Raw genomic sequence first — 56,820 nt, forward strand, 5'->3', positions numbered from 1 at the left:
ACGACGCTGTACATGCTTTTCGATGACTCCCCGCGATTGGACGGCGGCTGGCCCGACCTCCTATTCGGCGGAATGATCTTCCTAATGATCGCCATTATTTTCGGCGCCTCGACGACCGGCGGCGACATCAGTAACCACATGACGGCCCACGCCTTCCTCACCCAGAAGAACAGAAGCTCCTGGTTGCTGGCCCGCGCGCTGGTGGCGGCGGTGTTCGTGGAGCTGAACTACATCCTCGGCGTGGCGCTCAGCTGGGCGGTGTTCAATGTATTTCCGGCCGGGCACTTCACTGGCGAAGATCAGCTGCTGCTGTGGGGATACGCGGTGGGCGCCCCCGCCTTCGCCGTGATGGCCGTCGGCATCGCCGCACTGCTGCGCAACCGCGTGGGTGCCATCGCGCTGCCGCTGGTGTGGATGTTAGTGGTCGAGGGCCTGCTGTACAGCGCTGGCGACAGCATCCCCTTCCTGAAGACGCTGTATCACCTGTCCCCGGGCAGCCGCGTGCAGGACATGCAAACCTGGATCTACGCCCAGGACCACACCGACATGGTCAGCCCCGGCTTCGGCTTCGCGGTGATGATCGCCTGGATGGTCGTCCTGCTGGCCCTGGGACTGTACAGCAACAAGACCCGAGACGTGAAATAGATTTTGATAGCCTGACGACATGATCGCAGTCAAAGAATTAACGAAAAAGTATGGGTCCACGGAGGTTCTCCATGGACTCACTTTTTCTGTCCCAGACGGGCAGGTCACGGGCTTCTTGGGCCCCAACGGTTCCGGCAAATCCTCAACGATGCGCTGCATCCTGGGGCTCGACACGATAGGCAAGGGCGAGGTTACCTTCGACGGCCAGCCCCTTAGCGCCTACCGCGCCCAGCGCCCGCACATTGCCGGCGCGCTGCTAGAACCCACCTGGTACATGCCCGGTCACTCCGCCAGGGCGCACATTCGCTCCATCGCGCAGGCCGCCGGGATCTCGCAGTCCCGCGCCGACGAGTGCCTGGAGCTGGTGGGCCTTGCCGGGGTGCAAAAGCGCAAGATCAAGAAGTTCTCCCTCGGCATGAAGCAGCGCCTGGGGCTGGCAGTGGCTCTGCTGGGCGACCCGAAGCACCTGATTCTCGACGAGCCGGTCAACGGCCTCGACCCGGAGGGAGTGCACTGGATGCGCGAGCTCATCCGCCGCAGCGCCTCCGAGGGCCGCGCCGTGCTGGTCAGTTCCCACCTGCTGCACGAGATGGAGCTCACCGCCGACCGCCTGGTTGTCATCGGCAAGGGCTCCCTCATCGGCGAATACACGATGGACGAGTTCCTGCGCACGGGCGCCCAGCCCGCCATCCGGATGCGCGTGGCCGATCCCGATTCTTTTGTGGACGCCACCTCGCGCGTCGATGGCATCAACCTCACACGGCGCCCCGACGGATCCCTGGAGTTCGCCTCCGAGGCCCCCGACTTGGACCGGCGCCTCGGCGAACTAGCGCGCGATACCGGCGCGGTGGTGCTGGAAATGACCCCGCAGCGCGCGGGCCTGGAGCAGAAGTTCCTGGACGCGACCGGGCAGGCAGTGGAGTACAGGACTCAAGACAGGAGGGGCCAGTAATGCTAGGAATCATCCGCAGCGAATGGACGCGCTCGCGCGTCATGTGGGGCACCTGGATCATGCTGGGCTTCGTCCTGCTGTTCTATATCGGTGCCAACGCGCTGACTCTGAGCTACTACCGGTCCGAATACGGGATGAACGAGCCGGAGGTGGGCCTGACGGAGCTGGGCGTGGGCCTCATGCCGGCCTACCTGATGATCCTGTCGCTGTCCGCCGTGCGGGTCAGCGGTACGCGCGGGCACAACCTGCACGCGCAGTCCTTCCTGGTGATCCCCGCCCGCTGGCAGCAGCTGTTCGCGCAGATGTTCGTCAACGCAGCCCTGGCGATGGTGACCATGGCCGTGGCGGTGGGAGTCTCGGTGGCGATGATGGCGACCCTGCCGCAGGAGATCAACACCGACCAGCTGCCGCTGCTGGGCTACACGATCCTGTTCGCCGGGCTGATCAGCCTGATGGCCTCGGCGATCGGCGTGTTGATTCCCTCCACGGCCGGCGCGGTGGCGCTGCCGCTGGTGTGGGCGACCGCGGTGGAGCTGATCTCCCAGCAGCTCAGCCAATGGATCGCCGACAACATCGCGCCCTACCTGCCGTTCAACAACATTTGGATGATCCTGGGCGGCAACGTCTCCATCGGCGGGCACGACACCCCCGTTAGTGTGGCCATCGTCTGCGCCTGGACGGTGGTGCTGGTGGCCTGGGCCTTCTTCGTCCACCAGCGCAAGGACGTTAAATAGTCGCGTTCTCCGCCGCTGCGATCTCGGCCGTGGGCTCGGTGGCCATCACCACCGACCCGCCGTCGCGCAGCGGCTTTAGTGTATCCAGCATCGACTGGGTATCGGTCCACGCGGGCACCAGCACCCGCGGACCTTCTGGGGCGGGGGCGGCCGCCGGGCCGGGGTAATCATCGGGCTGCACGCGCAGCTCGGGGGAGAAGTCGTTCACGCCGAAGGGCAGCTCGCCGCCGGACTCCTCCACGCCACGACCGAAAGGATCGTCGGAGAGCACGTAAACCTCACCCGAGTGGGTCTCCGCCAGAGCTAGGTCGTCGGTAAAAAGCACGTCGCAAGAGTCGGCGTCAACAATAGAAACACCAGTGCGCCAGCAACCCAGAACGATCATGAGCGGCTGCCAACCCGGGGCGCAGGCGATCCCGACCGAGGCCGGGGTGAGCGAATCCAGCAGGTGGGCGGCCTTCGACTGCCAATTGTGCAGGGTCTGGGCGGACAGCTCCATGCGGCCGGCGGGGGTGTAGGTGGTCAGGCGCGGGCTGGCCGGGTCCTGGGCTACGAGCGGGGCGATAATATCCATTAGTTCACACACATCGGACCGTCGCCGCCGGCGTCGATCGGATCCTTTCGGTCGATGCCCTCGCCGGAGCCCGGCGTGCCGACGGAGGCGGGCTTGTCAGAGTCGGAACCAGAGCCAGAGCCAGTAGTGTCGGTGCCGGTCTGGGCTGCGGAGGTGTCCTCGTCCGGGATGCCGTCGCCGTCGAGGTCCTTGATGCCCTCGGTGAGCGTGCCGACGTTCGGGTCGTCCGGCTTGGTCAGCGGGGCGGACTGCTCCAGGATGCCCGGGCCGGCGTAGGTGCCGGACAGCGTGACGGAGAGCTCGTGTTCGTCCAGGGAGGAATCCTCCACCACGTTCAGCCCGCCCAGCTGCTTCGCCAGCGCGCGAGCCGCCGGATCGTCGGGGTTCTTGGCGTTCACCTGGGACTCGGAAATGCCCGTCTCGGCGTGGTTGCCGACCTTGCCCGCCTTGTAGCCGTAGTCTTTCGCCAGGTCCGACACTCGGGCGGCGAGACCGGGCGCCTCGGAGGCGTTAAAGACGTTGACCTTGTAGTCCTTGGCCTTGTAGTCGGTGATGTCGGCGGGCTTGTCGGAGGAAGTGCTTTCCTCGCCCGGCTTGTCGCCCAGCAGGTCCTCGAAGAACGCGTGGACCTGGTCGTTATCCACCGTCACGACGGATTCGCCGTAGTCGCCCGTGCCGTCGATGCTGGTCACGGGGATGGTCTGGAAGCTCACGTCGCCGCCGGCCATGTTCTGCATCTGCGTGGCCAGGCCCATCACGTCCCAGCCACTGTCCAGCACCACGGAGCGCTGCACCGCGTCGTTGAGCTTGGACATGCTGCCCGGATCCGTCAGTGTCTTGGAGGAAAGCACCTTGTTGGCCAGGCTTGCCATGTAGGCCTGCTGGCGGGTGATGCGATCCAGGTCGCCGCGCGGCAGTTCGTGGCGCTGGCGGACGAAGCTCAGCGCATCCTGGCCGTTGAGGGTCTGGCGGCCCTTCTTGAACTTCGCGCCGGACAGTGGCTCGTCGACCTTGTTCTTCAGGCACACGTCCACGCCGCCGACCGCGTCGGTGAGCAGCACGAAGCCCAGCAGGCCAACCTCGGCGTAGTGGTCGACGTTGATGCCGGTGAGATCCGCCACCGAGCTGATGAGCGCCTGGCGGCCGGCTTCGGTGGACTTCTGGTCGATGTCGGACTCGCTGTAGTTGCTGTTCTTCGCCAGCTCCTGGGACTTCTCGAACTTGGCGGTGCCGTACACGCCGTTGAGCTTCATGTTGCCGTTGTCAGGGGTGCTGACGTACGTGTCGCGGGGCAGCGACACCGCGGTCGCCGAAGAGCCATCGTTCGGGATGCGGATGAGGATCATCGTGTCCGTGTTCGTGGCTTCTTCGTCGCCCGCACGGAGCATGTCGATTTCCTTCTGGGACAGCGGTTTGCCCTTCGCATCCGTGCGGGAATCCACGCCCACCAGCAGAATGTCGGTCGCTCCATCCGGCTGGTTGCCGAGGTTCAGGTTGTCCGCCTGGGCCAGCCCACCGTTCAAGTTGCCGACCGCCACGTAGCCGATACCCATCACGACCAGCGCGAGTGCCGAGACCGCAGCCAGCACCCCGCGCGACCAGCCGGGGCCGATCTGCTTGGCTTCTACGCCACCGGGGGCTGCCTGGATACGCCGTGAATGGCGGCTTCTCTGATGCCCTGTCTGCTCTGTCATTATTCACACTTTAGCGGCAAAGATGCCGCTGGTGTAGTACTGATTTTATGAGTGTTTTGGTTTTCGGAGCTTCCGGTCAGGTAGGCCGAGCCCTGCTGCGCCTCCGCCCCGACTTTGTGCCGGTAGGGCGCGCGCACGCGGACCTCGCCGTTGCGGGATCTGTGGATTCTTTCTTATTGACGCCGCCGTCTGACGTGGAAGCCATCGTCAACCTCGCTGCATTCACAGCCGTGGACGCTGCCGAGAAGCCTGAGAACGCGGGCGTGGTGCACCAAGTAAATGCGGTAGCCCCGGGGAGGATGGCCTCCTGGGCCGAGGTGCACGGGGTGCCGATGTGGCACGTCTCCACTGACTACGTTTTCTCCGGGAATCTGCCGGTGGGCTGCGAAAATCCGGTTGACGGCCAGCCCGGCCCGCTGAACGCCTACGGGCGCAGCAAGCTGGAGGGGGAGCGGCGGGTGCTGAACCTCGGCGGGCACGTGGTCCGCACGGGGTGGGTTTACGACGCGACTGGGCGCAACTTTGCCACGACCATGGCGCGCCTGGCACGGGCGGGCGTGAACCCCGCGGTAGTGGACGACCAATACGGCCGGCCCACCCACGCCGACGTGCTGGCGGCGGAACTGGCGGCGATGGTGGACGGGCGGCAATCTCCGGCGATCAGCCACGTGACCGGTTCCGGGCCGCTGACCACATGGTGCGGCTTCGCCCGCGAGATCTTCGCCACACTGGGGTGTGATCCGGCACGGGTAAAGGCCATTCCGAGCAGCGAGTATCCCACTCCCGCGCGCCGGCCCCGCAACAGTGCCCTGCAAATTCCGGCGACCGGCCTGCCCGCGTGGCGGGATAGTTTGCGGGCTGCCCTGGGGTAACCTCAACGGCCATGACAGAGGCACCCATCGCGATTATCACCGTGACCTATTCACCGGGGGAGTACCTAAACAAGTTCCTGGACTCGGTGCCAACCAACGCGCGGGTCGTCATGGTGGACAACGGGTCCACGGACGGAGCTCCCGAGGCGGCCGCGGAGGCCGGGCGTGCGGAGCTGATCTACAGCGGGGGCAACGTCGGCTACGGGGCTGGCATGAACCTCGGCGCCCGCCACCTGCGCGCGGCCCGCGAAGCTGGAGAGATCAACCCGGACTACCTGGTGATCTCCAACCCGGACGTCGTGTTTAGCGAAGATGCGATAGAGGAACTATTGGAGGCGGCGCGGCGTCACCCTCGAGCAGGAGCGCTGGGCCCCCGCATCGTAGAGGCAGACGGCAGCGCCTACCCATCCGCCCGCGCGGTGCCGCAACTCGGCTCCGGCATCGGGCATGCGCTGCTGGGCAAGATCTGGCCGACCAATCCCTGGACCAAGCGCTACCTGGACGACGAAGACATGGTCAGCGAGCGGACCGCAGGCTGGCTGAGCGGCTCCTGCCTGCTGCTGCGCTGGGATGCCTTCGAGGCCCTGGGCGGGTTCGACGAGCGTTACTTCATGTATATGGAAGACGTGGACCTGGGCGACCGGCTGGGGCGCGCGGGGTGGCTGAACGTTTTTGTTCCGAGCGCGCAGATTCGGCACGCCAAGGGGCACGTGGCGGGCAAGCATCCGGACGTGGTGCTCAAGGCGCACCATGACAGCGCCTACCGCTTCCAGGCTGACCGGTTGCCAGGGTGGCGCTACCTCCCGGTGCGCATGGTTCTGAAGGCGGGGCTGAAGATCCGCGAGAAGATTGCAATTGCGGCAGCGCACGGCGTGGGTTGAACGCCGCGGCAAAAACAGTGACTAGTGTGTGAAAACCAATAGCAAAAAGCAGTAAGGAACAGAAAGGCCAAAGAAGTGGTAGATCTCGCAGCCACGACCGACGCAGTGATCCTCGTCGGAGGCAAGGGCACCCGACTGCGCCCCCTGACTAACTCCATCCCGAAGCCAATGCTGCCGGTGGCCGGTGCACCATTCCTGGAGCACCTGCTGGCCCGCATCAAAGCCGCCGGGATGACGCACGTGGTTCTCGGCACCTCGTTCAAGGCCGAGGTCTTCGAAGAGCACTTCGGCGACGGCAGCCACCTGGGCCTGGAAATCGAGTACGTGGTGGAGGAGGAGCCGCTGGGCACCGGCGGCGGTATCCGCAACGTGCTGGACCACCTGCGCTACGACCGCGCGATGGTTTTCAACGGCGACGTGCTGGGCGGGACGGATCTGAATGCCGTGTTGAAGACCCACGTGGAGCAGGAGGCCGACGTGACGCTGCACCTGCTGCGCGTCTCCGACCCCCGCGCCTTCGGCTGCGTGCCGACGGACGCCGAAGGCCGCGTGAGCGCGTTCCTGGAGAAGACGGAGGATCCGCCGACGGACCAGATCAACGCCGGCAGCTACGTGTTCAACCGCTCCGTGATCGAGAAGATCCCCGCCGGCCGCCCGGTGAGCGTGGAGCGCGAGATCTTCCCGGCCCTGCTGGAATCCGGAGCCCGCGTGTTCGGCCACGTGGACCAGTCTTACTGGCGCGACATGGGTACGCCGGCGGACTTCGTGCGCGGGTCCTCGGACCTGGTGCGCGGCATCGCCCCCTCACCGTTGCTCGATGGACGCCACGGGGAGAGCCTGGTGGACGAGTCCAGCGCCATCGCCGGGGGTGCACTGCTGCTGGGCGGCACCGTGATCGGCCGCGGCGTGGAGATCGGCGGCGGGGCGCGCGTGGAGGAATCCGTGGTCTTCGATGGCGTGCAGATCGAGGCGGGCGCGACTGTGGAGCGCTGCGTGATCGCCGCCGGCGTGCGCATCGGTGCGCGGGCGCACCTGGTGGACTGCGTGATCGGAGAGGGGGCCGTCATCGGTGCCCGCTGCGAGCTGCGCGACGGCCTGCGCGTGTGGCCGGGAGTGAGTTTGCCGGACGGTGGCGTGCGCTTTTCCTCCGACATCTAGCGTTTTTCGCCGTCCGAGGAAAAATTTAGACAAATTTCACTACATCTAGTGTGTCCTGAACTAAAGGTTCAGGAAAATGTCCATATGTTGTGGTTTTAGGTAGCGTTCCGTGCATACGTTGTGGTTGCGTTAGAGCCTATTTTCTCAGGAGGCTGTGGCTGTAGGGGCGCTAGTGACTGATGTGACTGAAGTGGTTTGAGGGAATTTCCCAAAGCTTGACGCGGTGTAATTACCAGTGTGTAATCTTCAGTAGACCAACAAAGTCAGGCATCAGATGCATCAGATGAGGAGACCTCCGTGGACAAGTCAGTAGACACCGCCCTTCGTGGCCACTTTGCTGACGGTTCCTCGGCGGTAGAGCAGGAGGCGAACGTGGACAATGAAGCTCGCCAGAAGAACCTCTTTGATCTGACGCAGGACTTCGATCTGCTTTTCGATGCCGTGGAGCAGGACTGGCAAGAGCAGGCGCTGTGCGCGCAAACCGACCCGGAGGCGTTCTTCCCGGAGAAGGGTGGCTCCACCCGCGAGGCCAAGCGCATCTGCCAGGCCTGCGGCGTGCGCGACGAGTGCCTGGAATATGCATTGGAGCACGACGAGCGCTTCGGTATCTGGGGTGGACTCTCCGAGCGTGAGCGGCGCCGCCTAAAGAAGCGAATCGGCTAGCTAAAGCCGGGGGTCGATCTGAGTGGGGGAAACGTTCAGGTAGCAGGCCACCAGGCGCACAATGATCATCCGCAGGATGTCCTGCAGCTCCCGCGCAGAAGCTGCGCGGGCCTCCACCGGGCGGCGGAAAATGATGATGCGCGGCCGGGTAGGGGTGCCCGTGTTGTCCACGCCAGCGGTGACCAGCCGACCCAGCGGAACCTGACCATCGGCGACCACATCCTCCGGCCACTGCCGGTAACCCGTGCTTAGCCGCATGCGCGGCACGACATCGACGGCGACATCGAGGCTGGACAGTTCGGCGTCAAAACGCTCCAAAATAGGCTCGAACGCATCCAGAACCGCATCGTCAAAGCGCTCCGAACGCGACTTATTCCGCGGCACCTCCGGCAGCAAGATGCCCCGGATGCCCCTGCCGCGGGGATCCTGCCTCATGCGCGCGTCCTGCTTCATAGGAACACATCTTAACCGCGCTGCGGCGACATGCCACGAGGGCACGCTCGAAAGCCAGGGTAAAAGGGCTACACTAATGCGCGTGACTTTTATCCGACAATGCTCTCGCCCCGGCTGCGGCAAGCCTGCCGTCGCCACGCTGGAGTTCAACTATGCAGAGCAGCTGGCCATCGTGGGGCCGCTGAGCGTTAGCGGAAACCCTCACAGGTGGGATCTGTGCGAAAGCCACGCCCGCCGCACCACTGTGCCGCAGGGCTGGACGTTGGAGTTCGCCGACGAACCCGCGGCCACCGAAGCTGACGAAGAAGACTTGATGGCGCTGGCCGAGGCCGTGCAGCAGGCCGCCGAGCACGAGAAGCAGGAGCAGGCGCAACCCGCCCCCCGGCTCTACCGGCGCTCGGAGATCCCCGAAGCCACGCCGCACCATCCATCCATGAAGAACCTGCCCCGGTCCACGCCGCGCCGCCACCTGCGCGCGGTCCGCGACCAGCACTAGCGAAAGGAAACCCCATGGCTACCCATTCCCCCAAAGACGTAGCAGCGGCCATCAAGGCCTATGACGTCCGTGGAGTTGTCGGCGAGGGCGCCGGATTCCTCAACGAGGAGTTCGTGCGCGACGTGGCTGCCTCCTTCGCCCGCCTGATGCGCGAAGAGGGCGCGGAGACGATCGTCATCGGCCACGACATGCGCGACAGCTCCCCGAGCCTGGCCGCCGCCTTCGCGGAAGGCGTGAACGCGCAGGGGTTGGACACCATCACCCTGGGACTCACCAGCACCGACGAGCTATACTACGCCAGCGGCGTGAAGGAATGCCCGGGCGCCATGTTCACCGCCTCCCACAACCCGGCGAAGTATAACGGCATCAAGCTCTGCCGCGCCGGCGCCCGCCCGGTGGGGCAGGATTCCGGCCTGGACCGCATCTCGAACGAATTGGTCGAGGGCATCCCCGCCTACGACGGCGAGCCCGGCACCAATACCACCGAGGACGTGCTGGAAGGCTACGCCGAATACCTGAACAACCTGGTGCCGCTGAACATCCACCCCCTGAAGGTCGCGGTGGACGCGGGCAACGGCATGGGCGGGCTGACCGTTCCCGCCGTGCTGAAGCAGGACTCGCTGGAGATCTTCGACCTCTACTTCGAGCTCGACGGCAACTTCCCGAACCACGAGGCCAATCCGCTGGATCCGAAGAACCTGGTGGATCTGCAGAAGTTCACCGTGGACAAGGGCGCGGACCTCGGCATCGCCTTCGACGGCGACGCAGACCGCTGCTTCATCGTGGACGAGCTGGGCGAGGCCGTTTCTCCCTCCACCATCTGCGCCATGATCGCCGAGCGCTACCTGGACGAGCAGCCGGGCGCGACGATCATCCACAACCTGATCACCTCCAAGTCCGTACGCGAACTGGTGGAGGCCAAGGGCGGCAAGCCGGTGCGCACCCGCGTGGGCCACTCCTTCATCAAGGCGCAGATGGCCAAGGAAGGCGCTGTCTTCGGCGGCGAGCACTCCGCGCACTACTACTTCAGCGACTTCTTCAACGCGGACTCCGGCATGCTGGCCGCCCTGCACGTGCTGGCGACCCTCGGCGGGCAGGACAAGCCGCTCTCCGAACTGAAGCGCGCCTACGAGACCTACCGTGCCTCCGGGGAAATCAACTCCGAGGTAGCCGACCAGGCGGGACGCACCGAGGCTGTGGTGGAGGCCTTCGCCGACCGCACCGCATCCGTCGACCGGCTGGACGGCGTGACCATCGAGCTGCAGGACGGCTCGTGGTTGAACGTGAGGGCGTCAAACACCGAACCGCTGCTGCGCCTCAACGTCGAGGCGCGCGACGACGAGGGAGTGCAGGCCATCGTCGACGAAGCTCTCGCCGTGATCCGGGCTTAGGAGGCACATATGCGCCGCATCGAAGGTGCTGTCCAGAACTACGCCTGGGGGTCGCACGAGTCGCTGGCGAAGCTGCAGGGGCGGCCTACGCCCACCGAAAAGCCCGAGGCCGAGCTGTGGTTCGGCGCGCACCCGGGCGCTCCCGGGCCGCTGCTGGACCTGATTACCGCCGATCCCGAAGGCCAGCTGGGGCAGGGGCGAAAAAGCCTGCCGTTCCTGCTGAAGCTGCTGGCCGCCGAACGCGCGCTGAGCATCCAGGTGCATCCGACGAAGGCGCAGGCCGAGGTGGGGTTCGCCGCCGATGAGGCCGCGGGGATCGCCCGCGACGCCTTCGAGCGCAACTACAAGGACGACAACCACAAGCCCGAGCTGCTGGTGGCTCTGGGCGAGTTCGAGGCGATGGCGGGCTTCCGGCCCGTTACCCGCACCGCCGAGCTGCTGGATAGGCTGGCCCTCCCCGAGCTGGATTTCCTGCGCGGTGATCTGCGCGGTGCGGTCGAGCGCGCGCTGCACATGCCGGCGGGGGATCTTCCGGAGATTATTGACGCCCTCACGCGGCGCTGCCGAGAGCTCGCGGCCAACGCGGACGATTGGATGGGCGAGGTGGCGGACCTGGTGCTGCGCCTGGAGCAGCAGTACCCGAACGACCGGGGCGTGCTGTTCGCGCTGCTGCTCAACCGCGTGGTGCTGCAGGAAGGCGAAGCGCTATACCTGGATGCGGGACAGCTGCACGCCTACGTGCGCGGCACCGGAGTGGAGATAATGGCGAACTCGGACAACGTGCTGCGCTGTGGCTTGACCCCGAAGCACATCGACGTCGAAGAACTACTGAGCGTGGTGCGTTGGGAGGAACTCGCGGATCCGCGGCTGCAGGCCGATGCGGAAGGGGTGTACCACACCCCGGCGGAGGAATTCAGCTTGCGCAGAGTGGACGGAGAGGCCGAGGTCGCCGGACCGGCAATCGTGTTGGCCGTCGGGGGAGCCACGGAGTGTGGGGAGCTGCACCTGGACAGTGGCTCCGCCGCGTGGGTGCCCGCAGGCGAGGAAGCGCGTGTAAGCGGGAAGGCCTTTATCGCTCGTCCCGGGGCTTAGGCTGCGGTCCCGCCGTGGTATCGGTGGGCTTGCCCGCTTCCTTGGGGGCGCCATGCTCGTCATTCTCGTCAGTCCCGCGCTGCGGCCCTGCGGGCTTTGTCGAGTCGGAAGGCTCCAGGGGGTTGTCTCCCGGCGGGAAAGGTATATCCCCGCTGCCGTGCGTGCCGTCACCGGGCTCGGTAATAGGGCCAGGCTTAGTGGTGCCGGACTGAGTAGCATCAGGCTGAGTCGTGCCGGGCTGGGGAGTGCCAGGCTGTTCCGCCTGCGACGCGCCCGGCAGAGCCGACGAGACCTGTGGAGCCTGCTGGGTCGACGGGGGCTGGGTCGGAACCTGTGGCTGCTGTGCCTGCCCGGGGGACTCCAGGCCCTCCGCGACGATGGTCTCGGATGGCTGCGAGCCGTTGTTCTGCTGGCCGTTCCAGGCGTTGGGTGGCAGGTAGGGATCCTGGCCCAGCGGGGCGACATTGCTGAAGTTCGACCCGTTCCCGGACTGCGGGGCGCGCGTGGAGTAGGCAGGCGGATCCGGCTGCGCGGTCGGCTCGTCGGAAACCACATCGTGATCCTGGGAAGCCGCGCCTGTGCTGATGGCGACAGTCGACTCCTCTGTCGTATTGCGCTTCGGGGAGGTGGCCTCCGAACCCGACTGCCAGGTCCAGACGCCGATGACTCCGGCCAGGACTAAGCCGACGATGGCGATGCCGCTGATGGCGCGGGGAACCGGGGAGTGTTGCTCACCGGTCTCGTAGATGACGGCGGTGCCCTTTTCTTCTTCGGCGCCGCGTTGTTCTTCTTCGGCCATCTGGCTCACCTCCTTTTCGGCGAAAGTCACAATTTGGTTAAGGCACAACAGAGCCTAGCAGGGATACACGGCTTTGACCACAGTTATTGGGCGTGTAAACGCGCTACAGTCGGTAATTGAGCGACAGAAAGGGCAGCACCATGAGCAACTGGGACGAATTCATCTTCTCGCAGGAAGACAACGTGGACTTCCTGGACGAATTGGCCGACCTGGATGGCCCCGAGGTAGCTGGGGCTCTCGTGGACGCCGTGAACCTCGCCCTGCGCGAAGAACAATCCGGTTCGGTGGACTACTCCATCGGCCTGTGTGCGGCCACGGTCGCAGCCATCTGGGGCGGCGCGCCCTTCAGCACGGCAACGGTGGCTGACGAACACCCCTTTATCCGCGCCCACATCGGCGAATGCCCAACCAACCTCCAGGAAGTTTCGCTGCAGCTGCTGGACGGGGAGATGGAGCGGCGCGAGGGCGAGGAAGACCTGGAAGCCGAGGGGCTGGAAACCTTCGTCGAGGCGCTGAGCTAGTAGACTGTCTGAAGAAAAATAGCCCTATAGCTATATACCTGTACATTTACCGAGGAGTCACCCCACCCATGGAGTTTAAAGTCAAGGATCTCTCGCTGGCAGAGGCCGGCCGCCACCAGATCCGCCTGGCGGAATACGAGATGCCCGGGCTGATGCAGCTGCGTAGCGAATACGCAGAAAATCAGCCCCTGAAGGGCGCCCGCATCGCCGGCTCCATCCACATGACCGTGCAGACCGCCGTGCTCATCGAAACCCTGGTGGCCCTTGGCGCAGAGGTGCGCTGGGCATCCTGCAACATCTTCTCCACCCAAGACGAGGCGGCCGCGGCCATCGTCGTCGGCGACGGTACGCCGGAGGCTCCCGCCGGCGTGCCGGTCTTCGCATGGAAGGGTGAGACCCTGGACGAGTACTGGTGGTGCCTGAAGCAGATCTTCACCTGGGGTGAAGGCGTGGAGGCCAACATGATCCTCGACGACGGCGGCGACGCGACCATGGCCGTCATCAAGGGCATGGAATTTGAGAACGCCGGCCTGGTCCCCGACGCGGAAGAACAGGACGCGGACGAGTACAAGGCCTTCCTCGGAATGCTGCGTGAGACCTTGGCGGAGGACGGTAAGTTCTGGAGCCGGGCGTCAGAAAACATCAAGGGAGTGACCGAAGAAACGACGACGGGCGTGCACCGCCTGTACCACTTCGCGGAGCAGGGTCTGCTGCCCTTCCCGGCGATGAACGTCAACGATGCGGTGACGAAGTCCAAGTTCGACAACCGCTACGGCACCCGCCACTCCCTGATCGACGGCATCAACCGCGCCACCGACATGCTGATCGGCGGCAAGTCGGTGCTGCTGTGCGGCTACGGCGACGTCGGCAAGGGCTGCGCCGAGGCACTGGCGGGCCAGGGCGCGATCGTGAAGGTCACCGAGGTAGACCCGATTAACGCCCTGCAGGCGCTCATGGACGGCTTCGAGGTCGTGCAGGTTGAGGACTTTATTAGCGACGCCGACATCGTCATCACCGCTACGGGCAACCTCGGAATCATCACGTTTGAGCACATGCAGATGATGAAGAACCACGCGGTGCTCGGAAACATCGGCCACTTCGACAACGAGATCGATATGGCCAGCCTGCTGCACCGCGAGGACGTCAGCCGCGTGACCATCAAGCCGCAGGTAGACGAGTTCACCTTCCCGGGTGCCAACGGTGACCCGGTCTCCATCGTGGTGCTGAGCGAGGGGCGCCTGCTGAACCTGGGCAACGCCACCGGCCACCCGTCGTTCGTGATGTCCAACTCCTTCGCTGACCAGACGATCGCGCAGATCGAGCTGTACACGAAGTCCGACCAGTACGGCAACGACGTCTACCGCCTGCCGAAGATCCTGGACGAGATGGTTGCGCGCATCCACGTCGAGGCGCTCGGCGGAAAGCTGACGACGCTGACCAAGGAACAGGCTGAGTACATCGGCGTGGATGTTGCCGGCCCGTTCAAGCCGGAGCACTACCGCTACTAGACATGATCGTTAGCTTTGAAGGGGTCGACGGCGCGGGAAAGAACACCCTGGTCACGGCCGTAGAAAAAGAGTTGGTGGAACGCGAGGTGCCGGTCGCGCGCATCGCGTTTCCGCGATACGAGGAATCCCACCCAGCGATGCTGGCGCGAGAGGCGCTGCACGAGAACCTGGGCGACCTGATCGATTCCGTGCACGGCATGGCCACCCTGTTCGCCCTCGACCGCGCCGAGATCGGGGCGGAACTGGCGGACTTCGACGCAGATGGCTACGTGATTCTGATCGACCGCTACACCGCCTCTAACGTGGCTTACTCCGCCGCGCGCGTCAACGGCGACGTGGCTGAGGTCGGCCAGTGGGTTAACCAACTGGAGCAAGAGAAGCTAGGAATCCCGGCACCCGACCTGCAGATCCTGGTGGACGTCGAGGCGGAGGTGGCCGGGCAGCGCGCCGAGTCGCGCGAGGCCCAGGACCAGTCGCGGGCACGGGATGCCTACGAGCGGGATAGCAGCCTGCAGGAACGCACCGTCCGTGCCTACCGGGCACTGGCGGAGCAGCAGTGGCTGAGCCCGTGGGTGACAGTCGACAGCACCGGAGACGATTACGAGGCCCGCGCGGCTAAGGTCGCGGACCTGCTGGAAGAAATGAGAGGATGACAACCGTGGAAACGAAGATTCTGGTGGTCGACGACGACCCGGCAATCGCGGAAATGCTCACCATCGTTCTGCAGGGTGAGGGCTTTCGCACCGTGGTCGTGGGCGACGGCGTAGAGGCTGTGAAGGCCGCGGAGGAACACAACCCGGACCTCATCCTGCTGGACGTCATGCTGCCCGGAATGAACGGCATTGACGTGTGCAAGGCGATCCGCGAAACCTCCACGGTGCCGATCGTCATGCTGACGGCACGCACCGACACCGTGGACGTGGTGCTGGGCCTGGAGTCCGGCGCCGACGACTACGTGCACAAGCCGTTCAAGCCGAAGGAGCTGGTGGCGCGAGTGCGGGCACGCCTGCGCCGCACCCCCGAGGAGGCCCCTGCGGAGACGATCGAGGTGGCGGACCTGAAGATCGACGTGCCCGGCCACCAGGTGATCCGCGATGGCCAGGAGATCGCGCTGACCCCGATCGAGTTCGACCTGCTGGTCACGCTGGCCTCCCGCCCGCGCCAGGTGTTCTCTCGCGAGGAGCTGCTGGAGCAGGTGTGGGGCTACCGTAAATCCAGCGATACGCGCCTAGTGAACGTCCACATTCAGCGCCTGCGTTCGAAGGTGGAGAAGGACCCGGATGATCCGAAGATCATCCAGACCGTCCGCGGGATCGGCTACAAGACCGGCGAATAGGTTCTCGTGGAGCAGGAACAAGCGAGGGAACAAGCGAGGGCCAAGAAACGCAAGCCAGCCCGCCAAGCACAACCGAAGGCCCCGGGTTTCCCGCAGAAGGTGCAGGGGAAGACGCTGGCCGCGGGTGCGACGTTCTGGTCCGTGCTGCGCGACTTCTTCCGCCGGCCGCGGGATACCTGGCTGCGGCTCATTAATTCGATCCGATTGCGCTGGCAACAGTCCATCCAGCTGCGAGTCATCGGTAGCGTGGTGGCCTCCAGTACTTTCGCATTCCTGCTCATTGGTTTCCTGCTGGTCGGTTTCCTGAGCCAGCAGCTGCTGGCCACCAAGTTCTCCGAGGCCGTGGACAGCATGGATCGGGCACGCACGGCAGTGGAAGAGCAGATCAGCGCCACCGACTCTTCCAACCCGGTGTCCGTGCGTCTGACTTCCGCAAGGGCGGTGCTGACGAACCGCTCGCCAGGGGTGGAGCAATCAAGCGCCCCGGTGTACGACTCGGTGCTCATCGCCTCCAACGCGAGTGATGCGGAAACGCGGATCCCGGACAACATCGACATTCCCGAAAACCTGCGTGAGTTTGTGCGCCAGGGGCAGGTGGCCTACCAGTATGCCCGCGTAGAAGGGGAAAACGGTAGCTACAAGGCGCTCATCATCGGCAGTCCCGTGTACTCCGACATTCCTGGTCTCGAGCTGTACCTGCTGGTTCCGTTGACCTCTGAAGAGGCCACGTTGAACCTCATGCGCGGCCTGCTTATGGCCGGCGGGATCGTCCTGATCATTCTGCTGTTGGTGATTGGTTGGGTGTTCTCCCAGCAGATCATCGGCCCGGTCCGCGCGGCCTCGAAGATCGCCGAGAAGCTGGCGGCGGGCCACCTGCACGAGCGCATGGTTGTGGACGGCCAAGACGAAGTCGCCAGGCTCGCCTACAGCTTCAACGACATGGCGGAGAAACTCTCCACCCAAATTCGCAACCTGGAAGAATTCGGCTCGCTGCAGCGCCGGTTCACGTCCGACGTTTCCCACGAGCTGCGCACCCCGCTTACGACGGTGCGTATGGCGGCGGACATGATCGAAGACAACGCCGACGAGCTCGATCCTCTGACCGCCCGTGCAGCCCACCTGATGACGAAAGAGCTCGACCGCTTCGAGACCCTCCTAGGCGACCTGCTGGAGATCTCCCGGCACGACGCGGGTGTGGCAAACCTATCCGCTGAAAAGGTAGACGTGCGCGGCGTGGTGCGCTCCGCTCTACAGCAGGTGCGTGCCATCGCCGAGGAAATCGGCACCGAGTTCAACGTGGACTTGCCGGAAGACCCCGTGATTGTCGCCGTGGACTCGCGCCGCGTGGAGCGCATCCTGCGCAACCTCCTGGCCAATGCCGTCGACCACTCGGAAGGAAATCCGATCGACGTGAAGATGGCCATCGGCAAAAACGCGCTGGCAGTCGCCGTCATCGACCACGGAGTGGGGCTAAAACCCGGCGAGGAGGAGATGGTCTTTAACCGCTTCTGGCGCTCCGACCCGTCGCGCGAGCGCCGCACGGGCGGCACTGGCTTGGGCCTGGCCATCGCCAAGGAGGATGCCAATCTGCACGGCGGTCGCCTCGAGGCCATCGGCGAACCCGGCGTGGGCGCGTGCTTCCTGTTGACCCTTCCGCTGGAGCAAGGCCACAAGGTAAATGCTTCGCCGCTGCCTTTGGCGATGGAGGCTGAGGGCGTCACTACCCAAGAACAAGAAGGGGGCGATGATGAGTAACAAGACCACAAAGGTCACGAAGGTCACAAAGGTCAAAAAGGTACTGTCCGCGATGACCGGGCTGGGGCTGCTGGCGTCGTGCTCGACCCTGCCGGACGATACCAACCCCGAGGCGATCTCCAGCTACGCTCCGGCCCCCAGTGGGCAGGAGGCACCGACCCCGACCGATGGGCAGCCCTCCGACCTGCTGCTGCGCGATTTCTTCACCGCCAGCGCCCACCCGCTGCGCAACCACCAGGCGGCAAAGAGGTTCCTCACCGGCGGCATGCAGGGGCGGTGGCAGTCCGATGCGCCGACGATGGTGCTGGACCGGATCGACATTGCCTCCGACGGTCCGGGCGATGATTTGAAGATCACCTACCGCGTGCGAGGCAACATCGTTGGCACGCTGGGCGTGGGCGGAGTGTTCGACCCGCAGTACAGCGCGTTCGAGACCAGCTACGAGATGCAAAACGTCGACGGCCAGTGGCGCATCAGCAACCTGCCGAACGTCGTGGTGCTGGACCGACAGGACTTCGTGGGCACCTATCGCGCGCGCAACATCTACTTCCCGGACCTCAACGGCCGGGCGCTGGTGCCGGACCGCCGGTGGATCTATACCGGTCAGCAGTCCACCGCCGCCTCCCTGGTCTCGTTGCTGGTTGCGGGCCCGCAGGATCGTTTAAAGAAGGCGGTGCGAAACCTTATTCCTAAGGACGCCACCGCCCAAGTCTCCAAGGACGACGAGGGAGACCCCGCCGTACACTTCACCGGCCTGCAGGAGCTATCCGCTGATGCGCGCCGGCTGCTGGCGGCGCAGGTGGTGTGGACGCTGGCGGGATCCGAAGTCCGTGGACCCTATGAGCTCACGGCGGATGGCACACCCATGAGCGATGACATGCATGGCAAGTGGCTGGTGCAGGACCTTTCTCAATACGACCCGAACGTGCAGGTGCAGGCGCCGCTGCGAGCCGTCTCCGGTGGCGACATCTATCAGCAGGACGGGACGCGGGCGAAGAAACTGGAGGGATGGCTATCACAACAGTATGTCGAGTCCGTGGCGCTAAGCCCGCGGGACGAAATCTTCGCGGCCGTGACCGGGCGGGGCGATGCACCACGCCAACTGATGATCGGGGCGAAGGGGGATCAGCCGGTGAGCTCCGTGCAGGCGGATTCGCTGACTCGCCCGACCTGGGGCCTGGATGCCACATCGGCCTACGTAGTGGCCGATGGTGAGCGGATCACGGAGATCACTCGCGACCCGGAGACCGGCGCGGTGGGGGAGCGGCAGGTGGATAGCTCCACAATGAGAATGGTCGACGGGAACGAGAAGCGCATCAGCGTTTTCCGCGTATCGCACGACGGCGCCCGCGCTGTGATGATCGTGAACGGACGGGTGTACGTGGTGACATTGGAGACAACCGACGATGGCACGAAGCGGCTGGGTGCGCCGGTGGAGATCGGCCACGCCGTGGGGGATACCGCGGTCAGCGCCGACTGGTCAGATGACGGGTCCGTGCTAGTGGGCACGCGCGCCAATGACGCCCCAGTGTGGGATATCGAGGTTGATGGGTCCTATTCGCAGCAGATCACGGGCCGCAACCTTTCCGCCCCGGTGGTGTCGGTGGCCACGGACGGGAGCAAGATTTACGTCACGGACGCGAATGCGTTGATGCAGTTCGACATCACCTCCGAGGAGTCGCGCTTCTGGCGCGAAGTGCCGACCATGCAAGGAAAGCGGGCAACCCCGGTACTGGCCGACTAAGCTGAGTGCCCGTGGGGATTAAGGGGGATCTCGGTGCGCTCGGTGCGCTCGCGGGGCTGGTGTGGCGGGCGGACTGCGTGTGCTGCGGGGCGGTGACCGGCGGGCAGCTGTGCGAGGCCTGCGGGCTCCAGCTGATGCAGCGTTGGCAGCGCTGGCAGCCGCGGGTGGCGGCAGTGCCGGTTTTCGCCGCCGGGGTGTACGGCGGCGCGCGGCGGATGCTGATCCTCAGCGCCAAGGAGCGGTTGCGCCCGGCGGCCATTGACGTGGCCGGCCGAGTACTGGCCGCCGGGATTCTGCACGTCAGCGGTCTGGGTTTGGTGCCGGACCCGCGGTTGGGGCGGGTGGTGCTGGTGCCCGCCCCGACCCGCAAATCGGCCGCGCGAAAGCGTGGTGGGGACATCGTTACCCGCTTCTGCCAGGCCGCCGCGGCGCTGTATCCCGGGGTGGAGGTGCACCCGGTGGCGTGGCTGAGCGAGGCGAGTGTGGATTCGGTGGGGCTGGACCGCCACCAACGGCGCGAAAACGTGGCCAGCAGCATCCGTTTCGACCCGGCGGCTATCGGGCGATTACGCGGGGTGGGGGAGGTCGTGATCGTGGATGACGTGTGCACTACGGGCGCGACAACAGCGCAGTTTGCGCTGGCTCTGACGGCGCGGGGAGTGCGGCCGCGATTGGCGCTGGTATTGGCTGGCGCATAGATCACATAAATAAGGGGTATATGCACAAGTGCAGCAACGGCGATAGGTAGACTAGGAATTGGAACGATCGCCGTTGGAAGGTGGGTAATCCGGCCCGATTCTGGCGGTGAATGACTTTGGAGGTTGAGCAATGTCGACCGGCAAAAACTCGTCCGACTTTGGCAACGAGGAACTTGCTGCACCCGAGGCAGGCGTAGAGATCACTGGGCGCAACGTTGAGGTGCCGGAGCACTTCGCAGACCGCGTCAAGGGCAAGCTCGCGAAGATCGAGCGTCTGGACCCGACCCTCACGTTCTTCCACGTGGAGCTGCAGCACGAGCCCAACCCGCGCCGTGGTGACCAGCAGGATCGCCTGCAGATCACCGCAACCGGCAAGGGCCACATCGCTCGCGCAGAGGCTAAGGAAGACTCCTTCTACGCTGCCCTCGAGGTCGCAATTGGCCGCATGGAGCGTTCCCTGCGCAAGGTGAAGGCACGTCGCAAGATCGCCCGTTCCGGCCACCGCGCTCCGATGTCTATGGGCGAGGCAGCTGCCAGCCTGGTGGAAGAGGCACAGCCGCAGGCGGAGACCAAGCCGGACGAGGTCGGCCCGTACGACGTCGACCCCTACGAGGATCAGTTCAAGCCCGGCCAGATCGTGCGTAAGAAGGTGCACAAGGCCGCTCCGATCAGCGTTGACCAGGCGCTGAGCGAGATGGAGCTCGTGGGCCACGACTTCTTCCTGTTCATCAACGAGGAGACCGGCCAGCCGTCCGTGGTGTACCGTCGCCATGCTTTCGACTACGGCCTGATCACCCTGGAAGAGAAGGACGCAGAGAAGTAACCCCTTTCTCTAATCCGTCTTCAACCCATCAGTCGGCTCCCGCGACTAACCCGTGGGGGCCGGCTTTTTATGCCCGGACTTGCCGGGTGTAGTTGCCCCCGGCCTTGGGGGTGGGGGTAGGATTATCCGAAGCCGACAAATTAGCTAACCAGTTTTAGAAATTGAGCAAAGGACAGCATCAGCGTGCTAGGACTTTCGAAAATCCTCCGTATGGGCGAAGGCCGTGCGGTTAAGCGTCTCGCGAAAATCGCCGACCAGGTGATGGACCTCGATGAGGAATACACCAAACTCACCGACGAGGAACTTCAGGCCAAGACCGACGAGCTGAAGAAGCGAGTTCAGGAAGACGGCGAGAGCCTGGACGACATCCTGCTCGAAGCTTTCGCCACCGCGCGTGAGGCCTCCTGGCGTGTGCTCGGCCAGAAGCACTACAAGGTGCAGATCATGGGTGGCGCTGGCCTTCACTTCGGCTACGTCTCCGAGATGAAGACCGGTGAGGGTAAGACCCTGACCTGTGTGTTGCCCGCATACCTCAACGCGCTGTCCGGCAAGGGCGTGCACGTCGTTACCGTGAACGACTACCTGGCTAAGCGTGACGCCGAGTGGATGGGCCGTGTGCACCGCTTCCTGGGGCTCAGCACCGACGTGATCCTGAGCGGCAAGAACCCCGCCGAGCGCCGTGATGCCTACAACGCCGACATCACCTACGGTACGAACAACGAGTTCGGCTTCGACTACCTGCGCGATAACATGGCGCACTCCCTGAACGATCTGGTGCAGCGCGGCCACAACTACGCCATCGTGGATGAGGTCGACTCGATCCTCATCGACGAGGCCCGTACCCCGCTGATCATTTCCGGTCCGGTCGAGGGCTCCAGCAAGTGGTTCACCGCCTTCGCGGCAATCGCCCCGAAGCTGACCCGTGACATCCACTACGAAGTGGACGAGCGGAAGAAGACCGTGGGCGTCAAGGAAGAGGGCGTGGAGTTCGTCGAGGACCAGCTGGGCATCGAGAACCTCTACGCTCCGGAGCACTCGCAGCTGGTGAGCTACCTGAACAACTCCATCAAGGCCAAGGAGTTGTTCACCCGCGACAAGGACTACATCGTCCGCAACGGCGAGGTCGTCATCGTCGACGAGTTCACCGGCCGCATCCTGGACGGCCGTCGTTATAACGAGGGCATCCACCAGGCGATCGAGGCGAAGGAACACGTCGAGATCAAGAACGAGAACCAGACACTGGCCACCGTCACACTGCAGAACTACTTCCGCCTGTACGACAAGCTGGCCGGCATGACCGGTACGGCGGAGACCGAGGCCGCCGAGCTGAAGTCCACCTACAAGCTGGACGTCGCCGCGATCCCGACGAACAAGGAAAATAAGCGTAAGGATCACGTCGACCTGATCTACAAGACGCAGGAGGCGAAGTTCGAGGCCGTGGCTGAGGACATCGCAGAGCGCGTGGAGGTCGGCCAGCCGGTGCTGGTGGGTACCACCTCCGTGGAGCGTTCCGAGTACCTGTCCAAGCTGCTGCAGCGCCGCGGTATCAAGCACAATGTGCTGAACGCGAAGTACCATGAGAAGGAAGCGGAGATCGTCGCCCAGGCAGGTCGCCTGGGAGCCGTCACCGTGGCTACCAACATGGCTGGCCGCGGTACCGACATCGTGCTGGGCGGTAACCCGGACATCATCGCCGACATCAACTTGCGCGAGCACGGCCTGGATCCGGTGGAGACACCGGAGGAGTACGAAGCGGCCTGGAACGACGAGATCGAGAAGGTCCGCGAGGAGTCCAAGGAAGAGGCGGAGAAGGTCCGCGAGGTCGGTGGCCTGTACGTGCTGGGCACGGAGCGTCACGAATCCCGCCGCATTGACAACCAGCTGCGTGGCCGTTCCGCGCGTCAGGGCGACCCGGGCGAGACCCGCTTCTACCTGTCCATGCGCGACGACCTAATGGTGCGCTTCGTCGGCCAGACGATGGAGGCGATGATGACTCGCCTGAACATCCCGGACGACGAGGCCATCGACTCGAAGATGGTCACCAACGCCATCAAGGGTGCACAGTCCCAGGTGGAGTCCGCCAACTTCGAGATGCGCAAGAACGTGCTCAAGTACGACGAAGTCATGAACGAGCAGCGCAAGGTGATCTACGGCGAGCGCCGCCAGATCCTCGAGGGTGAGGATGTGGAGAAGCAGATCCGCAACATGCTGAAGGACACCATCGAGGCATACGTCGACGGCGCGACCGCCGAGGGCTATGTCGAGGACTGGGACCTGGATACCCTGTGGAACGCGCTGGATTCCCTCTACGGCCCGACCTTTACCCACGAGGAACTGGTGGAAGGCGACGATTACGGCTGCCCGGGCGAGCTGAGTTCTTCGCAGCTGCTGGACGCGCTGCTCGATGACGCTAACCGCGAGTACGACGAGCTGGAGGAAAAGGTCACGGAGATCGCCGGCGAGGAGCAGATGCGCGGCATGGAGCGCGCGGCCCTGCTGAACGTCGTGGACCAGAAGTGGCGCGAGCACCTCTACGAGATGGACTACCTGAAGGAGGGCATCGGCCTGCGTGCGATGGCGCAGCGTGATCCTCTGGTGGAGTACCAGCGCGAGGGTGGCGACATGTTTAACCGCATGAAGGACGGCATCAAGGAAGAGACCGTCCGCCAGCTGTTCCTGGTGCGCAACCAGCTGAAGCAGGCCGGCCAGGTGCACGTTGATGACCCGGCGGCGGGTAACGAGGGCGTGGCCGTGGACCGCGCCACGCAGACCACCATGGGTGGCTAAGAGCTAGATCAAGCTGAGGCTATCGATCGCCCAGACCTTGACCCCGCGCCGTGCGGAGCTGTGCAGTTGATGCAGCTCCGCGCGGCGCTTTTGCGTGTGCTGCGACATGCTGCCCGCAATCGCCCGCACCCGATCGCCCATTTGCACCGATGCGCAAAAGCGAACACAGTCGCCCGCGCTGGGCTGGATGTGCAGGCTTATTATTGACGCCCCCTTCTCCACCCGCCCACTCGTCGGTTCCGGCCGCACGTGCCGGCGGACGCGCAGTTGCTCTAGCACCCGTTCGCCGAAGGGCGCGCGGCGCAAATGATCGATCGGACGGCGCCCCTCCAAAGCCTCCAGCCACATTTTTACGATCTGCGCGATGCGCCGGGGCGGTGGGGTGTTGGCGTCCCGAAAAGAATCAGTGACCTCCTCCTCGGTGACCTGCACCGCGACGGCCGGGGTGGGTGGGCGCAGGAACACGAAGTCCGGAAGTGGGCGCGTGGAAGTTGAAGTGGTCACGAAAGAAAATCCCCCTGTTGTTCATGCCAGTGATGCCGTACGGTGCGTTCCCCCGAAGGCGCCATACGGGCATAACTATAGCGAAGTGCGCGCCCCGCGGGGCGCCGGAGGGCGAAAAGATGGCAGAATATAGGGCATGCGTGGACTAGTAGTTGATTATTGCGGAGTGTTGGACGGCGCCGAGGAAGACCGCAGGCGGTGGCGCAAGCTGCTGTCGGCGGCGCGAGCGGAGGGCATTGCCACGGCGATTCTTTCCAACGACCCGGGCGGGGCGGGCGCGGCCCCCATCCGTACGTGGCTGGAGGGCGGCTACGTGGATGCCGTGGTGCTGTCCGGCGAGGTGGGCGCGGAGAAGCCCTCGGAGGAGATCTTCCGCATTACCGCCGACCGCCTGGACCTGCCGCAGCAGGATCTGGTGCTGGTGGACGACAACATCCTGAACATCCGCGGCGCCGTGGATGCCGGCCTGATTGGCATTTACTACCAGCAGTTCGACCGCGCGGTGGTGGAGATCACCGGCGTGTTTGAGCTGGAGGGGGAGTTTTAAACCATGCTGGTGTACATTCCCGCGACCTTTGACATGCTGGGCACCCTCGCGGAGCAGGGGGAACACCCGGTGCGCTCTGCGGTTGGCTTTGCTCTGACCCCGGCGGTGCGGGAGTTTTACACCGGCGGCGACGAGGAGGAGCTGGCGTACACGGCCTTCCTGGATTCCGCACGGGCCTCGCTGCGCCTGCTCAGCGCGGGCGGGGAGGAGCGCTTCCCGCACCGGCGCGTGGTGATCAGCGCGGAGATCGACGACTCTGCGGTGTCGCTGGCGCCGGCCGACGGTGAGTCCGTGGTGCGGCTGGACCCGGCCGTTGTGAAGGTGCAGCAGTTGTTGGCGATCCATGTTGATGACGCCGACGCGGAGGCCGCCACGGCGAAGGCGATCGAGTGCATAGACGCAGCTGACTTGGGGGATGAGGACGCGGAGTTCGCGCTGGGGGACTGCGAAGACAACCTGATGAGCTGGTACGACGCGAAGGAGCTGCCGTTCCTGGTGGATTTGATGTAGCGGGTTAGCTACATTTCCCACTCGTTGTTGCTACGCAGGGCCTCCAGCAGGCGGCGGATCGCGGTGACGCGCCGGGCGGACGCGCCGGTGAGGGTATCCAGGGCGCACTCCGGGTCGGCGGGCGGACCCATGTGGGTGCAGCCGCGGGGGCAGTCTTCGGTGACTTCGCGGAGGTCTTCGAAGACGTCCACAACGGTGTCCGGGTCGACGTGTGCGAGCCCCAGGCTGCGGATGCCAGGGGTGTCGATGATCCAGCCGCCCGCGGGCAACTGGAGCGCGACGGACTGGGTGGAGGTGTGGCGGCCCTTGCCCACCCCGCTGACTTCCCCGGTGGCGCGTTCTGCGTCGGGGATGAGGCGGTTAAACAGGGTGGATTTGCCCACCCCGGAGTGGCCGACGAGGGCGCTGACCTTGCCGGTGATGTGCTCGCTGAGTTCGTCCAGGGAGTCGCTGACGCCGGTGGTGAGGACCTCTACGTCGAGATCGCGGAACTCGGCGGCGAAGGCGCTGGGGTCGGCGAGGTCGGATTTGGTGAGGCAGACCAGCGGGGTGAGGCCGCCGACGAAGGCGGCGATGAGGGCGCGCTCCACGAAGCCGGTGCGCGGCGGCGGGTCGGCCACAGCGCTGACGATCAGCAGGTAGTCCGCATTGGCCACGACGATCCGTTCGAAAGAGTCCGTGTCGTCCGCAGTGCGGCGCAGAATGGAGGTGCGGTCCTCGAGCCGCACGATGCGCGCTAGGGTGTCCTTCTTGCCGGAGGTATCGCCGACCACACCGACGTGGTCACCGACGACCACGTTGGTGCGTCCCATCTCGCGGGCACGCATGCAGGTGACGAGGGTGCCGTCTTCGTCCAACACCACGCCCCAGCGGCCGCGGTCCTTGGAGACGACCATGCCCCGCTTGGCGTTTCTATGGCTCGGCCGATCCTTCGTCCGTGGGCGGGAGCCCTTGCCGGGGCGGACGCGGACATCGGATTCGTCCCAGTGATGGGCGTTGCTGTGCCTTCGCCCCATCTAGCGTTCCTGGCCTAGCAGCTGCGCCCAGCGGCGGCGGAAGCCGGGGAGGGTCTTGGCGGTGGTGTCCACGTCCGAGACCTCGATGCCTTCGACGCGGAGTCCCAGGATCGCGCCGGCGGTGGCCATGCGGTGATCGGCGTAGGACTCCCAGCGACCGCCCTCCAGGGCGGCTGGGTGGATGATCAGCCCGTCGGCGGTCTGCTCGACGTTGCCGCCGAGGGCGTTGATGTTATCCGCCAGTGCCTGCAGGCGGTCGGTCTCGTGCCCGCGCAGGTGCGCGATTCCGTAGAGGTGGCTGGGGCCGTCGGCCAGGGCTGCCAGGGCGGCGACGGTGGGGCTGAGCTCCCCAATATCGTGCATGTCCCAGGTGATCCCGTTGACGCAGCCGGTGCCGGAGACAACTAGATCGCCGTGGTGGACGTCCAGCTCCGCCTCCGCCCCCATGTCCAGCAGGATCTGGCGGAACTGGTCGCCCGGCTGGTTGGTGGTGGCGGGCCAGTTCTGGATGCGCACGGTGCCGCCGGTGAGCACGCCCGCGGCCATGAACGGCGTGGCGTTCGACAGGTCCGGCTCCACGTGCCACTGGCGGCCGCTGATCGGGCCGGGGTGGACGGTCCATCGGTTGAAGGAGGTTTCCACGTCCACCCCGGCCTCGCGCAGCATCTGCACCGTCATCTCGACGTGGGGCTGGCTGGGCAGGGAGTTGCCCTCGTGGATAACGGTGACGCCCTCGGTAAAGCGGGCACCGGCCAGCAGCAGGCCGCTGACGAACTGGGACGACTGGGAGGCATCGATGGTGATCTCCCCGCCCTGGATCTCCCCGGAACCCTCCACGAAGAAGGGCAGTCCCTCCGGGTTGCACTCGGTGCTGGTGTTCACGGTGGCGCCGAGGGCACGCAGGGAGTTCAGGGTGGTGGACATCGGACGGCGGCGGGCCTCCACGTCACCGTCGAAGGCAACCGTGCCGGTGGCCAGGGCAGCGATCGGCGGGACGAAGCGCATCACGGTGCCAGCCAGGCCACAATCCACCTGACCGCCGTGCAGCTTCTCCGCCGGGGTGACGTACATTTGGTCGTTCTTCAACAGGATCTGGGTTCCCATGGAACGCAGAGCCGACATCATCAGCTCCGTATCGCGACTGACAAGACCGCCGGTGATGGTGGAAGGCGCATCCGCCAGCGCGGCGAGGATCAGCGCACGGTTTGTGATGGATTTCGAGCCGGGGATAGCCACGGTGGCCTGTACGGGCTCGGTGGCGACCGGAGCCGGCCAGAGTTGTTCAGACATACCTGCAGACATACCCATATTGTCTCACTTTTTCGCTGGAAAAGTAGTGTGGGGTGGGCATAATGGGCGAGTATGTGTGGCCGATACGTTTTGTTCAGCTCCTTAGAAGAGCTTTCGGGTGACCTGCAACGACGGCTGGGAGCCCCGCGCATACCCCGCGCCGGGGCCGGGGAGTGGCCAGCCAACTACAACGTGGCGCCCACCACCGAAGTGCCCATCGTGCGGGAATTTAAAAACGAGGCCGCGATCGGCCCCGCACACTGGGGCTACCCGCCGAAGACGGTATTCAATGCGCGGGGAGAGACCGCATTCTCCAAACCCCTGTTCGTCGGCTCCCTGCCGTGCGCGTTTCCGATGGACGGCTGGTACGAGTGGACGGTCGGGGAGGATGGCAAGAAGCAACCCTGGTTCACCACCGCCACCGACGGCCACCCCCTGTACGCCGCCGGGCTGTGCAAGGCCGTGGAAGGCAAACTCTACGGCACCATCATTACCGTCGCGGCCCTGCCGGAACTCGAATGGCTGCACAGCCGCATGCCCAGGATCCTGGTGGGCGACGAGCTAGGTGCTTGGCTGAAGGGCGCAGGGGCGGAGCTGGTGGCGTCACCGAACAAGGCAACAGAAGTACACAGCAGGAAGGCGGACAGGAAGGTCGGGTCCGTGGCGAACAACTTCCCGGAACTGGTGGGAATGAACCGGCGATAGAATTGCGTTGGAAGAAAGGTGAGAGGTGAGCGAATGAAACGCAGCGATGACACTGCAGACGAGCTGCTGCAAAGATTCGAGGCTGATGCGCTGCCCCTGCTGGATCAGCTCTACGGTGCGGCGTTGCGGATGACGCGCAACCCGGCCGACGCGCAGGATCTGGTGCAGGATGCGTACATGAAGGCCTACCAGGCGTTCGGTTCCTTCAAGGAAGGCACGAACCTAAAGGCGTGGATGTACCGAATCCTGACGAACACGTACATCAACAGCTACCGCAAGGCGCAGCGCCGCCCGACGGAGTCCAGCGCTGACGAGATGACCGACTGGCAACTGGCCGAAACGGCGAAGCACGACTCCGTGGGGCTCGAATCCGCCGAGGTGGAGGCGCTAAAGAACATCCCGGATAAGCGCATCCAGGATGCCCTGATGAGCCTGGGCGAGGACTACCGCATGGTCGTGTACTACGCGGACGTGGAGGGGCTGGCATACAAGGAGATCGCCGAGATTATGGACACTCCCATCGGCACCGTGATGTCGCGGCTGCACCGCGGGCGCAAGCAGCTGCGCAGCAAGCTGAAGGACGTGGCGGCGGAGCACGGGATCGTGACGGAGGCAGCACAAAACAAGACGGCTCATAACAAGCTGACGGAAGCGAAGGGATAAGAGCACATGTGCAAAGACAATTCGCGAAAGACGGACTGCGACGACCTGCTGGATGCCCTGTACGAGGTGGCTGATGGTGACGCCGACTGGGAGAGCCGCGAACGTTTGCGTGCTCACGCCGACGCTTGCCCGGAGTGCCTGCGGCAGCTAGGACTCGAGCAGCAAGTGCGCGACCTGCTGCGGAGCTGTTGTAGCCAGCCCGCCCCGGTGGAGCTGCGGGCGCGGATCTGCACGCAGTTGCGGGTGATTAGCTACCGGGTGGAAGAGTAGCTCGCAGAGGAGTAGCGGGCAAAGCAAAAGGCCGACGGGCACCGTTTTCTGCGGTGCTCCTGCCGGCCTTTTGAGTTACGGCTTAAGAGTTCGGACGCTTGCCGTGGTTAGCCTTCTTCTTGCGACGATCCTTGCGCTTGCGGCCACGCTTGCTCATTGTGCAGCTCCTTGGTGTTTAAGGGGACAGTTTCAACCTGTTCAGCTTAGCGGGGGCGCGTAGCTGGACAAAATAGCTGAACAAAAGGTTGGGATTTAAACGGTGATGCGCTTGCGGGTACGAGTGCGACCGCGGTTGGTGCGGCGCTTCAGTGCGCGGCGCTCGTCCTCGGCCATGCCGCCCCACACGCCGGCATCCTGGCCGGACTCGATGGCCCAGTTCAGGCACTGGGAAGCAACGGGGCAGCGGTTGCAGACCAGCTTGGCCTTGGCGATCTGAGCCAGGGCGGGGCCGGAGTTTCCTACAGGGAAGAACAGCTCGGGGTCTTCTTCACGGCAAACAGCTTTGTGGCGCCAATCCATTATTGTATTTCCCTTCTATTTTTTCGGACAAAGGATGTCCGAAGGTGCGTCGTTTTGGTTCTTTGCAGTCGGTGTGGGCACTTTGGCCGGTGATCGAAGTTGGGCTCGACGAATTGACCTAGAGAATCTCTAGGTAAATTCAGGCAAAAGTGGTGGTGGCGAAGTGGCGTGCAGACCTTTGTGTAGAGGGGGTCGCGGCGGCTTCTCGCCTTGCGATTAAGACCTTGTTGGTTTGTTGTTAACCTTTTGGCCTCTTATCGGTTACTTGGATGATTTTGGCACGTTATTGCCGGTTTGGCTAGAGCTTTTTCTCAAATTGTGACGAATATCACAAGAGAATGATTTGGTATGCCAGGGGAAAGCGGTTAAGGGATAGCGTTACCCAGCGCTCGCATTGCCCAGCGCTACGACGGACTCGCTGCGCTTTTCCACCAGCACCTCACCCGCCAGCTTGAGCGTCACCTGCCCGGTGTAGCCCTTGCGATCCACCGGGATGGTGCGCAGAACCTTGCCGTTATCCCAGTCCACCACTGCAATCCCCTTAGCGGTGGGAACCAGCAGCCGCCCGCCCATAGGAGCGGCGGGGCCGATAGCGCCGTTAACTTGGAACGCAGGCTCCATGGTTGACGGGGTGAACGTAACCACTCGGGCGCCATCAAACCAGCTCATCAGGTGCGCCGAATCCGCCGTCTGGGAGCGGAACAGCTTGCCATCCCGTTGCTGCGGATCCAGTAGCGGGGCGGGGTCGGCGGGGAACTGCTGGAAGTCGCCTTCCTTATCCAGCACCTGGAAGCGCGAGCCTTCGTTATCGTTCCCGTCCTTCGCGCGGGTGCCGTTGCCGGGGGCGTAGATCACCACCCGGTCTAGCCCCACGCCCACCAGTTCGCTGTCCGCGGGGACTTCGTACTCGTGGTACTTTTCCGGGGCATCCGAGTCCTCCGGGTTCGTCTTAAGCAGCCGGATCAGCTTCTTTTCGCTATCGGGGCACGTCTGCGCCGTAACCAGCAGGTCCCTGCGCGTCAGAGCGGAGGTAAAGGTGCACTCGGTATAGGCCTGCTTGTTCGGCTTCACTGCCGTCAGCTTGTCGCCGACCTCCACGCGCCGCACTGCGTCCGAGCGCAGTAGTTCCGTGCGCGTGGGGGAGAGCATCCCGATGTTGTCCCGGCTCTGGAACAACTCCACGTGGTCTGCGGCCAGCATGTCGCGGGTGTGACGGTATTCGCCGGTCCCGCTATCCAGTGCCACTACCTGCCCGCACCCCTTGGATCCCTGCAGGAAGAGGTTCGTCTTTCCCCAGTTCGCCGCCACGGCGCACAGGTCGTGGGGTGCCTTATAGTGCCAGACCTCGGTACCATCGTCGCCCCGTACCATCGTGGCCTTGTTGCCGGAGGTTAGAACGACCCCACCCTGATCTACCACCAGGTCGGCGGAGTCCGTCCTCGCATCCCACAGCTCGCGCAGATGCTCTGGAATCGGCCGGTCGCTTTTGGCGGAGTCGGAAGAGGCGAGGGTCTTGTCCTCGGCCTCGATCGGGTGATCGGCGACCCGATGGTCCACCTCGCGGGCGTCGGAATCCAGCCACGTGATCCCGCCGAGGGCAAGCAGCCCGCAAGCCAACGCAGCTGCGACGATGTGGTCACCGCGACGGGCGCGCTCGGGGGAGGGGATGCGCCGGCTCATGGGCGCGGCCTCCTGCGGGACTTTTTCACCTTCAGAGCTGCACCTTTCACGCCGCGCGGTGCCCCCACCCGGTCGCCAACATCGCCGGGAAGGTCGAACTCAGCCAGAAATTCCGCGCTGGAAGAGAACCACTGCGGTGGGTCCTGTAAGTCCAGACCCAGGGCGTCGCTGATGGCGTTCCACCGCGCGACCTCGTCCCAGCCGATGAGGCTCACCGCCGTGCCCGTGTTGCCCGCGCGCCCCGTACGGCCGATGCGGTGAACATAGGTGCGCTCGTCGTCCGGGACCTGGTAATTGATCACGTGCGTGACATCCTCGATGTCGATACCGCGCGCCGCCACGTCGGTGGCCACCATCACGTCCACCTCGTTGCGGCGGAACTCGTCTAGGGATTCCTCGCGGTCCTTCTGGCGCATGTCCCCGTGCACTGCGCCTACGCGGAAGCCCAGCTTGGCAAGCTCCTCGGCCACGCCCGCTGCCTGCCGCTTCGTGCGGGCAAAAACGATGCTGCGGCCTCTCCCGGGGGATTGCAGAATACGGGCGAGTGCGGAGAGCCTATCGAGCTTGTGGGACTGGAACACTACCTGTTTCGTCGATTCGTGGGTTGCCTCCGTCGCCGCGCTATCCGCCTGGACCAGCACCGGGTGCCGCATAAACGTCCTAGTCAGTGCCGCAATCGGGCCTGGTATGGTGGCGGAAAACAGCATCGTCTGCCGCAGTGGGCTGGTTTGCGTGATGATGTCGCGCACATCGTCCAGGAACCCCTGATCCAGCATCTCGTCCGCCTCGTCCAACACGACGATCTCGACCGTCTGCAACTGCAAATACCCCTGTTTCGCCAGGTCCAGCAGCCGTCCCGGAGTACCGACGACCACGTCCACGCCGCGCTCCAGGGCCGCCGTCTGCGCGTCGAAGCCCACGCCGCCGTACACCGCCTGTACCTGCAGGGCACGGGTCTTGCTCTTCTTTCTTTGGGACGCCCCCTCGGCCCCCACCGGCACACGCAAGTTACGGGCGGCCAGGGTCAGGTCGTCGGTGACTTGCAGGCACAACTCTCGGGTAGGCACCACGATCAAGGCGCGCGGGGTGCCGTCCGGGGCGGTGACGGTGGCGTCATCAAAAACCCGATCGAGAACAGGAATGCCGAAACCCAAAGTCTTGCCCATACCAGTGCGCGCCTGGCCGATAACGTCGGAGCCCTTCAGCGCGATGGGCAGGGTGTATTCCTGGATGGCGAAGGCGCGCGTAATGTTGGCCGTGGCCAGAGCCTCCGTGATTTCCGCGGCCACGCCGAGCGAGCTGAAGGTTGGGCGGGAGGCAGAGGATCCAGAAGACCCAGAGGGCATCAGCACCTGCAGCACCTGCCTTCCTTGCTCGACCTGATAGCTATGATGGTCACAATACTGCACGTGAGTATAGAACGAACATGAAGGAAGGGTTTCCCATGCAGATCAAGGTCGGATTCGTACACAACGCCCGCGAGCTGGCTATCGCCATCGACACCAAGAGCGAGCAGGCCAAGTCCCAGGACGAGTACGTGGCAGAGATCGAGAACTTCCTGCGTTCCGGCGAGAATGAGACGCTGACCATTGAAGGCGCCAAGGGGGCGCGCTACGTGCTGGTACGTGGACAGATCGCTTACGTAGAGGTCGGCGCAGAGGCCAAGAACTCTGTCGGTTTCGTAAGCTAGGGAGGCTGCGACTAGCTGTATGAGTAGCGGCAGTAACGTGGAGCGCCACCCCATCCCGCCGGCGCGGAAGTCCGCGCCGGAAGTGCCGGGCGCAGATATAAGGCAGCCCGAGCGCGGGCGGTTTAGCTTCCGTGGCGTAATACTGATTACTGTCGCATTTGTGCTGGTGACCCTGCTGGTCATGTACAGCATTCTGCATGGTCTGGGCGACGAGGAAGACACGCAGGCCACCGGTGAGGTCGCAGTTACGACCAGCGACGACGGCGGCACGGCCGGCGCCGAACACGGCGATTACGAGGGGCTGAAGTTCGGTTCCCTGCCCCCGGGCGGCAAGTACACGAAGGAGGGCAGCGGGAAGTTCCGCACCGCCGGCGAGCCCGGCAAGACCTTCGGCAAGGGGAAGAAGAAGTTCACCTACGTCGTGGAGGTCGAGACGACGCTGAAGTCCTCGGCCTACGGCGGTGACGATGCGTTTGCCGCGATGGTGGACGCCACCCTGGCCAACCCGAAGTCGTGGGTGGGCGATCCGCAGTATTCCTTCCAGCACGTGGACGAAAAGAAGCTGCCGAAGGGGAAGAAGCCGGATATGCGGATTCAGCTGACCTCGCCGGAGACCACCGCCGCGACCTGTGGCGATAGCTATGGCATTGAGACCAGCTGCAACTTCCCGGGCGAGGGGCGGGTGGTGCTCAACGAGGCGCGCTGGGTGCGCGGCGCCATCCCGTTCGAGGGCGATCTGGGCGCGTACCGGCAGTACATGATTAACCACGAGGTCGGCCACGGCATCGGGCACAAAGCCCACGTGCCGTGTTCCAAGGATGGCGCGCTGGCGCCGATCATGATGCAACAAACCATCAGCCTGAACAACGCCGAGATCTATAAAATCAACCCAGACAAGGCCTTCAAGGACAATCCGAACACCTGCAAGGCAAACCCGTGGGTGTTCCCGTTTGGGTACAAGAACAGCAAATAAGCGAGCACATGATCAACGAAGATTCTCACAGCGACTTCAATTCCCCGCCGCCGGCGCACATCCTGGCCAGTTTCCAGGTGCCCTCGGCGCACCCGGTGCTGCTGGAACAGGAGTGGAGCCAGGGGTGGCGCTGCGACCGGGCGGTGATCTCCCGGGCGGATGAGCCGGCGCGGGCGGCGTGGATTGCCAAGATCATGTCGAAGGTGCGCCCGGCGGGGGTCTCCATGTCGCGACCCATCTTTTCCTCCGACGGGCGCTTTAGCGTGTCCGGTTGGCGGGCGCGCACTTTCATGTCCGGCCACCAGTCGCCGCGCTTCGACGAGATGGTGGCGGCCGCCTTGCGCCTGAACGAGGCACTGCGTGGCGAAAAGAAGCCGACGTTCCTGGCGCCGCCTGTAGCAGGGGAGAAGTGGAACGAACACGACCTGTTTGCCGCGGCGGACCAGGCCGCGTTCGCCGAGGATCCGGCGCAATGGGTCACCCCGGTGCTGGCGCCCGAGAGCGTGCCGCGAGAGGACGCTGCCGCCGCCCTGGTGAAGGCCGCAGGCCTTGCCGAGCTGCGCGAACCGATCGTGGAGGACGACCAGCTGGTGCACGGGGACATCGCCGGATGCACCATCTTCGACGGCACCGCCGACCCCATCGTCACGGACCTCTACCCAGCGTGGCACCCGGCAGCCTGGACCGTCGCGCTGCTGATCGTGGACACGATGGCCTGGGGCAACGCGCCGGATGCTCTGCTGGATCGTTGGGCGCATTTGCCCGACTTCACGCAGCTGGTGCTGCGGGCGGCGATGTACCGGCTGTTCTTGCATGCCATGCTGCCGAACTCCCAGCCGGAATCGTGGGAGGGGCTGGCGCGCGTGGCCGACGTTGTGGCCGCCTGGGTAGCGAAGCGGGAAGGCTAGTCGCCGTCCGTAATCGAGGTCCTCGCCCATAATCGAACACGAAATAGGTATTCGCCGGGAGGTTGTCCGGGGCACATGACAGACTTAGAGCCATGGACCACGGCAGCCTAAAGAACCCTCACAGCAACCCACCCCTAAACCCTAACCACGACCTCGAAAAACGCCTCGGCGCCAGCGGGAAACCCAAGGTTCGGCTCGGGCAGCCCACGGATGCGATCCAGCCGTCGGAGTTATTCGATGGACTTGCCGGTGCCCTGGTCGAGGGTTCGGCGCAGGTGGATTACTCCCGGCCCTATGCGATCCTCGGAGGGCCGGGCACGGGTAAGACGTCGCTGCTGATCTCCGCGGCGCGGGACTTTCTGCTGCAGGGGGGATCGGCGTCCGAAATAATGTTTTTCGCGCCGTCGAAGGAGGCGGCGACGGCCGTGCGCGCGGTGCTGTACCAGCGCATGGCCGGGGAGGGCGGCTACGCTGCGTCCGGCACGTTTGTGCGTTCGGTGCACTCGTGGGCCTTTGCGTTCTATCGCAGCGTGCAGACTCTGCGCGGGCAGAAGCAGCCCCGGTTGATTACGGGCGCGGAACACGACATGCAGATCCGCGAGATTCTGCGGGGCACCGAGGAGGACGGCAACCGGTACTGGCCCGCCAACGTCGTCCCCGCGCTGAGCTACGCGGGCTTTGCCCAGCAGCTGCGTGACCTGCTGCTGCGTGCCACCGAACGTGGTCTATCGGCGCAGCAGCTGCAGGAGCTAGGGGTCGAACACGACCGCCCGATGTGGGAGGCCGCGGGGCGCTTCCAGGAGGAATACCAGCAGGTCCAGCGCCTGAGCCGTTCGGAGAGCCTGAACGCCTCCGAGCTGCTGCACGCGACCTTGGCGGCCTTTGAGAAGCCGGAAGGCGAGCAGCTGGTCGAGCGGCAACGGGAGAAGGTGAAGCTGCTGCTGGTCGACGATGCGCACAACCTGGATCCGGCCTCTGCCCGGCTGATCGAGAGCTTCATGGTGCCAGGGACCCGGACCCTTATCGTGGGCGATCCGGACCAGTGCGTGTTCCACTTCCGCGGTGCGGACGAGGCCTTCCTGGACTCCTACTCGCAGGACCCGGACCACCGGGTGGTTTTGAGTGCTTCTTATCGTTTGACGCCACCTGCGGCCCAGTCCGTGAACGCCCTCCGTAGGCACTTGGGCGCGCAGCCGAGCCGCGTGGAGCTGCGCTCTGCGGGTATTAGTGACAGTGCCATTTCGAGCGTGCGGGCAGATGGCAGCTCTGCAGGCGTCGATTCTGTGCAGGTGACGATCACGCCGACGGAGACCGCGGAGCGGCTGAAGATTGTGGATGTGGTGCGGCGCGCGCACATCGAACAGCAGGTGGCTTGGGACGACATCGCCGTGATCGTGCGCGGCACCGGCAGTATCGCGCGGGTGCGCAGGACGCTGATGGCCTACGGCGTGCCCGTGAAGGTGGACCCGACCTCCGTGGTGCTGGCGGAACAACCCCTGGTGCGGATGCTGCTGCTGGCTGCAGAAGCGAGCTACCGGGATCTCACTGTCGCGGAGATGCACAGTGTGCTGGAAGGCAGCGTGGGCGGCGCGGATCCGGTAATGGTGCGCCGCGTACACCGCGCGGTGGCGCTGGCCATCCGCTCCGCGCAGATGGCCGGGCAGTCGCTGCGAGCCCACGAGGACGGCAGGCCCTTCCAGGCCGCGGACTACGTCACGGAGCTGCTGAACCACCCCGACGATCCGGACAATCAGTGGATTCTTGGCCACTGCGGACCCCGCGAGCAGGAGGTCATCCAACGTGTGTCCACGGTCTTGGAGGCCGGGCGGCAGGCTTGGAAGAACCGCCAGGGCACGGAGATGGTGCTGTGGAAAATCTGGCAGGCCACCAAGCTGGACATGCACCTGCGTGCGCAAGCGCTGAAGGGTGGATCGCTCGGCGCGCAGGCCGACGCGGACTTAGACGCGGTGATGAGCCTGTTCGATATTCTGGGCGACTTCGCAGAGCGCAACCCGCACGCACAGATGGAGAGCTTCGTAGAGAACCTCCGCGCCCAGAAGGTGCCCACCGGAGGGCGCGACCAGCGCGGCGTGCGTGCCGGGGCCGTGGAAATCCTTCCGGCTCACGCGGCTGCGGGGCGCCAGTGGAAGGTGGTGGCCATCGCCGGAGTTCAGGAGGGCGAGTGGCCGACCGGCCCGACCGTCGGCGGGCTTTTCGGCCAACTGGAGCTGGTGGACCTGCTGGACCGGGGGATCGACCCGAGCGTGCCGGTGGCGCGTATCAACGATGCCATCGAGGAGGAGCGCAGGCTTTTCCTGCTGGCACTCAGCCGCGCATCCGACAGTGTGCACGTGACCTGCGTGCGGAACTCCGGCGATGAGGCGCTGGTGCCCTCAAGGTTCATCGCCGAGATGGGTGTGGAGCCCACGGAACTGGCTACAACCGACGAGGCGGAAGCTGCAGCGGGGAGCAAGGTCTCTGGCTCCGGGGCGGGCTCCTTGCCGCGCGTACTGGCCATCGAATCGTTGCTGGCGGAGCTGCGCGATGCCGTCACCGCCCCTAACCGCCCCGGCCACGAACGGCGTGCGGCAGCACGGAACCTGGCCAAGATGGCGCAGGCCGGGGTGCACGGTGCAGCTCCCGAAGATTGGTGGGGCATGGCGGAGCCCTCCACGGACGCGCGTGTGCTGGCCGGGGATAAGATCCGATTGAGCCCTTCCAAGCTGGAGAGCTGGAGCACCTGCGCGTTGCGTACCTTCCTGGACAGCAACGGAGGGGTGAGCGAATCCACCGAGCCGATGCGCGTGGGCATCTTCATTCACGCTATCGCCGAGCAAATTGTGCAGGGCATGGATCTCGACGAGGCGCAGCTGGCCGTCCGCGAAATCCTTCCGCACGTGCTGGACGGACCAGCGTGGAAGGACGCGCACACGGTGGCGCGCTGGGAAAAGGGCGTCAAAAAGCTACACGACTTCATTACCGGCTACAGCGACCAAGAGCTCGAGACCGAGCGAACGCTACGGGCGCGCGTCGGACAGACTGCCGACGGGGTTGAGGTGACGCTGAGTGGGCGCGCCGACCTGCTGGTGACGAACCCGGAGGACGGGCTGACACAGGTGATCGACTTCAAGACCGGCAAAAACGCTGTTTCGAAAAAAACTGCGGCGGAAAGTCCGCAGCTGAGCGCGTACCAGTTCCTACTCACGCTCACCGAGCGCCCAGGTGGTAATGGGCAAAAGTACCGCCCCGGGGGCGCAGAGTTGGTGTACCCGGGGACTTCGGCCAAGACGATTACTGAAAGAAACCAGGCGGAGCTGACGAAAGAACAACTGAGCGGAGTACACGACCAACTTATGGAGATTGCGCCGGTGACAGCGGGGCCGACATACCTGGCCACGCTGAATGACGGCTGTAGGTATTGCGCCTTCAAGGCGATCTGCCCCGCACAGGACGAAGGGAACCAGGTGATTTAAATGGATAGCAACCGACACATCTTCAGCCCTCAGGAGCTATCCCAGCTGATGGAGCAGAAGTTCGCCCCGACTGACGAGCAAGCGGAGGTTATCCAGGCCGGGCCATTCGGCAACTTCCTGGTCGTTGCCGGCGCAGGTGCGGGCAAGACCGAAACCATGGCGGCGCGTGCCGTGTGGATGGTGGCCAACGGCTACGCTCGGCCCGAGCAGATCCTGGGTCTGACCTTTACCCGTAAGGCCGCGGCCGAGCTGGGAGAGCGCATCCGCCAACGCCTGCAGACACTGGCGGGAAGCGCCTTCATGGACCAACTGCCAGCAGACGATCCGCGGCGCGAGGTGCTAAAGAACATTGCGCCGGCGGTGGCGACCTACGACTCCTACGCAGGGGATATTGTCCGTGAATACGGTCTGCTGATCCCCTCAGAGCCAGCCGCCCGGCTCATTACCGCTGCCGAACGGTGGATGGTCGTCCGCGACGTGGTGTACAACTCTGACAGCTCTTTAAGCGCTCAACGGACCGTCCCCAACGTGATTGCGGACGTGTGCGCTCTATCGGACGAGATGGATAACCACCTGGTCGGCATCGAGGAGGTCGAGCAGGAAAACATGGCAGCGATGAAGCTGCTGGAAGAGCTGCCCAAGGGAGCGCGAAGCAGGAAGGAATTCACCGACGACAACACCAAATTCCTGGAAGCCCAGCAGTATCGCACCGAGCTGCTGAAGCTGGTGCGGAAATTTCGCGAGACTCTGCAGGAGCGCGATCTGCTGACCTTCGGGCAGCAGATGAGCAAGGCAGCGGAGCTTGTGCGCGATCACGAGATGGTGGGGCAGGACCAGCGGCGCCGCTTCCGCGTGGTGATGCTGGACGAGTACCAGGACACCGGCCATGCCCAACGGGTCATGCTGCGTTCGCTATTTGGCGGCGGGCGCGCGGGCGAAGGTAACTTCTCCGCGATGGCGGTGGGCGACCCCATGCAGTCGATCTACCAATTCCGTGGAGCCACGGCCTCCAACCTGGAGAAATTCCGCACCGACTTTCCCGACGCGGCCGGGAAGCCGGCCGGAAAGCTGCAGCTGCTGACCTCCTGGCGCAACCCCACCATGGTGTTGGACATGGCCAACAAAGTCTCTACATGGTCCATGGAACGCAGCACCGAAAGCACCGGGCGCCTGGTCTCCGAACTACGCCCGCGACCCGGTGCGGCAGCGGGGGAGGCGGCAGTGGCGTTCTTCGACGAGCGGGAGCAGGAACTCGACTGGCTGGCCGACAAGCTGCAGGCCCAATGGCAGGCTTACCAACGGAAACTGGAGACGGCGGACGACCCGGCGAAGGTCAAGCCATTCTCCGCAGCGGTGCTAGTGACCGTAAACGCCGATGCAGTGCCGATCTACGAAAAACTAGTGGAACGCGGGGTGCCCGCGGACATGACAGCAGGGCCGGGGCTACTGAACATTCCCGAGGTCGCGGACGTGTTCGCAACACTGCGAGTACTGGTGGATCCGACCGATGACGTGGCACTGCTGCGGCTCTTGACGGGCCCGCGTTGGAACATCGGAGCCGCCGACCTTGCAGTTCTTACGCGCCGGGCGGAGCAGATCGCCCAACGCGGAGCTGAGGAAGCGGGCGCCATCGACGACGCTGCAATGGAACGGCAGCGTCAGGAAAGCATCGAACTACTCCGCACCCCTGGAGTGCGCGACGAGCTGATCGAGGCAGTGCTAGAGGCCATCCCGAACGCCACGGAGTTCTCCGTGGGACTGATCGATGCGCTCGCCGACCTGACCGACGCCGAGGAGATGGGCATGTCGGTCGAGGGAGCCCAGCGGCTAGCGCAGCTCGGCCGAGAGCTTGGATACCTGCGCCGCCACAGCCTGGGTAAGAACCTGCCGGACCTGCTGGCGGACATCGAAAAGATGCTGGGAGTCCGCACGGAAGTCCTCACCCGCTGGCACCGCCGCCCCGAACAGGCGATCGGCACCAGCCACCTGGATAAATTCGCGCAGATTGTGCGGGACGTTTCCCGCACCGGAACCGCCACCCCTAAGGCATTGGTGGAGTACCTGCTAGCAGCTCAATCGGAAGAAGACGGGCTGGACCCGGGCGAGGTGCAGCGCAAGGACAACACCGTCCAGATTCTCACCGTTCACAAGGCAAAGGGGCTGGAGTGGGACATCGTCGCCGTGCCGCATGCCTCGCGTGAACGCTACGGGGATTATTCCCAGCCACGATCCGAGGATGCGTGGACCACCAAGGCACAAGTGCTGCCGAGCAGCCTGCGCGGCGATGCCGGAGACGGCCCGGGGGCATACCCGACGCTATTAACCGACGAGGCGGAAGACCGGGTCGGTCATACCAAGGCGTACAAAGAGTTCAACAAGCAGGTCAGCCGCTTCCGCGCCAAGGAGAACGATCGACTGTTTTATGTGGCCATCACCCGATCCGAACGGGTGTTGTACGTCAGCGGATCGGCCTTTAAAGCGTCTGCGAACCGAGGCAACGACCCATCAATTTGCCTTGCTCTGCTGCATGAGCACCTCCAGCAGAGTGGCGCAACGGACAGCGTGGGGCACTGGTCCGAAATGGGCAAGTACTACAAGGACCTGGATAAGATGCTGGACGATCCGGACGGCCTGCCTATTGAAGATAAACAGATGCTGCCCGACCCAGAGATCAACGGCAAGCGCTTGGACTTTGAGGAGGCGCGCAAAGAACGAGATGCTGCCGCAGCCACCGGCGCCGTCTGGCCGTCCCCTGCCTCAGCCATTGCGAGCCCCGGCGTGGCCGAAGGTGCAAAGCAGGTGCGCAAGGAAATCGAGGCTACGTACGCAGCACACGCGCAACACGCACAGGACCAGCCCGAGCCAGGCGTCGCTGCGAGCGAAGCGCCCACCACCCTCGCCGAGGCCTGGGACCTCGAGACGAACCTGCTACTCGAGGAGTTCTCGGCAATGGATAATGCCGAGCTGGTGGTTCCGCTGAACGTTCGCATGACTGCCACCGAAGCCGTGAGCCTACGCAAGGATGACCAGGAGTTCGCCCTGCGCGCCCGCCGACCCATTCCGCTGGAGCCGAAGCCCTATGCCAAGCGCGGCACTGCTTTCCACAACTGGGTGGAGGAACGATACAAGCAGGTCAGCCTGCTGGACGAAGATCAGCTCCCCGGCGCCTCCGATGCAACCCTGGAAGACCCGTATCTCGAAACGCTCAAGGAGGCCTTCCTGCGCTCCGAGTGGGCCGACCGCCAGCCCGAGAGCGTGGAAGGGGCGTACTCCGTCACTATCGGCGGCCACGTGTTCGAAGGCCGAATCGACGCGGTCTTCCACGACGGAACCGATCCCACCGCCGGATGGATCGTTGTGGACTGGAAGACCGGACGCAAACCTACCGGCGCGGATATGGATGCAGCCGCCATGCAGCTGGCCGTCTACAGGCTCGCCTGGGCGAAATTGCTCAGCGCGAAACTGGGGGTGGATGTGCCCGCCGAGAACGTCCGGGCTGCGTTCCACTATGTCGCGGCAAATGAAACCTATGAACCGCGTACACTACTGTCTGCAGACGAGCTCGAAGGGATGCTTGGGGGCGTCACTACAAAGACCAACCAAGACAACAACGAGCAGTGACGAGAGGACGTAGATGAAGTACCGGCTGCGCGAACGCTTCCGCGCCGACGATGAAGTCGATGAGCTACCGCCGCACGCGCTGCTTAACATCGTCCAGATCCCGACCTCAGTGGTGCAAAGCCCCTGGTGGCTCATCGTCCGACGAATGTTCTACGCTTTCCTGCTGGTGCTGTTCGTCGCCTGCCTGGCCTACTTCGACCGGGACGGGTACGAGGGGATGGAAACGTTTGTAGACGCCCTGTACTACTCGTCGGTATCCCTGTCGACCACGGGCTATGGTGATGTCTCGCCGCAGACGCAAAATGCGCGGCTCGTAAACACCCTCATCATCACCCCGGCCCGCCTGATCTTCCTGATCCTGCTGGTCGGTACCACGCTGTCCGTCCTTACCGAAGAGTCCCGCAAGACCCTCAACATCCGCCGCTGGAGGAAGAAAATGCGCAACCACACCATCGTCATCGGCTATGGCACGAAGGGGCGCTCCGCCATCGCAGCACTCTTGGCCGACGGCGTATCGCCCTCGCAGATCGTGGTCGTGGATACGGACCGGGAGGTGCTGGACCAGGCCTCCGCGCAAGGGCTGGTGACCGTGCAGGGCTCCGCCACCAGGTCCGACGTTTTGAAGCTCGCCGGTGTTAACCGTGCTCGCGCCGTCGTTGTGGCTCCGAACCAGGACGATACCGCCGTGCTGATCACCCTGTCGGTGCGCGAGATCGCCCCGGCGGCAACCATCGTCGCCAGCGTGCGCGAATCCGATAACTCGCACTTGCTCCGCCAGTCCGGCGCGGACTCCGTGGTGATTTCTTCCGAAACGGCGGGCCGTCTTATGGGGCTGGCGACCGTCACCCCGTCGGTGACGGAGATGATGGAGGATCTGCTGTCCCCGGACGAAGGTTTTTCCATCGCCGAGCGGCTGGTCAGCGAAGAGGAAGTGGGCGGCAACCCGCGCGTTCTGGAGGACGTGGTGCTGGGAGTGGTGCGCTCCGGCGAGCTGTACCGCATCGACTCCGCCGAGGCGGAGACGATCGAACCGGGCGACCGTGTGCTGTATGTGCGCTCTAACCCGGGAGCCGACGACATCCTCGGCGCGAAGTAGGGGTGCCTTAAGTGAGCTCCCTGCTGGACGGACTGGACCCGGAACAGGCAAGAGCTGCCTCGGCCCCGCGCGGGCCGGTCAGCATCATCGCCGGTGCCGGCACAGGTAAGACCCGCACCATTACCCACCGCATTGCTCACCTCGTGGACGGCGGGTTCGTCAACCCCGACCACGTTCTGGCGGTCACCTTCACCGCCCGCGCCGCCGCGGAACTGCGCGAACGCTTGGCGCTCATGAACATCCCCAAGGTGCAGGCCAAGACGTTTCACGCCGCGGCGATGCGGCAGCTGAAGTACTTCTGGCCCGCCTACGCCGGCGATCTGCCGTGGACGTTGCTGGATAACAAGTTCCGCATTGTCTCCCGCGCCGCCCGAGCCGTGGGAGTGGAAACCAGCACCGCGATGCTCGCCGACCTGATCGGGGAGATCGAATGGGCGAAGTCCTCTCTGATCAGCGCGGAAGACTACCCGGATTACGTCGAGCCCCGGCGCCGCGATTGCCCGGTAGACCCCAAGACATTCGTCAAGGTCTTTCAGGGGTACGAGAGCATGAAGACCACGCCCGAGGGCATGCTGCTGGACTTCGACGACCTGCTGTTGCACATGGCGGCGGCTATCGAATCCAACACGGGCATCGCCGACGAGTTCCGCTCCCGCTACCGCACCTTCGTCGTCGACGAGTACCAGGACGTCACGCCCCTGCAGCAGCGCGTGCTGGACGCCTGGGTGGGCGACCGCGACGACCTGACCGTGGTGGGCGACGCCAACCAGACGATCTACAGCTTCAACGGCGCCACCCCGGAGTACCTGCTGGACTTCACCACCAAGTATCCGGAATCCACCACCGTGCGCCTGTACCGCGACTATCGCTCCACCCCGCAGGTCGTGGACCTGGCGAACAACGTCATCGGCAAGGCGAAGGGGCGTGTGGCGGGTACTCGCCTGAAGTTGGAAGGCCAGCGCCCCGCAGGCCCACTCCCGCAGTTCCACGAGTACCCAGACGAGCCCGCCGAAGCTGTGGCGGTGGTTAAGGAAATCCAGGCGCTCATCAGCAAGGGCGTAGAGCCGGCGAACATCGCGATCCTGTACCGCATCAACTCGCAGTCGGCGAATTACGAATACGAGCTAGAACAGGCCGGAATCGGCTACCAGGTCAAGGGCGGCGAGGGCTTCTTCAAACGCACCGAGATCCGCGAGGGCATGAATGCCATCATCGCCGCGGCGAAGAAGTACGACCCAGCTCCGGAAGACGTGCCCGATGCCGTCCGCGCCGCCCTCGTCCCCGTCGGCCTGACCACCACCGAACCTTCCGGCTCGCAGGAACGCGCCCGCTGGCAGTCCCTGCAGGCGCTGTTCGACCTGGTTAAGGAGATCACCTCCAGCGCCGCCGAGCCCTTAAGCATGCCGGGCGTGGTGGCGCTGCTGAAGGAGCGTATGAGCGCGAAGAACCCGCCGAAGTTCCAGGGGGTTACCCTCGCCAGCATCCACGCCGCCAAGGGCCTGGAGTGGGATGCGGTCTTCCTCGTCGGCCTGAACGAAGGCACCCTGCCGATCCGCCATGCGCTCAAGGGCGCGGGCTCGGAGGAGGCCATCGAGGAGGAGCGCCGCCTGTTCTACGTCGGCATCACCCGCGCCCGCGAGCACCTGCACCTCAGCTGGTCGCTCGCGCGCCAGGAGGGGTCGAAGGCGAACCGTCACCGCACCCGCTTCCTCGACGGGCTGGTCCCGCAGGAGGAAGCAGCCGCCGCCCAGCGCCGCTCCGGCAACGGAGGTTCCCGCGAGAGACTCGGCACGCCGAAGAACGCCTGTGTCGTCTGCGGCGCCCGCCTGGGCAGCCCCGAACTGAAGATCCTCGGCCGCTGCGGCCAGCACGCCCCCGAAACCGATCACCTTTTGCTCACTGAGCTGCGCGATTGGCGCACCACCCAGGCGAAAGACAAGGCGGTGCCGGCGTATGTCATTTTTACTGACGCCACGTTGCGCGCCATCGCCGAAAAACTGCCCACCACGTCTGACCAGTTGCTGGCTGTGCCGGGCATAGGCCCGGTGAAGGTCCAGGAGTTCGGTGAGGACGTGCTGGCTATCGTCAGCAACTATGCCTAACTGTGTCTAACCGTGGCCAACTAGACTCGCACCGCCCGGCAGGAAAGGCAGCTGTCGTTGAAGGGCACCTGATAGGTCTGCACGGCGCCGGTGGCGAAATCCACCAGCCGCCGTTGCTTCAAAACCTCGGGGATCTCCGGCTCCTCCGGTGGGGGTTCCTGCTGGAGCCGCGCCGCCCGGCGTGTGCGGATGAAGTCCTTGTGCGCCTGCCACCAGGGCAGGACGTGCTCATTTAGCATCATCGCCAGCTGCGTGGAGGCCGCCTGAATGAGGTGCCTCTCCGTGCTGCCGGGCCTGCCCGTGGCCTGCAGGCGAATGCCGCGCCAGCCGTCGTCGATCTTGCCGTAGTAGCTATCCGCGCAGGCCAGGCAGGGCGTAACGCCCGGCACGACCAACGGCCCTAGAACCGTCTTGCCGTCAACGATGCCGGCAGGGTAGTGGGCCACGCGGTTGACCATCAGCGCATGCTGCACGTCCGGGGTGGGGAACACCGCGCCGGGCAGGGCGATCAGCGAACGCCGAGCCTCGCTGGGCGTGGACGTGATGCTGTAACTTAAGCCCAGCGCCTCCAGAACGGGTTCCAGCCGCTCGCTAGCCACGCCGGAGGCCAGTACGTGGAAGCTCACGTTCCCCTGGGAGGGGCGCAGGATCTTCGCCTGCATCATCTCAGAGAGCATCAGCCGCGCATCCTCAGATTCCAGCCCGCAGTAGCCCAGCTTCTGGTGCAGTTCGTCGAAGCCGATTCCCCCACGGGCCAGGGCGAACACGTGTGCCACCTGGCCGGGGTTCACGCTCTTCGGCAGCGGCAGAATCATCGACTCGTGCGGCAAGACCCCGAACTGCAGGCCGATCGTCGGCCTGGCCAGGATGGCTGTGCTCGACGGCAAGTTAAGCTCTAGCATGATTGCATTCCCCTAAAACCCCTGTCACTTAAAACCCCAGTCCCTAATATCCTAGTGCGGCAGCCTGCGCTCCCCATGCGCGCTGTGCAGTCGCCTCTCACCCTAGCAGCGCTGCATTGTCCTCGCTGGTGGAAAGGTTGTTCCGATGGCTCCCTCCTTCCGCTCCCAGGCGATCGACCCGCAGCGGTTGGCCCGCGAGGTACAGGAGGATCTTGCAACCCAGCTAGGCCCTGAGGTGACGGTGCCGCCCATCACCATCCGCCTGTCCACCCGGCGCAAGAAGACAGTCGCGGTGCGGGAAGAAGGCGATGGGTTCTTGGTCATGTCGCCCGCGGCCATCGGAGAGGCCGAGCTGCGCAGAATCAGCGTAGAGCTGGTGGGGAAGGCGCTGAAGAGTCGGCGTCAAACAATGGGCAACAAGGAGCTAGCAGCGCGGGCGGTGCAGCTCAATGACAAGTACCTCGGTGGTCGGGCGACAATCGGGGAGATCAAGTTCGTCACAAACATGAATACGCGCTGGGGCAGCTGCTCGGTGCAGTCCAAGCGCATCCGGATCGCGCACCAGTTGCAGGAAGTGCCCGGCTACGTGCTGGATGCCGTGATTATCCACGAGCTGATCCACACGTTCGTGCCGAATCACGGCCCGGAGTTTCGTAAATGGGAGGCGCGCACCCCGCAGCTGGAGAAGGCACAGGGCTACCTGGAGGCTTTCAAGCGCTGGGGGATGCGCGGCTAGCTACTCTTTGTCGCTGTCGCCGTTCTCGCTGTCCTCGCCAGCGCCGTCTTCGTCGCTGCGCTTCTCGTTGAGCTCCCGCTCCAGCTTCTCGATCTCGCTGATGGGGTTGAAGTCCTCCATCTCGTCCTCGTCGAAAGCCACGCTGCTGATGAAGGCCGCCGGGTTGTCCAGGTCGGAGGCCACGGGAAGGAAGTCGGGGTGGTCCCACACGCCGTCGCGCTGAGTGACGCCCACCGCATCATCCAGCTTGCGCCACAGCTCGGCTGCCTCGTTTGCCTTCGGGGCAGTGAAGCTAATTCCGACGGCCTTGGTCAGCGCATCCATGGCGGGGGAACCGTTGTTGCGGAACTCGGACCAAGCGGCACCAATCATGGCCGCTCCAGGAATGCGGGAGTTCAGGGCGGAACCTACGACATAATCCACCCAGCCTTCGATGAGCGACAGGCTGGTTTCCAGGCGCTCGCGGGCGTGGGCGTTAGTGGAGACAACCTGGGGGGAGAGATCCTGACCCTGCATCCGCTCCATCATCTCCTGCATCTTCGCCGGATCGTTCATGGATTCCGGGGTGATCTCCCGGGTGGCTTCCTCAATGGCGGAGTAATCCAGCGACAGGCCGGCGGCGAACTCCTCGACGTCCAGGATGAGGCGCTCCACCAGCCACGGGACGTGCTTGAACAGGCGCAGATGCGCGGCCTCGCGGGCGGCCAGGTAGATCAGCGCCTCGCGGGGCTCGCAGCCCAACTTCTTGGCCATGGAATCCAGGTGTTCGGTTGCGATCGCGGCGGTATCGCCCTCGGCCAGCGGCACGCCCCACTGGGTGGACAGCACGACGTCGGTGGCCATCGCGCCCAGGGTGTTGCCCAGCTGGGCGCCGAAGTTCATGGCGTTGATCTGCTTCATCATTCCCGCCAGCGGGCCGAGCTGGCTGCGCATTTCTTCCGGCACGCCACCCAGGGCAGCGTCGCCGAGCTTGTCGGCCAGGGGAGTGACCACGCGCTTCCACGTTTCGAAGGTTTCGTCCAGCCACTGCGCCGGGCCAAAGGCCACGGAGCCGGAGGCACCGGCGGGCAGGTGGGTGGCCTCGTCCAGCCACAGCTCGGCCAGACGAACGGAATCGGCCACCGCCTGCGAGTCGTTATGACTGGGGCGGGTGTCCTTGTTGGTGGCGGCGATCCGCTGGCGCGCGGTGCGCTTGGCCAGTCCGTAATTGACCGGCCCCCGGCCTTCGGCACTGTTCATGTCTGTACCGAATCCGGAGAGCATGGAACCAAACTGGTTCAGGATGTCGCCCAGGTTGCCGGCTCCCATGTTGCCCGCGCCGCCGTTCATTCCGCCTGCGCCGCCGCCCATGGGGCCGCCGAAGAAGAAGCCGAACGGGTTGTTTTCGTTCCCGTTGTTCCCGTTTTCGTCGCGGTTGTTATCGCGGTTCCTATCGCCGTCTTTGTCGCGGTCGTCATCGGAATCGTGCGGGCCGTGGAAGCCAAAACCGAATTTACTCATGTACCCCACCGTACCGACTGTTGCAGGGTGAAAACGACCTCGAAAGGCCGCGAAGGCGCCTAAATGCGTGTGCTGAGAGCGAACAGGGTTCGACCTGTGCCGGGGTGGGCAAACCTGTCGGGTGGAGCATGTAAAGTTGGGCGAGTGAAGTTCTGGAACAGGCGAAATCGCACCATTGTAGTGGGCGCTGTGCCCGTCGTGGCGGTCTTTTCCCTCCTCGGCCTGCCGTCGATCCCCGGCACCGGCATCGACCTGACTGTCCCCTATGCAGCTGAGGGGAACGGGCCGACGTTCAATACTTTGGGCGAGGTCGATGGCCGCCAGATCGTGGACATCAGTGGTGCGAAGACTCACCCGACCAGCGGAAACCTCAACATGACCACCGTGTCCGTCCGCACGAACATGACCTTGGCGCAGGCGCTGAAGCGCTGGGTTTCTACGGACGACACCCTGGTGCCGATCGAGCATGTATTCCCCTCCGGCAAGTCTTCGGAGGAAGTACAGCGTCAGAATGCCGCCGCGTTCGCCAATTCGGAGTCTAACGCCACCATTTCGGCGATGAACCACCTGAACAAGCCCCTGGAGACCATGGCGCTGGAGATCTCCGAGGATTCCCCGGCGCAGGGCAAGATCGAGGTCAACGACATCATCACGAAGGTCGATGGGGAGAAGATCACGCTGCCCAGCGAGCTATCGGAGAAGATTAAGGGCTACAAGCCGGGCGACGAGGTCACTGTCACCGTCAAGCGCCAGGAGAAGGACAAGGACATCAAGGTCAAGCTCGCCGAGCTGCCGGAGGAGGTGCGTGGCGACCATCCGAAGGACACTGCCTTCCTTGGCGTGACGGCCGTCGCCCAGCCCGGCGGTGACATCAAGGTGGAGTACAACCTGACCGACATCGGCGGCCCGTCCGCCGGACTGATGTTCTCTATGGCGGTCGTCGACAAGCTGACGCCCGAGGAACTGACAGGTGGGAAGTTCGTCGCCGGTACCGGAACTATTGACGCCGCAGGCAAGGTCGGCCCGATTGGTGGCATCACTCACAAGATCGCCGCCGCCAAGGAAGCCGGTGCAGAGGTGTTCCTAGTGCCGGCGCAGAACTGCGCCGAAGCAGTCCACGAGCCGCCGGAGGGGATCACTCTGTTGAAGGTCGATACGCTCGACGATGCGATCAAGGACCTCAAGAACTACAACGACGGCAAGCAGGCCGATACCTGTAAGTAGCGGCCAGCGGCTACTCGCTTCTATCTGCTTTTATTCGTCGGCCTCGAAGGTGGCGCGCAGGGTGTGAATCACGCCGGGGGCGATGTCGTCCCCGCCGAGCAGCTGCACCTTGTCCTGGCCGAAGGGATCCTCCGCAAGCTCCTCCTCGCTGGGGCGTAGCTGGATAAGGGAACGCTCGGGGCCGGAAAAGTCGGCGTCACAAAGAATTCCGCTGAACAAGCGAGCCTGGCGCGGGGCAGGGTCCGCACCGGGCGCGGCGTTGGAGAAGGTGATCTCCTGGGCGAGGATCGCCCCGACGACGGGGGCGGGCCAGCGGATGGTGGCGAGGAACTGTCCGAGTTCCTCGCTGCCAGGGCGGATGTGCTCCGGGATGTCCTCCTGCACCACCAGAGCCAAAGGGTTGGCCGGGACATCGTCGTCGAAAGCCTGGGGCGCAGCATCGGCGATCAGCGAGGCTGGCACCAGGGCGAACAGGGTGGCCGGTTGGTCCCAGCCCTCGGCCTGCACGAAGTCCACTGCCTCGCGCAGAGCTGCGTTGAGCACACGCTCGTACTGCAGATCGACGTTCGGGGAGGAATCGGGAGAGGTCATTCGTGATGCCTTTCTTTCGTTGGGGGATGGGTTGGGGTTTGTTATGAGGCTTTAAGAATTGTACGTATCCTGGTAGAAACATCGCGATCAGCGATACCCACAGGTGCGATTAGCAGGAGAGTATTTAAGCCTTGAGCACGCCCACGCCACCGTCTTCGGGTCGCCCGAAGCAGCCGTTCCCGTCCAGCCCAGGGTCGAGCAGGCGCTCGAAGTTCCTGGGAATCCTGGTGGCAGCCATCGCCATCATGATCTTCATTGTGCCGGTGGTGGTGAGCACATACACCGACTTCGCCTGGTTCCGCAGCGTGGACTACCAGGGCGTGTTCATGAACGTGATCGTGACCCGCCTGGTGCTCTTTGGGATCTTTGGGCTGATCGGCGCACTGATTTCCTGGTTGGCGGCGTATCTGGCGTACCGCGCGCGGCCGGACGAGATCGAATCCCTGGGCACGTCTTCGCCCCTGGCCGAGTACCGACCGCTGATCCGCCGCAACATGCGCCCATTCCTGGTGGGCATTCCGCTGTTCGTCGGCGTAATCACCGGCATGATTGTGCAGGCCAACTGGCGCTCGGTGCTGCTGTTCCTGAACGGGTCGAACTTTGGGGTGCACGATCCGCAGTTCGATAAGGACCTGGGCTTTTATGCCTTTAACCTGCCTTTCCTGCAGATGCTGGTCTCCACCTTCAGCGTGCTGCTGATCCTGGCTTTTGTGATCAACGGCGTTGGCCACTACCTGCTGGGGTCCATCACCACAGGTAACCCGCGCGTGGGGGAGAAGGCTTCTATCTCTACGAATGCCCGCCGTCAGCTGGCGGTTATTGCGGGCGCATGGATGCTGTTGAAGGCGGTCGGCTACTGGTTCGACCGCTACGGCCTGCTTACCCGTTCGCACGAAACCTTCACCGGTGCCTCTTACACGGACATCAATGCTGTGTTGCCCGCGCAGATTGTGCTGCTGGTGATCTCGATCTTCGTGGCAGCCATGTTCTTCATCACGATTGTGCTGCGCGACCTGCGTATCCCGGCGCTGGCGGTTGCACTGATGGTGGGTTCTTCGCTGACCGTGGGGCTGGCGTGGCCCGCGATGCTGGAGCAGTTCTCCGTCAACCCGAACCGCGCGGAGAAGGAGCGCGAGTACATCGCCCGCAATATCGAGGCCACCCGCTTCGCTTATGGCATCGGTGAAGACAAAGTCACTTACGACCGCGATTGGGGTTCTGCCGGTGACGCTGCCTCGCAGGAGCAGAAGAAGGCCGTTGCCGACGACTCCGCCACGCTCTCTAACGTGCGTTTGCTGGATCCGGAGGTGCTGAGCCCGACGTTCACCCAGCAACAGCAGCTGCGTAACTTCTATGGCTTCCCTGACGAGCTGGCGATCGACCGCTACGAGGTGGACGGCGAGATGCGCGACTTCGTGGTCGCCGCCCGTGAGCTGAACCCGAACACCCTGGACGGCAACCAGAACGACTGGATTAACCGCCACACCGTCTACACCCACGGCAATGGTTTTGTGGCAGCACCTTCCCGCAAGGTCGACGAGGTAGCCCGCGACGTCGGCTCTGCCCGCGGTGGCTACCCGGTCTACACGGTCGCGGATTTGCAGTCGATGCAGTCCGGTAAGCAGGGCGGCGAGCTGGAACTGGATATCAAGCAGCCCCGTATTTACTTTGGCCCGGTTATTGCTTCGTCGAACCAGAACAACTCTGACTACGCGATCGTCGGCACTACCGAGGGCGAGCCGCTGGAGTACGATACCGACGCATCCAACTACACCTACACGGGTACCGGTGGTGTGGACGTTTCCAACTACTTCAACCGCCTGATGTTCTCGGCCCACTTCGAGTCGATGAACATGCTGCTGACGGATCGCATCGGTGAGGGGTCGAAGATCCTTTACGAGCGCGACCCTCGTGAGCGTGTGCACAAGGTTGCTCCGTGGCTGACCACGGATTCAAAGACTTACCCGATCGTCATTGACGGCCGTGTGAAGTGGGTCGTTGACGGTTACACGACGTTGAATAACCTGCCCTACTCCGAGCGGATTGGGCTCACTGATTCTACTGCGGACGCCCTCAACCCCGACGGCGTAAGTGAAACCCAGGTCGTCGACAATGAGGTTGGCTACATTCGCAATTCCGTGAAGGCAGTGGTCGATGCCTACGACGGCAGCGTGGAACTGTACGCCTACGATGAGGCGGACCCGGTGCTGAAGGCGTGGCGGGGCGCGTTCCCGGACGTGGTGAAGCCGCGTTCCGAGATCAGCAAGGAGCTGGAAGACCACCTGCGCTACCCGGAGGACATGTTCAAGGTGCAGCGCGAGCTGATCGCCAAGTACCACGTCTCCGACCCGGGCGTGTTCTTCCAGAACGACTCTTTCTGGTCCGTTCCGACGGATCCGACGGCCCCGCAGGACCGCCAGGACAACGCGCAGCCGCCGTACTACGTGGTGGCGGCCGATCCGGAGACGAATAAGCCCTCCTTCCAGCTGATTACCCCGTTCCGTGGCCTGCGCCGTGAGTTCCTGGCAGCTCACATGTCCGTGGGCTCCGATCCGGATAACTACGGAAAGATCAACGTGCGAGTGCTGCCGACGGGCACGCAGACGCTGGGCCCGAACCAGGCGCAGGATACGATGATGTCCTCCGACGAGATCGCCCGTGAGCGCACCCTGCTGGCCGGAACGAACGACCTGACGAACGGTAACCTGCTGACGCTGCCGGTGGGTGACGGGCAGATCCTGTATGTCGAGCCGGTCTACTCGCAGCGTAGTGGGCAGGATTCGGCCTTCCCGAAGCTGCTGCGCGTGCTGGTGAGCTACGACGGCCAGGTGGGCTATGCGCCGACCATCGCTGAGGCTCTGGACCAGGTGGGGATCAAGACGTCCTCCACCACTGACATCCAGGAGATCGACGGTTCGGTCGTTGATCCGACTAAGGGTGGAGACAGCGACGACAAGGGCGACAAGGGCGACAAGGCCAAGGACGCAGACAAGGACAAGAAGTCCAAGGACGAGCAGAGCTCCGATGCGAAGGGCGCTGCCGGCAAGTCTGATGACAAGGGCACCGATACGGCTCCGGAACAGCGCGTGCGCGATGCGATGGACAAGGTGAACAAGACCCGCGAGTCCGGCACCTTCGAGGAGTTCGGTAAGGCACTGGACGAACTGGATAAGGCGGTCCAGGATCTGCAGTCTGAGCGCTAAGCCCCGGTGGAATCGCCTGTGACCAGGCGATTTCACTTTATCCAAGCTCTGCGTTACAGTAGGGGAGTCGCTGACGCGATGGCGTACAGCACTCGTCGCGGGGTGGAGCAGCTCGGTAGCTCGCTGGGCTCATAACCCAGAGGTCGTTGGTTCGAATCCAGCCCCCGCTACTAAGACAGGGTCCCTACCAGTGCAAATGCTGGTAGGGACCTTCTTCATTTCGCGCTCGGATCGCCATTTGGTGCACTACGTGGTGCACTAGGGTCAAAATCCTGCACCAAACGGAACTGCGACGCTCCACCGAAGCGGCACCCACTCGGCCTGATCTACTTCAACCAACCGAAAGCGGGCGAGGACGAGTTTGAGATCCTTGACGGACAACAGCGCATCACGTCCATCGGCAGGTTTTATAAAGACCTGTTTGTGGTCAAGGATGAGCGTGGCAACGAGCAGTACTTTTCATCACTGAGCGAGGACCAGAAAAACCTCATCCTCGACACTGAACTGCTGATTTATGACTGCCACGGCACCGAGGACGAGATCAAGGAATGGTTCAAGACCATCAACATCTCGGGCGTGGAACTCACAGACCAAGAGTTGCGCAACGCCGTGTACTCCGGTCCATTCGTCAACGCCGCCAAAAAAGGTCTTCTCCAACTCCAGCTCAGCGATCATGTCGAAGTGGTCGAATTTTGTACGCGGTGAACCCGCTCGCCAGGAGGTGCTCGAAGTCGCTCTCGACTGGATCGCTCAACGTGACGGCGTGAGCATCGATAACTACATGGCCAAGCACCGCGATGACGACAACTGCAATGAGCTGCAGACGTACTTCACCACCGTCATCGACTGGGCCGCAAGCGTGTTCAAGATGACGGACAGTTCCATGCGTGGAATCGCGTGGAACAAGCTCTATGAGCAGTACGGCGACAAGGGCTACGACGCAGCAGAGATGACCGCCGAAGCACGCGAGCTGCTTTCCGACTCGCAGGTCCAGTCGAAAAAGGGCATCTACGAGTACCTGCTCGGCGGCAAGAAAGAGACGCGGCTGCTTAGCGTGCGTGTCTTCACTGAGGCTGTCAAAAAGCGCGTGTACAAGCGCCAGACGGACGCCGCCGAGAAGAACGGCGTTTCGAACTGCTCGTATTGCGCACTCGGCCACGAGGGGGTCAAGACGAAGATCTGGCCGCTCAAGGATATGGACGCTGATCACGTCACCGCATGGTCGAAGGGCGGCAAGACCGAGGAAAGCAACTGCGAGCTGCTCTGCAAGCCCCACAACCATGCCAAAGGTAACGCATAGGAGCAGGTGACTAACCATGCTTATCGGTTACGCTCGCGTCTCCACGTCGAAGCAGGGGCAGTCGCTCGACACCCAGCGCGACGCCCTGATCGACGCTGGCTGCGACCCAAACCACATCTACTCAGACACCATCTCCGGCACCAACTGGCAACGGCCTGGCCTCGATGACGCGCTGGCGTACATGCGCCCCGACGACACGCTCGTTGTGACGCGCTTGGACAGGCTCGGCCGCAGCCTCGCGGACACCGTGAACACCATCGCTGACTTGGCGGAGCGTGACATCAACGTCAAGGTATTGGAGCCAGCGCTGGACACGTCCAAACCCACCGACAAGGTGGTCATCAACGTCATGGCAAGTCTTGCCGAGTGGGAGCGTGACCTGCTTGTCCAGCGCACCCGTGAAGGCGTAGCGCACGCCCGCGCTCAGGGCAGGGTCGCCGGTCCCAAGCCGAAACTTAGCAACGAGCAGGCGCAGATGGCCAAGGAGCTTATCGAGGGTGGTAAGCCCGTCAGCGCAGTAGCCAGGACATTCAACGTCTCGCGGCCGACGGTCTATCGCGCTCTCAAGCGCATCGAAGCCGACGCTTAGACACAGGCTGCGTCGCTAGCGCTCGCACCCGGTAAGCCAAGCATCAGGCTGCGCTAGCGACGCTCGGCGCACATGAGTGCTGCACCGCTGGGATACGCCTGCGACCGGCAGAGCCGGGCCGAATACGGGATTGACCGCGTACACCCCGTATTCGTGCAAAGGAGCACTGCCATGTCCACTCATTCCCACACGTTTGCATCCCACGGTGAGATCCTCGCGAACCTCCCCGGCATCCTCGGGTTCTACCCGAACAACTCGCTGATCCTGGCGTTCTTCGTCGACGACGAGGGCGTCGACACCGTCCGTCTCGGCCCGGTCGCGCGGTTCGACCTGGACGAGGCCGTGGAGAAGCTCACCGAGAGCCGCGAGCGGTTCGCAGCGTGGGTCCACCACCTCGAACTCGACGCTGTTATCGCGTACATGATCAGCGATGACATTGCGCAACCGATCTTTGATGAGACGGCCACGTACCTCACCAGCGGGGCAGTGCACCTACCGCCGCTGCTCGGGGTGGTGCAGGTGCCCGAGATCGTCACCGGGGCTGCGTGGTGGTCTGTGTATCAGCATCCGCTCATCGACGAGCCGCGCCACGGCGTTGTCGGCGAGGTCGCCGCATCGGCGGCGCTGCAGCAGATGCTTGCAGACACCGGAGAGCTGCCGGAGCCGAGCAAAGACGACATCGAGGCACGGTTGAACAGCACCGATCATGGCATCGACGCCGCAGAGCACGCCGACATCATCGAAGACGCGCTGGCGTATATCCCGCCCATGTTCGCAGACGTGCTGCAGCGTGAGTACGAGCAGGCGGCGGCAGGGATCACCCAGCCGAGCACTCGCGCTGTTCGATCGGCGCTGAAATGCTTCACCACGCCGCGCTTGCGAGACGCGCTGCTCGCGGCGCTGCTCGATGACCCGCAGGCGGGCCTTGCGTTCATAGAGCAGGTTATGCGCGCTGTCCCGACCAGCTGGCCGGGGATGCGGGCGCAGCTCACCGCCACTGTCGCAGTGCTCGCGCACGCCACCGGCCAGCCGGGACTAGCTGGCGTGGCTGCGCAGCGAGCCACCGAGATCGGGCCAGACGAGAACTTCCCGTCTCTGGTGGCGAAGCTGACCGATATCGGCCAAGGCGAGCGGATGGTCGAACTCGTCCGTGAGGGCGCCGAGAAGACCCGCACGATCTTGTTTGCCGAGTAGCACCACACACCCCGTTGCAGCGATGCAATGGGGTTTCTTTTTCTCGTCGGCCATCGCTTGCGACAACAGATACCTCAACGAGGTAGGGGAGCGGCCTTTAGACAGCAGAGCTGTCTCCAACAGACGGATTGACCATCAATCCGAACAAGGAGGCACGTGATGCGCGACTTCATACATACCGACCTGGAACTGCTCTACCAGCTCGCCGACGGCATCGACGGCGAGGACGCCGATCCGGGCGCAGCGCAAGAACTGCGCGACCTAGAGGCGGCAGGCACACCGCTGCCTTGGGCAGTGCTGTAACGACAGCGCAACCACCCCGCAGCAGCAAAGCCGCTGCTTAAGTACCCAAATTGCACAGCAAATCACATCCACTCACGTAAGGAGAACCATCATGTCTAACCCCTTCAACAACGGCACCATCGTCGGCAACGCAGC

Annotated in this window: 53 protein-coding genes, 1 tRNA gene and 1 pseudogene (2 of these 55 cut by a window edge); 41 read left to right on the forward strand and 14 right to left on the reverse strand. The window is 64.1% G+C overall.

Annotated features, from left to right (window positions below):
- The 3 genes in view from MHX66_RS02510 to MHX66_RS02520 are tightly spaced (at most 19 nt apart) and all read left to right on the forward strand, a layout consistent with a single transcriptional unit that may run on beyond the window.
- Positions 1-645, forward strand: the 3' portion of a protein-coding gene (locus tag MHX66_RS02510; RefSeq protein ID WP_239199328.1) for an ABC transporter permease. 96 nt of this gene lie to the left of the window's left edge; only the last 645 of its 741 coding nucleotides appear in the window; the start codon falls outside the window, past its left edge; its stop codon occupies positions 643-645.
- Positions 646-664: 19 nt separating this feature from the next.
- Positions 665-1,597: an ATP-binding cassette domain-containing protein gene (locus MHX66_RS02515; RefSeq protein WP_239199331.1), complete on the forward strand. Its 933-nt coding sequence runs from the start codon at positions 665-667 to the stop codon at positions 1,595-1,597.
- Positions 1,597-2,331, forward strand: coding sequence for an ABC transporter permease subunit (locus tag MHX66_RS02520; protein ID WP_239199334.1), 735 nt, complete (start codon positions 1,597-1,599; stop codon positions 2,329-2,331). The genes MHX66_RS02515 and MHX66_RS02520 overlap by 1 nt, the downstream gene beginning before the upstream one ends.
- On the opposite strand, the gene MHX66_RS02525 is transcribed toward MHX66_RS02520, so the two are convergent.
- Together MHX66_RS02525 and MHX66_RS02530 are read right to left on the reverse strand one after the other, a co-directional pair.
- Positions 2,324-2,905 (reverse strand): TIGR03089 family protein, encoded by a 582-nt coding sequence (locus tag MHX66_RS02525; RefSeq protein ID WP_239199337.1) that lies wholly within the window; start codon positions 2,903-2,905, stop codon positions 2,324-2,326. The two genes, MHX66_RS02520 and MHX66_RS02525, sit on opposite strands and share 8 nt — an antisense overlap.
- Positions 2,905-4,599 carry an LCP family protein gene (locus tag MHX66_RS02530; protein WP_239199340.1) on the reverse strand — a complete coding sequence of 565 codons (1,695 nt, stop codon included), beginning with the start codon at positions 4,597-4,599 and terminating at the stop codon, positions 2,905-2,907. Before MHX66_RS02530 ends, MHX66_RS02525 begins: the two co-directional genes overlap by 1 nt.
- Positions 4,600-4,646: 47 nt before the next feature.
- On the opposite strand from MHX66_RS02530, the gene MHX66_RS02535 reads away from it, so the two are divergent.
- The 4 genes from MHX66_RS02535 to MHX66_RS02550 all read left to right on the forward strand — a co-directional run bounded on the left by MHX66_RS02535 (position 4,647) and on the right by MHX66_RS02550 (position 8,173).
- Positions 4,647-5,471 (forward strand): sugar nucleotide-binding protein, encoded by an 825-nt coding sequence (locus MHX66_RS02535; protein ID WP_239199343.1) that lies wholly within the window; start codon positions 4,647-4,649, stop codon positions 5,469-5,471.
- Positions 5,472-5,482: 11 nt separating this feature from the next.
- Positions 5,483-6,352, forward strand: coding sequence for a glycosyltransferase family 2 protein (locus MHX66_RS02540; protein ID WP_239199346.1), 870 nt, complete (start codon positions 5,483-5,485; stop codon positions 6,350-6,352).
- A 75-nt stretch (positions 6,353-6,427) separates the two neighbouring features.
- Complete coding sequence (locus tag MHX66_RS02545) at positions 6,428-7,510, forward strand: sugar phosphate nucleotidyltransferase (protein ID WP_035004335.1); 1,083 nt, start codon at positions 6,428-6,430, stop codon at positions 7,508-7,510.
- Between the two features lie 297 nt (positions 7,511-7,807).
- On the forward strand, positions 7,808-8,173 hold the full coding sequence (locus MHX66_RS02550; protein ID WP_034971252.1) for a WhiB family transcriptional regulator: 366 nt from the start codon (positions 7,808-7,810) through the stop codon (positions 8,171-8,173).
- Here the strand turns inward: MHX66_RS02550 and MHX66_RS02555 are convergent, their stop codons facing one another.
- A complete protein-coding gene (locus MHX66_RS02555; protein WP_239199349.1) occupies positions 8,174-8,626 on the reverse strand; it encodes a metallopeptidase family protein in 453 nt (150 codons plus the stop codon).
- 82 nt (positions 8,627-8,708) lie between these two features.
- Here MHX66_RS02555 and MHX66_RS02560 point away from each other — a divergent pair, with 82 nt between their 5' ends.
- The 3 genes from MHX66_RS02560 to manA are packed head-to-tail and all read left to right on the forward strand — an operon-like array spanning position 8,709 to position 11,605.
- Positions 8,709-9,122 carry a DUF3499 domain-containing protein gene (locus MHX66_RS02560; RefSeq protein ID WP_239199352.1) on the forward strand — a complete coding sequence of 138 codons (414 nt, stop codon included), beginning with the start codon at positions 8,709-8,711 and terminating at the stop codon, positions 9,120-9,122.
- 14 nt (positions 9,123-9,136) lie between these two features.
- Positions 9,137-10,513, forward strand: coding sequence for a phosphomannomutase/phosphoglucomutase (locus MHX66_RS02565; RefSeq protein ID WP_239199355.1), 1,377 nt, complete (start codon positions 9,137-9,139; stop codon positions 10,511-10,513).
- Positions 10,514-10,522: 9 nt separating this feature from the next.
- Positions 10,523-11,605, forward strand: coding sequence for a mannose-6-phosphate isomerase, class I (gene manA / locus MHX66_RS02570; protein ID WP_239199358.1), 1,083 nt, complete (start codon positions 10,523-10,525; stop codon positions 11,603-11,605).
- On the opposite strand, the gene MHX66_RS02575 is transcribed toward manA, so the two are convergent.
- Entirely contained in the window at positions 11,583-12,404 is an 822-nt protein-coding gene (locus MHX66_RS02575) for a hypothetical protein (protein ID WP_239199361.1), read from the reverse strand. The genes manA and MHX66_RS02575 overlap by 23 nt on opposite strands.
- A gap of 140 nt (positions 12,405-12,544) precedes the next feature.
- On the opposite strand from MHX66_RS02575, the gene MHX66_RS02580 reads away from it, so the two are divergent.
- From MHX66_RS02580 to secA, 9 genes are all read left to right on the forward strand, one after another.
- Positions 12,545-12,925 carry a DUF4259 domain-containing protein gene (locus MHX66_RS02580; protein ID WP_035004323.1) on the forward strand — a complete coding sequence of 127 codons (381 nt, stop codon included), beginning with the start codon at positions 12,545-12,547 and terminating at the stop codon, positions 12,923-12,925.
- 68 nt (positions 12,926-12,993) lie between these two features.
- Positions 12,994-14,433: an adenosylhomocysteinase gene (gene ahcY / locus MHX66_RS02585; RefSeq protein ID WP_239199364.1), complete on the forward strand. Its 1,440-nt coding sequence runs from the start codon at positions 12,994-12,996 to the stop codon at positions 14,431-14,433.
- A 2-nt stretch (positions 14,434-14,435) separates the two neighbouring features.
- Positions 14,436-15,086 carry a dTMP kinase gene (locus tag MHX66_RS02590; RefSeq protein WP_035004319.1) on the forward strand — a complete coding sequence of 217 codons (651 nt, stop codon included), beginning with the start codon at positions 14,436-14,438 and terminating at the stop codon, positions 15,084-15,086.
- 5 nt (positions 15,087-15,091) lie between these two features.
- Complete coding sequence (mtrA, locus tag MHX66_RS02595) at positions 15,092-15,769, forward strand: MtrAB system response regulator MtrA (RefSeq protein ID WP_155271074.1); 678 nt, start codon at positions 15,092-15,094, stop codon at positions 15,767-15,769.
- A gap of 6 nt (positions 15,770-15,775) precedes the next feature.
- The gene (gene mtrB, locus MHX66_RS02600; protein WP_239199367.1) at positions 15,776-17,524 is read left to right on the forward strand and encodes an MtrAB system histidine kinase MtrB; all 1,749 of its coding nucleotides are present in this window, start codon (positions 15,776-15,778) and stop codon (positions 17,522-17,524) included.
- Positions 17,517-19,268 carry an MtrAB system accessory lipoprotein LpqB gene (gene lpqB, locus MHX66_RS02605; RefSeq protein WP_239199370.1) on the forward strand — a complete coding sequence of 584 codons (1,752 nt, stop codon included), beginning with the start codon at positions 17,517-17,519 and terminating at the stop codon, positions 19,266-19,268. The genes mtrB and lpqB overlap by 8 nt, the downstream gene beginning before the upstream one ends.
- A 5-nt stretch (positions 19,269-19,273) precedes the next feature.
- Entirely contained in the window at positions 19,274-19,966 is a 693-nt protein-coding gene (locus MHX66_RS02610) for a ComF family protein (protein WP_239199373.1), read from the forward strand.
- Positions 19,967-20,096: 130 nt separating this feature from the next.
- Positions 20,097-20,789: a ribosome hibernation-promoting factor, HPF/YfiA family gene (hpf, locus tag MHX66_RS02615; RefSeq protein WP_239199376.1), complete on the forward strand. Its 693-nt coding sequence runs from the start codon at positions 20,097-20,099 to the stop codon at positions 20,787-20,789.
- A 183-nt stretch (positions 20,790-20,972) separates the two neighbouring features.
- Positions 20,973-23,576, forward strand: a complete 2,604-nt coding sequence (secA, locus tag MHX66_RS02620; RefSeq protein ID WP_239199379.1) for a preprotein translocase subunit SecA — start codon at positions 20,973-20,975, stop codon at positions 23,574-23,576.
- Between the two features lie 3 nt (positions 23,577-23,579).
- Here the strand turns inward: secA and MHX66_RS02625 are convergent, their stop codons facing one another.
- The gene (locus MHX66_RS02625) at positions 23,580-24,080 is read right to left on the reverse strand and encodes an Rv3235 family protein (protein WP_239199382.1); all 501 of its coding nucleotides are present in this window, start codon (positions 24,078-24,080) and stop codon (positions 23,580-23,582) included.
- A 136-nt stretch (positions 24,081-24,216) separates the two neighbouring features.
- Here MHX66_RS02625 and MHX66_RS02630 point away from each other — a divergent pair, with 136 nt between their 5' ends.
- Complete coding sequence (locus tag MHX66_RS02630; RefSeq protein WP_035004304.1) at positions 24,217-24,627, forward strand: HAD family hydrolase; 411 nt, start codon at positions 24,217-24,219, stop codon at positions 24,625-24,627.
- A 3-nt stretch (positions 24,628-24,630) separates the two neighbouring features.
- The gene (locus MHX66_RS02635; RefSeq protein ID WP_239199386.1) at positions 24,631-25,137 is read left to right on the forward strand and encodes a hypothetical protein; all 507 of its coding nucleotides are present in this window, start codon (positions 24,631-24,633) and stop codon (positions 25,135-25,137) included.
- An 8-nt stretch (positions 25,138-25,145) separates the two neighbouring features.
- Here MHX66_RS02635 and rsgA read toward each other — a convergent pair whose 3' ends face one another.
- Both rsgA and aroA read right to left on the reverse strand, forming a co-directional pair.
- Positions 25,146-26,153, reverse strand: a complete 1,008-nt coding sequence (gene rsgA / locus MHX66_RS02640; protein WP_239199389.1) for a ribosome small subunit-dependent GTPase A — start codon at positions 26,151-26,153, stop codon at positions 25,146-25,148.
- Complete coding sequence (aroA, locus tag MHX66_RS02645; protein ID WP_239199392.1) at positions 26,154-27,443, reverse strand: 3-phosphoshikimate 1-carboxyvinyltransferase; 1,290 nt, start codon at positions 27,441-27,443, stop codon at positions 26,154-26,156.
- Between the two features lie 72 nt (positions 27,444-27,515).
- Here aroA and MHX66_RS02650 point away from each other — a divergent pair, with 72 nt between their 5' ends.
- The 3 genes from MHX66_RS02650 to rsrA are packed head-to-tail and all read left to right on the forward strand — an operon-like array spanning position 27,516 to position 29,081.
- Positions 27,516-28,148, forward strand: a complete 633-nt coding sequence (locus MHX66_RS02650) for an SOS response-associated peptidase (RefSeq protein WP_239199395.1) — start codon at positions 27,516-27,518, stop codon at positions 28,146-28,148.
- Between the two features lie 33 nt (positions 28,149-28,181).
- Positions 28,182-28,811 carry a sigma-70 family RNA polymerase sigma factor gene (locus MHX66_RS02655; protein ID WP_239199398.1) on the forward strand — a complete coding sequence of 210 codons (630 nt, stop codon included), beginning with the start codon at positions 28,182-28,184 and terminating at the stop codon, positions 28,809-28,811.
- A 6-nt stretch (positions 28,812-28,817) separates the two neighbouring features.
- Entirely contained in the window at positions 28,818-29,081 is a 264-nt protein-coding gene (rsrA, locus tag MHX66_RS02660; RefSeq protein ID WP_035004292.1) for a mycothiol system anti-sigma-R factor, read from the forward strand.
- Positions 29,082-29,163: 82 nt separating this feature from the next.
- On the opposite strand, the gene MHX66_RS10595 is transcribed toward rsrA, so the two are convergent.
- The 4 genes from MHX66_RS10595 to MHX66_RS02675 all read right to left on the reverse strand — a co-directional run bounded on the left by MHX66_RS10595 (position 29,164) and on the right by MHX66_RS02675 (position 32,626).
- Complete coding sequence (locus MHX66_RS10595) at positions 29,164-29,238, reverse strand: 50S ribosomal protein bL37 (protein WP_011274008.1); 75 nt, start codon at positions 29,236-29,238, stop codon at positions 29,164-29,166.
- A 95-nt stretch (positions 29,239-29,333) separates the two neighbouring features.
- Positions 29,334-29,600 carry a WhiB family transcriptional regulator gene (locus tag MHX66_RS02665; RefSeq protein ID WP_005293852.1) on the reverse strand — a complete coding sequence of 89 codons (267 nt, stop codon included), beginning with the start codon at positions 29,598-29,600 and terminating at the stop codon, positions 29,334-29,336.
- A gap of 378 nt (positions 29,601-29,978) precedes the next feature.
- Positions 29,979-31,280: a hypothetical protein gene (locus MHX66_RS02670; RefSeq protein WP_239199401.1), complete on the reverse strand. Its 1,302-nt coding sequence runs from the start codon at positions 31,278-31,280 to the stop codon at positions 29,979-29,981.
- Positions 31,277-32,626 carry a DEAD/DEAH box helicase gene (locus MHX66_RS02675; protein ID WP_239199473.1) on the reverse strand — a complete coding sequence of 450 codons (1,350 nt, stop codon included), beginning with the start codon at positions 32,624-32,626 and terminating at the stop codon, positions 31,277-31,279. Before MHX66_RS02675 ends, MHX66_RS02670 begins: the two co-directional genes overlap by 4 nt.
- 80 nt (positions 32,627-32,706) lie before the next feature.
- On the opposite strand from MHX66_RS02675, the gene MHX66_RS02680 reads away from it, so the two are divergent.
- From MHX66_RS02680 to MHX66_RS02710, 7 genes are all read left to right on the forward strand, one after another.
- Positions 32,707-32,970 (forward strand): DUF3107 domain-containing protein, encoded by a 264-nt coding sequence (locus MHX66_RS02680; protein ID WP_080722691.1) that lies wholly within the window; start codon positions 32,707-32,709, stop codon positions 32,968-32,970.
- A 19-nt stretch (positions 32,971-32,989) separates the two neighbouring features.
- Positions 32,990-33,943, forward strand: coding sequence for a DUF3152 domain-containing protein (locus MHX66_RS02685; protein WP_239199404.1), 954 nt, complete (start codon positions 32,990-32,992; stop codon positions 33,941-33,943).
- A gap of 8 nt (positions 33,944-33,951) precedes the next feature.
- Positions 33,952-34,851, forward strand: a complete 900-nt coding sequence (locus MHX66_RS02690) for a TIGR02569 family protein (protein ID WP_239199407.1) — start codon at positions 33,952-33,954, stop codon at positions 34,849-34,851.
- Between the two features lie 92 nt (positions 34,852-34,943).
- Positions 34,944-38,324, forward strand: coding sequence for an ATP-dependent DNA helicase (locus tag MHX66_RS02695; protein WP_239199410.1), 3,381 nt, complete (start codon positions 34,944-34,946; stop codon positions 38,322-38,324).
- On the forward strand, positions 38,325-41,945 hold the full coding sequence (locus MHX66_RS02700) for a UvrD-helicase domain-containing protein (RefSeq protein ID WP_239199413.1): 3,621 nt from the start codon (positions 38,325-38,327) through the stop codon (positions 41,943-41,945).
- Between the two features lie 13 nt (positions 41,946-41,958).
- The gene (locus MHX66_RS02705) at positions 41,959-43,041 is read left to right on the forward strand and encodes a TrkA family potassium uptake protein (protein ID WP_035004280.1); all 1,083 of its coding nucleotides are present in this window, start codon (positions 41,959-41,961) and stop codon (positions 43,039-43,041) included.
- A gap of 11 nt (positions 43,042-43,052) precedes the next feature.
- Complete coding sequence (locus tag MHX66_RS02710; RefSeq protein ID WP_239199416.1) at positions 43,053-45,143, forward strand: ATP-dependent DNA helicase UvrD2; 2,091 nt, start codon at positions 43,053-43,055, stop codon at positions 45,141-45,143.
- 20 nt (positions 45,144-45,163) lie between these two features.
- Here the strand turns inward: MHX66_RS02710 and MHX66_RS02715 are convergent, their stop codons facing one another.
- Positions 45,164-46,045, reverse strand: a complete 882-nt coding sequence (locus MHX66_RS02715) for a hypothetical protein (RefSeq protein WP_239199419.1) — start codon at positions 46,043-46,045, stop codon at positions 45,164-45,166.
- Positions 46,046-46,190: 145 nt separating this feature from the next.
- Here MHX66_RS02715 and MHX66_RS02720 point away from each other — a divergent pair, with 145 nt between their 5' ends.
- On the forward strand, positions 46,191-46,781 hold the full coding sequence (locus MHX66_RS02720; protein ID WP_239199422.1) for a M48 family metallopeptidase: 591 nt from the start codon (positions 46,191-46,193) through the stop codon (positions 46,779-46,781).
- On the opposite strand, the gene MHX66_RS02725 is transcribed toward MHX66_RS02720, so the two are convergent.
- Positions 46,782-48,281 (reverse strand): zinc-dependent metalloprotease, encoded by a 1,500-nt coding sequence (locus tag MHX66_RS02725; protein ID WP_239199425.1) that lies wholly within the window; start codon positions 48,279-48,281, stop codon positions 46,782-46,784.
- Between the two features lie 144 nt (positions 48,282-48,425).
- On the opposite strand from MHX66_RS02725, the gene MHX66_RS02730 reads away from it, so the two are divergent.
- Positions 48,426-49,505 carry a PDZ domain-containing protein gene (locus MHX66_RS02730; RefSeq protein WP_239199428.1) on the forward strand — a complete coding sequence of 360 codons (1,080 nt, stop codon included), beginning with the start codon at positions 48,426-48,428 and terminating at the stop codon, positions 49,503-49,505.
- Positions 49,506-49,535: 30 nt separating this feature from the next.
- Here MHX66_RS02730 and MHX66_RS02735 read toward each other — a convergent pair whose 3' ends face one another.
- Positions 49,536-50,096: a PPA1309 family protein gene (locus MHX66_RS02735; RefSeq protein WP_239199431.1), complete on the reverse strand. Its 561-nt coding sequence runs from the start codon at positions 50,094-50,096 to the stop codon at positions 49,536-49,538.
- A gap of 131 nt (positions 50,097-50,227) precedes the next feature.
- Between MHX66_RS02735 and MHX66_RS02740 the strand changes: the two genes are divergently transcribed.
- From MHX66_RS02740 to MHX66_RS02775, 8 genes and pseudogenes are all read left to right on the forward strand, one after another.
- Positions 50,228-53,299 (forward strand): UPF0182 family protein, encoded by a 3,072-nt coding sequence (locus MHX66_RS02740; RefSeq protein WP_239199434.1) that lies wholly within the window; start codon positions 50,228-50,230, stop codon positions 53,297-53,299.
- Between the two features lie 96 nt (positions 53,300-53,395).
- Positions 53,396-53,469, forward strand: a tRNA-Met gene (locus MHX66_RS02745).
- A 145-nt stretch (positions 53,470-53,614) separates the two neighbouring features.
- Positions 53,615-54,004: pseudogene (locus MHX66_RS02750) on the forward strand (hypothetical protein); the annotation flags it as partial.
- A gap of 58 nt (positions 54,005-54,062) precedes the next feature.
- Complete coding sequence (locus MHX66_RS02755) at positions 54,063-54,599, forward strand: HNH endonuclease (protein ID WP_239199440.1); 537 nt, start codon at positions 54,063-54,065, stop codon at positions 54,597-54,599.
- Positions 54,600-54,615: 16 nt separating this feature from the next.
- On the forward strand, positions 54,616-55,188 hold the full coding sequence (locus MHX66_RS02760) for a recombinase family protein (RefSeq protein WP_239199443.1): 573 nt from the start codon (positions 54,616-54,618) through the stop codon (positions 55,186-55,188).
- Between the two features lie 153 nt (positions 55,189-55,341).
- Complete coding sequence (locus MHX66_RS02765; RefSeq protein WP_239199446.1) at positions 55,342-56,382, forward strand: DUF4192 domain-containing protein; 1,041 nt, start codon at positions 55,342-55,344, stop codon at positions 56,380-56,382.
- Between the two features lie 159 nt (positions 56,383-56,541).
- A complete protein-coding gene (locus MHX66_RS02770) occupies positions 56,542-56,685 on the forward strand; it encodes a hypothetical protein (RefSeq protein WP_005291046.1) in 144 nt (47 codons plus the stop codon).
- 91 nt (positions 56,686-56,776) lie between these two features.
- A protein-coding gene (locus tag MHX66_RS02775) for a single-stranded DNA-binding protein (RefSeq protein ID WP_239199449.1) crosses the window boundary here: on the forward strand, positions 56,777-56,820 show its 5' end (the start). It continues 376 nt past the right edge of the window; the window shows 44 of its 420 coding nt (coding positions 1-44); it begins with the start codon at positions 56,777-56,779; the stop codon falls past the right edge of the window.

Source organism: Corynebacterium sp. ACRPH, from assembly GCF_022347285.1.
Taxonomy (GTDB): domain Bacteria; phylum Actinomycetota; class Actinomycetes; order Mycobacteriales; family Mycobacteriaceae; genus Corynebacterium.

Excerpts from the sequence above, each read along its gene's own strand:
- MHX66_RS02535 (WP_239199343.1), top strand. The coding sequence starts at position 4,647 with ATGAGTGTTTTGGTTTTCGGAGCTTCCGGTCAGGTAGGCCGAGCCCTG.
- MHX66_RS02590 (WP_035004319.1), top strand. The coding sequence starts at position 14,436 with ATGATCGTTAGCTTTGAAGGGGTCGACGGCGCGGGAAAGAACACCCTG.
- MHX66_RS02665 (WP_005293852.1), bottom strand. The coding sequence starts at position 29,600 with ATGGATTGGCGCCACAAAGCTGTTTGCCGTGAAGAAGACCCCGAGCTG.
- MHX66_RS02705 (WP_035004280.1), top strand. The coding sequence starts at position 41,959 with ATGAAGTACCGGCTGCGCGAACGCTTCCGCGCCGACGATGAAGTCGAT.
- MHX66_RS02525 (WP_239199337.1), bottom strand. The coding sequence starts at position 2,905 with ATGGATATTATCGCCCCGCTCGTAGCCCAGGACCCGGCCAGCCCGCGC.
- MHX66_RS02760 (WP_239199443.1), top strand. The coding sequence starts at position 54,616 with ATGCTTATCGGTTACGCTCGCGTCTCCACGTCGAAGCAGGGGCAGTCG.
- aroA (WP_239199392.1), bottom strand. The coding sequence starts at position 27,443 with ATGTCTGAACAACTCTGGCCGGCTCCGGTCGCCACCGAGCCCGTACAG.
- MHX66_RS02680 (WP_080722691.1), top strand. The coding sequence starts at position 32,707 with ATGAAGGAAGGGTTTCCCATGCAGATCAAGGTCGGATTCGTACACAAC.
- MHX66_RS02630 (WP_035004304.1), top strand. The coding sequence starts at position 24,217 with ATGCGTGGACTAGTAGTTGATTATTGCGGAGTGTTGGACGGCGCCGAG.
- MHX66_RS02655 (WP_239199398.1), top strand. The coding sequence starts at position 28,182 with ATGAAACGCAGCGATGACACTGCAGACGAGCTGCTGCAAAGATTCGAG.
- MHX66_RS02575 (WP_239199361.1), bottom strand. The coding sequence starts at position 12,404 with ATGGCCGAAGAAGAACAACGCGGCGCCGAAGAAGAAAAGGGCACCGCC.
- MHX66_RS02700 (WP_239199413.1), top strand. The coding sequence starts at position 38,325 with ATGGATAGCAACCGACACATCTTCAGCCCTCAGGAGCTATCCCAGCTG.
- MHX66_RS02720 (WP_239199422.1), top strand. The coding sequence starts at position 46,191 with ATGGCTCCCTCCTTCCGCTCCCAGGCGATCGACCCGCAGCGGTTGGCC.
- rsrA (WP_035004292.1), top strand. The coding sequence starts at position 28,818 with ATGTGCAAAGACAATTCGCGAAAGACGGACTGCGACGACCTGCTGGAT.
- MHX66_RS02515 (WP_239199331.1), top strand. The coding sequence starts at position 665 with ATGATCGCAGTCAAAGAATTAACGAAAAAGTATGGGTCCACGGAGGTT.
- MHX66_RS02770 (WP_005291046.1), top strand. The coding sequence starts at position 56,542 with ATGCGCGACTTCATACATACCGACCTGGAACTGCTCTACCAGCTCGCC.
- MHX66_RS02735 (WP_239199431.1), bottom strand. The coding sequence starts at position 50,096 with ATGACCTCTCCCGATTCCTCCCCGAACGTCGATCTGCAGTACGAGCGT.
- MHX66_RS02635 (WP_239199386.1), top strand. The coding sequence starts at position 24,631 with ATGCTGGTGTACATTCCCGCGACCTTTGACATGCTGGGCACCCTCGCG.
- MHX66_RS02715 (WP_239199419.1), bottom strand. The coding sequence starts at position 46,045 with ATGCTAGAGCTTAACTTGCCGTCGAGCACAGCCATCCTGGCCAGGCCG.
- MHX66_RS02670 (WP_239199401.1), bottom strand. The coding sequence starts at position 31,280 with ATGAGCCGGCGCATCCCCTCCCCCGAGCGCGCCCGTCGCGGTGACCAC.
- hpf (WP_239199376.1), top strand. The coding sequence starts at position 20,097 with ATGTCGACCGGCAAAAACTCGTCCGACTTTGGCAACGAGGAACTTGCT.
- MHX66_RS02520 (WP_239199334.1), top strand. The coding sequence starts at position 1,597 with ATGCTAGGAATCATCCGCAGCGAATGGACGCGCTCGCGCGTCATGTGG.
- MHX66_RS02690 (WP_239199407.1), top strand. The coding sequence starts at position 33,952 with ATGATCAACGAAGATTCTCACAGCGACTTCAATTCCCCGCCGCCGGCG.
- MHX66_RS02555 (WP_239199349.1), bottom strand. The coding sequence starts at position 8,626 with ATGAAGCAGGACGCGCGCATGAGGCAGGATCCCCGCGGCAGGGGCATC.
- MHX66_RS02580 (WP_035004323.1), top strand. The coding sequence starts at position 12,545 with ATGAGCAACTGGGACGAATTCATCTTCTCGCAGGAAGACAACGTGGAC.
- MHX66_RS02675 (WP_239199473.1), bottom strand. The coding sequence starts at position 32,626 with ATGCCCTCTGGGTCTTCTGGATCCTCTGCCTCCCGCCCAACCTTCAGC.
- MHX66_RS02540 (WP_239199346.1), top strand. The coding sequence starts at position 5,483 with ATGACAGAGGCACCCATCGCGATTATCACCGTGACCTATTCACCGGGG.
- MHX66_RS02530 (WP_239199340.1), bottom strand. The coding sequence starts at position 4,599 with ATGACAGAGCAGACAGGGCATCAGAGAAGCCGCCATTCACGGCGTATC.
- lpqB (WP_239199370.1), top strand. The coding sequence starts at position 17,517 with ATGAGTAACAAGACCACAAAGGTCACGAAGGTCACAAAGGTCAAAAAG.
- MHX66_RS02695 (WP_239199410.1), top strand. The coding sequence starts at position 34,944 with ATGGACCACGGCAGCCTAAAGAACCCTCACAGCAACCCACCCCTAAAC.
- ahcY (WP_239199364.1), top strand. The coding sequence starts at position 12,994 with ATGGAGTTTAAAGTCAAGGATCTCTCGCTGGCAGAGGCCGGCCGCCAC.
- MHX66_RS02725 (WP_239199425.1), bottom strand. The coding sequence starts at position 48,281 with ATGAGTAAATTCGGTTTTGGCTTCCACGGCCCGCACGATTCCGATGAC.
- MHX66_RS02685 (WP_239199404.1), top strand. The coding sequence starts at position 32,990 with ATGAGTAGCGGCAGTAACGTGGAGCGCCACCCCATCCCGCCGGCGCGG.
- MHX66_RS02650 (WP_239199395.1), top strand. The coding sequence starts at position 27,516 with ATGTGTGGCCGATACGTTTTGTTCAGCTCCTTAGAAGAGCTTTCGGGT.
- rsgA (WP_239199389.1), bottom strand. The coding sequence starts at position 26,153 with ATGGGGCGAAGGCACAGCAACGCCCATCACTGGGACGAATCCGATGTC.
- manA (WP_239199358.1), top strand. The coding sequence starts at position 10,523 with ATGCGCCGCATCGAAGGTGCTGTCCAGAACTACGCCTGGGGGTCGCAC.
- MHX66_RS02565 (WP_239199355.1), top strand. The coding sequence starts at position 9,137 with ATGGCTACCCATTCCCCCAAAGACGTAGCAGCGGCCATCAAGGCCTAT.